The organism is Streptomyces sp. NPDC004629 (genome assembly GCF_042873595.1).
Taxonomy (GTDB): domain Bacteria; phylum Actinomycetota; class Actinomycetes; order Streptomycetales; family Streptomycetaceae; genus Streptomyces.
Genome location: NZ_JBIALO010000015.1, coordinates 57672 through 114123 on the forward strand (window position 1 = coordinate 57672; position 56452 = coordinate 114123).

General features: G+C 71.9%; 50 protein-coding genes, 2 pseudogenes and 1 riboswitch (2 of these 53 only partly in view). Of the genes and pseudogenes, 17 read left to right on the plus strand and 35 right to left on the minus strand.

The annotated features are described in order from the left end of the window. Nucleotides 1-299 carry the 5' portion of an APC family permease gene (locus tag ACFYTE_RS23340; protein ID WP_388713559.1) on the minus strand. Its footprint begins 1750 nt before the window's first position, so the window shows 299 of its 2049 coding nt (coding positions 1-299); it begins with the start codon at nucleotides 297-299; the stop codon falls past the left edge of the window. Nucleotides 300-687: 388 nt separating this feature from the next. On the opposite strand from ACFYTE_RS23340, the gene ACFYTE_RS23345 reads away from it, so the two are divergent. Both ACFYTE_RS23345 and ACFYTE_RS23350 read left to right on the plus strand, forming a co-directional pair. Then, on the plus strand, nucleotides 688-1359 hold the full coding sequence (locus ACFYTE_RS23345) for a potassium channel family protein (RefSeq protein WP_388713562.1): 672 nt from the start codon (nucleotides 688-690) through the stop codon (nucleotides 1357-1359). Next, nucleotides 1359-2030 carry a potassium channel family protein gene (locus tag ACFYTE_RS23350; RefSeq protein ID WP_388713565.1) on the plus strand — a complete coding sequence of 224 codons (672 nt, stop codon included), beginning with the start codon at nucleotides 1359-1361 and terminating at the stop codon, nucleotides 2028-2030. Before ACFYTE_RS23345 ends, ACFYTE_RS23350 begins: the two co-directional genes overlap by 1 nt. A 1162-nt stretch (nucleotides 2031-3192) precedes the next feature. Here the strand turns inward: ACFYTE_RS23350 and ACFYTE_RS23355 are convergent. The 9 genes and pseudogenes from ACFYTE_RS23355 to ACFYTE_RS23395 form a co-directional block, all read right to left on the minus strand. Then, nucleotides 3193-3957, minus strand: coding sequence for a DUF3159 domain-containing protein (locus tag ACFYTE_RS23355; protein ID WP_388713568.1), 765 nt, complete (start codon nucleotides 3955-3957; stop codon nucleotides 3193-3195). A 3-nt stretch (nucleotides 3958-3960) separates the two neighbouring features. Next, nucleotides 3961-4359, minus strand: coding sequence for an OB-fold nucleic acid binding domain-containing protein (locus ACFYTE_RS23360; protein WP_388713571.1), 399 nt, complete (start codon nucleotides 4357-4359; stop codon nucleotides 3961-3963). 190 nt (nucleotides 4360-4549) lie between these two features. Next, nucleotides 4550-5236 (minus strand): response regulator, encoded by a 687-nt coding sequence (locus ACFYTE_RS23365; protein WP_388713574.1) that lies wholly within the window; start codon nucleotides 5234-5236, stop codon nucleotides 4550-4552. Continuing rightward, nucleotides 5233-7788, minus strand: a complete 2556-nt coding sequence (locus tag ACFYTE_RS23370) for an ATP-binding protein (protein ID WP_388713577.1) — start codon at nucleotides 7786-7788, stop codon at nucleotides 5233-5235. Before ACFYTE_RS23370 ends, ACFYTE_RS23365 begins: the two co-directional genes overlap by 4 nt. Nucleotides 7789-8326: 538 nt before the next feature. Continuing rightward, nucleotides 8327-9022, minus strand: coding sequence for an ABC transporter ATP-binding protein (locus tag ACFYTE_RS23375; RefSeq protein ID WP_388713580.1), 696 nt, complete (start codon nucleotides 9020-9022; stop codon nucleotides 8327-8329). Between the two features lie 242 nt (nucleotides 9023-9264). After that, nucleotides 9265-10029, minus strand: a complete 765-nt coding sequence (locus ACFYTE_RS23380) for a DUF3710 domain-containing protein (RefSeq protein ID WP_351737086.1) — start codon at nucleotides 10027-10029, stop codon at nucleotides 9265-9267. A 1-nt stretch (nucleotide 10030) separates the two neighbouring features. Beyond that, entirely contained in the window at nucleotides 10031-10567 is a 537-nt protein-coding gene (dut, locus tag ACFYTE_RS23385; RefSeq protein ID WP_388713583.1) for a dUTP diphosphatase, read from the minus strand. A gap of 56 nt (nucleotides 10568-10623) precedes the next feature. Then, a complete protein-coding gene (locus ACFYTE_RS23390) occupies nucleotides 10624-11208 on the minus strand; it encodes a PaaI family thioesterase (protein WP_388713585.1) in 585 nt (194 codons plus the stop codon). A 14-nt stretch (nucleotides 11209-11222) separates the two neighbouring features. After that, nucleotides 11223-11477, minus strand: a pseudogene (locus ACFYTE_RS23395) (AraC family transcriptional regulator); the annotation flags it as partial. On the opposite strand from ACFYTE_RS23395, the gene ACFYTE_RS23400 reads away from it, so the two are divergent. Then, nucleotides 11470-11937 carry a DUF3093 domain-containing protein gene (locus tag ACFYTE_RS23400; RefSeq protein ID WP_388713588.1) on the plus strand — a complete coding sequence of 156 codons (468 nt, stop codon included), beginning with the start codon at nucleotides 11470-11472 and terminating at the stop codon, nucleotides 11935-11937. The pseudogene ACFYTE_RS23395 and the gene ACFYTE_RS23400 overlap by 8 nt on opposite strands. Before the next feature lie 37 nt (nucleotides 11938-11974). Here ACFYTE_RS23400 and ACFYTE_RS23405 read toward each other — a convergent pair whose 3' ends face one another. The 4 genes from ACFYTE_RS23405 to ACFYTE_RS23420 form a co-directional block, all read right to left on the minus strand. Beyond that, nucleotides 11975-12934: a hypothetical protein gene (locus ACFYTE_RS23405; protein ID WP_388713591.1), complete on the minus strand. Its 960-nt coding sequence runs from the start codon at nucleotides 12932-12934 to the stop codon at nucleotides 11975-11977. 13 nt (nucleotides 12935-12947) lie between these two features. Then, a complete protein-coding gene (locus ACFYTE_RS23410; RefSeq protein ID WP_351348258.1) occupies nucleotides 12948-13244 on the minus strand; it encodes a DUF4193 domain-containing protein in 297 nt (98 codons plus the stop codon). Nucleotides 13245-13715: 471 nt separating this feature from the next. Continuing rightward, on the minus strand, nucleotides 13716-14963 hold the full coding sequence (locus tag ACFYTE_RS23415) for a sensor histidine kinase (RefSeq protein WP_388713595.1): 1248 nt from the start codon (nucleotides 14961-14963) through the stop codon (nucleotides 13716-13718). A gap of 6 nt (nucleotides 14964-14969) precedes the next feature. After that, nucleotides 14970-15623 carry a response regulator transcription factor gene (locus ACFYTE_RS23420; RefSeq protein WP_007387794.1) on the minus strand — a complete coding sequence of 218 codons (654 nt, stop codon included), beginning with the start codon at nucleotides 15621-15623 and terminating at the stop codon, nucleotides 14970-14972. Between the two features lie 414 nt (nucleotides 15624-16037). On the opposite strand from ACFYTE_RS23420, the gene ACFYTE_RS23425 reads away from it, so the two are divergent. After that, nucleotides 16038-16211, plus strand: coding sequence for a hypothetical protein (locus ACFYTE_RS23425; protein ID WP_351737074.1), 174 nt, complete (start codon nucleotides 16038-16040; stop codon nucleotides 16209-16211). 75 nt (nucleotides 16212-16286) lie between these two features. Here the strand turns inward: ACFYTE_RS23425 and ACFYTE_RS23430 are convergent, their stop codons facing one another. After that, on the minus strand, nucleotides 16287-17078 hold the full coding sequence (locus ACFYTE_RS23430) for an inositol monophosphatase family protein (RefSeq protein ID WP_388713890.1): 792 nt from the start codon (nucleotides 17076-17078) through the stop codon (nucleotides 16287-16289). A gap of 95 nt (nucleotides 17079-17173) precedes the next feature. Further along, a complete protein-coding gene (locus ACFYTE_RS23435; protein WP_388713599.1) occupies nucleotides 17174-18301 on the minus strand; it encodes a ferrochelatase in 1128 nt (375 codons plus the stop codon). Between the two features lie 207 nt (nucleotides 18302-18508). On the opposite strand from ACFYTE_RS23435, the gene ACFYTE_RS23440 reads away from it, so the two are divergent. Beyond that, entirely contained in the window at nucleotides 18509-19747 is a 1239-nt protein-coding gene (locus ACFYTE_RS23440) for an MFS transporter (protein ID WP_388713602.1), read from the plus strand. Next, a complete protein-coding gene (locus ACFYTE_RS23445; protein WP_388713605.1) occupies nucleotides 19707-21026 on the plus strand; it encodes a D-arabinono-1,4-lactone oxidase in 1320 nt (439 codons plus the stop codon). Before ACFYTE_RS23440 ends, ACFYTE_RS23445 begins: the two co-directional genes overlap by 41 nt. Here ACFYTE_RS23445 and ACFYTE_RS23450 read toward each other — a convergent pair. Continuing rightward, nucleotides 20950-21756, minus strand: coding sequence for a hypothetical protein (locus ACFYTE_RS23450; protein ID WP_388713608.1), 807 nt, complete (start codon nucleotides 21754-21756; stop codon nucleotides 20950-20952). The two genes, ACFYTE_RS23445 and ACFYTE_RS23450, sit on opposite strands and share 77 nt — an antisense overlap. 472 nt (nucleotides 21757-22228) lie before the next feature. On the opposite strand from ACFYTE_RS23450, the gene sepH reads away from it, so the two are divergent. Then, nucleotides 22229-23260, plus strand: coding sequence for a septation protein SepH (sepH, locus tag ACFYTE_RS23455; protein ID WP_388713611.1), 1032 nt, complete (start codon nucleotides 22229-22231; stop codon nucleotides 23258-23260). Nucleotides 23261-23337: 77 nt separating this feature from the next. Here sepH and ACFYTE_RS23460 read toward each other — a convergent pair whose 3' ends face one another. After that, a complete protein-coding gene (locus ACFYTE_RS23460; RefSeq protein WP_388713614.1) occupies nucleotides 23338-24189 on the minus strand; it encodes a sulfurtransferase in 852 nt (283 codons plus the stop codon). A 319-nt stretch (nucleotides 24190-24508) separates the two neighbouring features. Between ACFYTE_RS23460 and ACFYTE_RS23465 the strand changes: the two genes are divergently transcribed. Continuing rightward, a complete protein-coding gene (locus ACFYTE_RS23465) occupies nucleotides 24509-25309 on the plus strand; it encodes a VOC family protein (protein ID WP_388713617.1) in 801 nt (266 codons plus the stop codon). 539 nt (nucleotides 25310-25848) lie between these two features. Here the strand turns inward: ACFYTE_RS23465 and ACFYTE_RS23470 are convergent. From ACFYTE_RS23470 to ACFYTE_RS23485, 4 genes are all read right to left on the minus strand, one after another. After that, nucleotides 25849-26496, minus strand: a complete 648-nt coding sequence (locus ACFYTE_RS23470) for a thymidine kinase (RefSeq protein WP_388713620.1) — start codon at nucleotides 26494-26496, stop codon at nucleotides 25849-25851. A 99-nt stretch (nucleotides 26497-26595) separates the two neighbouring features. Next, nucleotides 26596-27795, minus strand: coding sequence for an alkaline phosphatase family protein (locus ACFYTE_RS23475; RefSeq protein ID WP_388713623.1), 1200 nt, complete (start codon nucleotides 27793-27795; stop codon nucleotides 26596-26598). Then, nucleotides 27795-28391: a DUF5998 family protein gene (locus ACFYTE_RS23480; protein ID WP_388713626.1), complete on the minus strand. Its 597-nt coding sequence runs from the start codon at nucleotides 28389-28391 to the stop codon at nucleotides 27795-27797. The genes ACFYTE_RS23475 and ACFYTE_RS23480 overlap by 1 nt, the downstream gene beginning before the upstream one ends. 385 nt (nucleotides 28392-28776) lie before the next feature. Beyond that, nucleotides 28777-31659, minus strand: coding sequence for a GNAT family N-acetyltransferase (locus ACFYTE_RS23485; protein WP_388713629.1), 2883 nt, complete (start codon nucleotides 31657-31659; stop codon nucleotides 28777-28779). Nucleotides 31660-31835: 176 nt separating this feature from the next. Here ACFYTE_RS23485 and ACFYTE_RS23490 point away from each other — a divergent pair, with 176 nt between their 5' ends. Next, nucleotides 31836-32117, plus strand: a complete 282-nt coding sequence (locus tag ACFYTE_RS23490; RefSeq protein ID WP_351737050.1) for an HPr family phosphocarrier protein — start codon at nucleotides 31836-31838, stop codon at nucleotides 32115-32117. Between the two features lie 181 nt (nucleotides 32118-32298). On the opposite strand, the pseudogene ACFYTE_RS23495 reads toward ACFYTE_RS23490, so the two are convergent. The 4 genes and pseudogenes from ACFYTE_RS23495 to ACFYTE_RS23510 form a co-directional block, all read right to left on the minus strand. Beyond that, nucleotides 32299-32993, minus strand: a pseudogene (locus ACFYTE_RS23495) (GntR family transcriptional regulator). 188 nt (nucleotides 32994-33181) lie between these two features. Then, nucleotides 33182-33937, minus strand: a complete 756-nt coding sequence (locus ACFYTE_RS23500) for a M23 family metallopeptidase (protein WP_388713632.1) — start codon at nucleotides 33935-33937, stop codon at nucleotides 33182-33184. A 12-nt stretch (nucleotides 33938-33949) separates the two neighbouring features. Beyond that, nucleotides 33950-34108, minus strand: a riboswitch (cyclic di-AMP (ydaO/yuaA leader). Between the two features lie 215 nt (nucleotides 34109-34323). Further along, nucleotides 34324-35712, minus strand: coding sequence for a M16 family metallopeptidase (locus ACFYTE_RS23505; protein ID WP_388713635.1), 1389 nt, complete (start codon nucleotides 35710-35712; stop codon nucleotides 34324-34326). After that, nucleotides 35709-37142 (minus strand): M16 family metallopeptidase, encoded by a 1434-nt coding sequence (locus tag ACFYTE_RS23510; protein ID WP_388713637.1) that lies wholly within the window; start codon nucleotides 37140-37142, stop codon nucleotides 35709-35711. Before ACFYTE_RS23510 ends, ACFYTE_RS23505 begins: the two co-directional genes overlap by 4 nt. Nucleotides 37143-37460: 318 nt before the next feature. Here ACFYTE_RS23510 and ACFYTE_RS23515 point away from each other — a divergent pair, with 318 nt between their 5' ends. Beyond that, nucleotides 37461-39920, plus strand: coding sequence for a DNA topoisomerase (ATP-hydrolyzing) subunit A (locus ACFYTE_RS23515; protein WP_388713640.1), 2460 nt, complete (start codon nucleotides 37461-37463; stop codon nucleotides 39918-39920). A gap of 456 nt (nucleotides 39921-40376) precedes the next feature. Here the strand turns inward: ACFYTE_RS23515 and ACFYTE_RS23520 are convergent, their stop codons facing one another. Next, a complete protein-coding gene (locus tag ACFYTE_RS23520) occupies nucleotides 40377-41507 on the minus strand; it encodes a CobW family GTP-binding protein (RefSeq protein WP_388713643.1) in 1131 nt (376 codons plus the stop codon). Nucleotides 41508-41828: 321 nt separating this feature from the next. Between ACFYTE_RS23520 and ACFYTE_RS23525 the strand changes: the two genes are divergently transcribed. Together ACFYTE_RS23525 and ACFYTE_RS23530 are read left to right on the plus strand one after the other, a co-directional pair. Then, the gene (locus ACFYTE_RS23525) at nucleotides 41829-42413 is read left to right on the plus strand and encodes a DUF6082 family protein (RefSeq protein WP_388713646.1); all 585 of its coding nucleotides are present in this window, start codon (nucleotides 41829-41831) and stop codon (nucleotides 42411-42413) included. Between the two features lie 376 nt (nucleotides 42414-42789). Then, nucleotides 42790-43026, plus strand: a complete 237-nt coding sequence (locus tag ACFYTE_RS23530; protein WP_388713649.1) for a hypothetical protein — start codon at nucleotides 42790-42792, stop codon at nucleotides 43024-43026. A 120-nt stretch (nucleotides 43027-43146) separates the two neighbouring features. Here ACFYTE_RS23530 and ACFYTE_RS23535 read toward each other — a convergent pair whose 3' ends face one another. Further along, nucleotides 43147-44313: a citrate synthase/methylcitrate synthase gene (locus ACFYTE_RS23535; RefSeq protein WP_388713652.1), complete on the minus strand. Its 1167-nt coding sequence runs from the start codon at nucleotides 44311-44313 to the stop codon at nucleotides 43147-43149. 110 nt (nucleotides 44314-44423) lie between these two features. On the opposite strand from ACFYTE_RS23535, the gene ACFYTE_RS23540 reads away from it, so the two are divergent. The 4 genes from ACFYTE_RS23540 (at nucleotide 44424) to ACFYTE_RS23555 (ending at nucleotide 49243) form a co-directional block, all read left to right on the plus strand. Further along, nucleotides 44424-45677 carry a citrate/2-methylcitrate synthase gene (locus ACFYTE_RS23540; RefSeq protein ID WP_388713655.1) on the plus strand — a complete coding sequence of 418 codons (1254 nt, stop codon included), beginning with the start codon at nucleotides 44424-44426 and terminating at the stop codon, nucleotides 45675-45677. Between the two features lie 64 nt (nucleotides 45678-45741). Further along, nucleotides 45742-46683 carry a sucrase ferredoxin gene (locus ACFYTE_RS23545; protein ID WP_388713658.1) on the plus strand — a complete coding sequence of 314 codons (942 nt, stop codon included), beginning with the start codon at nucleotides 45742-45744 and terminating at the stop codon, nucleotides 46681-46683. A 176-nt stretch (nucleotides 46684-46859) separates the two neighbouring features. After that, nucleotides 46860-48566: an ATP-binding protein gene (locus tag ACFYTE_RS23550; protein WP_388713661.1), complete on the plus strand. Its 1707-nt coding sequence runs from the start codon at nucleotides 46860-46862 to the stop codon at nucleotides 48564-48566. After that, nucleotides 48563-49243 (plus strand): response regulator, encoded by a 681-nt coding sequence (locus ACFYTE_RS23555; protein ID WP_388713665.1) that lies wholly within the window; start codon nucleotides 48563-48565, stop codon nucleotides 49241-49243. Before ACFYTE_RS23550 ends, ACFYTE_RS23555 begins: the two co-directional genes overlap by 4 nt. Before the next feature lie 18 nt (nucleotides 49244-49261). On the opposite strand, the gene ACFYTE_RS23560 is transcribed toward ACFYTE_RS23555, so the two are convergent. From ACFYTE_RS23560 to ACFYTE_RS23570, 3 genes are read right to left on the minus strand one after another with little or no spacing between them, the layout of a single operon-like run. Further along, nucleotides 49262-50329, minus strand: a complete 1068-nt coding sequence (locus ACFYTE_RS23560) for an ABC transporter substrate-binding protein (RefSeq protein WP_388713668.1) — start codon at nucleotides 50327-50329, stop codon at nucleotides 49262-49264. Nucleotides 50330-50389: 60 nt separating this feature from the next. Further along, nucleotides 50390-51253 (minus strand): ABC transporter permease, encoded by an 864-nt coding sequence (locus ACFYTE_RS23565; RefSeq protein ID WP_388713671.1) that lies wholly within the window; start codon nucleotides 51251-51253, stop codon nucleotides 50390-50392. After that, nucleotides 51243-52058, minus strand: coding sequence for an ABC transporter ATP-binding protein (locus ACFYTE_RS23570; protein ID WP_388713674.1), 816 nt, complete (start codon nucleotides 52056-52058; stop codon nucleotides 51243-51245). Before ACFYTE_RS23570 ends, ACFYTE_RS23565 begins: the two co-directional genes overlap by 11 nt. 161 nt (nucleotides 52059-52219) lie before the next feature. On the opposite strand from ACFYTE_RS23570, the gene ACFYTE_RS23575 reads away from it, so the two are divergent. Beyond that, nucleotides 52220-52912 carry a response regulator gene (locus tag ACFYTE_RS23575; RefSeq protein ID WP_388713677.1) on the plus strand — a complete coding sequence of 231 codons (693 nt, stop codon included), beginning with the start codon at nucleotides 52220-52222 and terminating at the stop codon, nucleotides 52910-52912. 57 nt (nucleotides 52913-52969) lie between these two features. Here ACFYTE_RS23575 and ACFYTE_RS23580 read toward each other — a convergent pair whose 3' ends face one another. The 4 genes from ACFYTE_RS23580 to ACFYTE_RS23595 form a co-directional block, all read right to left on the minus strand. Next, on the minus strand, nucleotides 52970-54562 hold the full coding sequence (locus tag ACFYTE_RS23580) for a cation acetate symporter (protein WP_388713680.1): 1593 nt from the start codon (nucleotides 54560-54562) through the stop codon (nucleotides 52970-52972). Continuing rightward, nucleotides 54559-55107, minus strand: coding sequence for a DUF485 domain-containing protein (locus ACFYTE_RS23585; protein ID WP_388713682.1), 549 nt, complete (start codon nucleotides 55105-55107; stop codon nucleotides 54559-54561). Before ACFYTE_RS23585 ends, ACFYTE_RS23580 begins: the two co-directional genes overlap by 4 nt. 69 nt (nucleotides 55108-55176) lie before the next feature. Further along, nucleotides 55177-55857 carry a response regulator gene (locus ACFYTE_RS23590; protein ID WP_388713685.1) on the minus strand — a complete coding sequence of 227 codons (681 nt, stop codon included), beginning with the start codon at nucleotides 55855-55857 and terminating at the stop codon, nucleotides 55177-55179. After that, nucleotides 55854-56452: the 3' portion of a sensor histidine kinase gene (locus ACFYTE_RS23595; protein ID WP_388713688.1), read on the minus strand. It continues 553 nt past the right edge of the window; only the last 599 of its 1152 coding nucleotides appear in the window; its start codon lies off the right edge, out of view — the gene reads right to left on this strand; the stop codon is at nucleotides 55854-55856. Before ACFYTE_RS23595 ends, ACFYTE_RS23590 begins: the two co-directional genes overlap by 4 nt.

Below are 56452 nucleotides of genomic sequence, written 5' to 3' on the forward strand. Positions count from 1 at the left end.
ACCTCGTAGTCGCCGCCGCCGCTCGGGTAGGCGTGCACGTTCTGCCGGTAGGAGGCGACCACCGTGAACATCAGCACGACGACCGCGAGCGCGATCCAGGGGCTGAAGTGGTAGGCCGACACGCCCGCGATGGACAGGACCAGCAGGACCTCCCCCGGCGCGTAGGCGACAGAGGACAGCGGGTCGGAGGCGAAGACGGGCAGCGCGACCCGCTTCGGCAGGAGCGTTTCACCCAGCCGGTCGCTGCGCAGCGCGCGCCCGATCAGGATCCGTTTGGGCACGTCGGTCAGTTTGGACACGACAGAGGATCGTAAGGGTTCGAACTGGCAGCCGCCCACCTGCCGTCCCGGATCTGCCTCACGAGTGAACTCCGGGGCGGAGGGAACTTCGGATTCCGTGGGCGGCGCGTTCCCCGTGTCTGGATGGCAAACCCGCCTGTCGCCGCACCTCGGAGGTTCCATGGCCGCGACCGCACAGCTGATCGGCGCCGCCGCCTCGCTCGTCGGCCTCGGATTCCTGACGCTGCTGAGCGTGCGCAGCATCACGCGCCGCTGACCACGAGCGGGCCTGCACGGGGGTGCCCACCCCGTACGGCGCGTGTGTAGCTTGAGCGTCGGTCTGAGACCCTGAGGGGGCCGACCCCGACGGGGCCGAGCAGTGACTTTTCTGGACATCGGAAGGACGGTCGTGCACATCGTCATCATGGGCTGCGGCAGAGTGGGCTCCGCCCTCGCCCAGACCCTGGAGCAGCAGGGGCACACGGTCGCGGTGATCGACCAGGACCCCACGGCCTTCCGCCGGCTGGGCCCTGGATTCGGCGGCCGCCGGGTCACCGGGGTCGGCTTCGACCAGGACACCCTCCGCGAGGCCGGCATCGAGGACGCCGGCGCCTTCGCCGCCGTGTCCAGCGGCGACAACTCGAACATCATCTCGGCGCGGGTGGCCCGTGAGATGTTCGGCGTGGAGAACGTCGCGGCCCGTATCTACGATCCCCGCCGCGCCGAGGTCTATCAGCGCCTGGGCATTCCCACCGTGGCCACGGTCCGCTGGACGGCCGACCAGATGCTGCGCCGGCTGCTGCCCTCGGGCGCCGAACCGCTGTGGCGCGACCCCACCGGTGGCGTCCAACTCGCCGAGGTGCACACCTCCCCGGCCTGGGTCGGGCACAAGGTCAGCAGGCTCCAGGACGAGACGGGGGTCCGTGTGGCGTTCCTGACCCGTCTCGGCGAGGCGATCCTGCCCACCTCGCAGACGGTGTTGCAGGAGGGCGACCTGGTGCACGTGATGATGCGGACGGACGACGTCGACAAGGTCGAGGCGGCGTTCGCCGAGGGCCCTGAAGAGGAGGGCGGTCACTGATGAGGGTCGCCATTGCCGGTGCCGGCGCGGTCGGCCGCTCGATCGCGGGCGAGCTGCTGGAGAACGGCCACGAGGTTCTGCTGATCGACAAGGCGCCGACCGCGATCTCGGTCGAGCGGGTACCGCAGGCGGAGTGGCTGCTGGCCGACGCCTGCGAGATCACGTCCCTGGACGAGGCCGCGTTGCAGCGCTGCAACGTGGTGATCGCCGCGACGGGCGACGACAAGGTCAACCTGGTCGTGTCCCTGCTGGCGAAGACGGAGTACGGCGTGCCGCGCGTCGTGGCCCGGGTGAACAACCCGAAGAACGAGTGGCTGTTCAACGAGGCCTGGGGCGTCGACGTCGCCGTGTCCACCCCGCGTCTGATGTCCGCGCTGGTCGAGGAGGCGGTGAGCGTCGGCGACCTGGTGCGGCTGCTGCGCTTCAGCCACGGCGACGCGAACCTGGTCGAGCTGACCCTGCCGGAGGAGTCGGCCCTGGCCGGCACCCAGGTCGGGGACGTGGAGTGGCCCGAGGACACCTCCCTGGTCACCATCATCCGCGGTAACCGTGTGCTGGCCCCCTCCAAGGAGGACTCCCTGGAGCCGGGAGACGAGCTGCTGTTCGTGGCCGCCCAGGCCCGAGAGGAGCAACTGGAGGACCTGCTGTCGGTACGCCGCGAGGACGACTGAGCCCGGCCGCACCCGACCGAGTACGCCGCAGGGGGCACCCGGAGACCCCGAGCGCCCCCCTGCGGCCACACCGCCTTCGACTGCACCCGTACCGCATCGCGGACTTTGACCGCACCCTCGCGGCGCCGAGGACTTCGACCACAGCCCCGCCGTGTCAGACACGTCGGGCACTTGCTCGCTGCATCCGGCACTTCGGGCACTCCCTCGCCCCACCGAAGGCCACGGCCACCCCCACCGCATCCGGCACTTCGACTGCCCTCCGCCGCATCGCGCACCTCGGCCACACCGTCCCCCGCCGCATCGGCACTTCGGGCACGACCTCCGCCGCATCGCACACTTCGGCCGCACGCCGCCGCGTCAGGGACTTCAACCGCGCCCCCGCCACATAGCAGACCTCGGCCACGCCCTACCCCCGACGAGGACATCGGCCACACACCGCCGCATCCGGCACTTCAACTGCACCCCCGCCGCATCAAGCGCTCGGCCGCACCGCACCCCCAGCCGCGTCGGCGGCTTCCGCCGCACCCCCCGCCCCGTCGAGGACATCGGCCACACCCTCACCGCGTTCAGGGACTTCAGCCGGACCCCCACCGCAGCGCAGACCTCTGCCACGCCCTACCCCCGTCGAGGACATCGGCCACACACCGCCGCATCCGGCACTTCAACTGCACCCCCGCCGCATCAAGCGCTCGGCCGCACCGCACCCCCAGCCGCGTCGGCGGCTTCCGCCGCACCCCCCGCCCCGTCGAGGGCCTCGGCCACAGCGCGCCGCGTCATGGACTACAACCGCACCCTCGCCGCATCACGCACCTGGGCCACAGCTTGCCCCGTCGAGGACTCCGGCCACACCCCGTGGCATCCGGCACTTCAACTGCACCCCCGCCGCATCAAGCGCTCGGCCGCACCGCACCCCCAGCGGCGTCGGCGGCTTCCGCCGCACCCCCCGCCCCGTCGAGGACATCGGCCACACCCTCACCGCGTTCAGGGACTTCAGCCGGACCCCCACCGCAGCGCAGACCTCTGCCACGCCCTACCCCCGTCGAGGACTCCGGCCATACCCCCCTGGCATCCGGCACCCCCGCCGCATCAAGCGCCTCGGCCGTACCGCGCCCCCGCCGCGTCAGGGCCTTCGGCTGCCCCTAGCCGCGTCCGGGGGCTTCCGCTATGCCTCGCGGCGGTGTCGGCCCGCGGGTGACTCCTCGCCGCGCTCCGCGGCCGCCCCGGCCTTGCGCTGCTCCTCGGCCCGCTCCTCGGCCTCCATCTCCGCGAACACGTCGATCGGCGCGGGCGCCTTCGCGAGGAAGACCCAGGTGAGCCAGACGGCGAGCAGGAACGGCGGGATCTTCAAGGTCACCAGGACCCAGCCGAGCTGGGTGGTGTCCGCCCACCAGTACAGCGGGAAGAGGATCATGCACTTGCCGAACAGGATCAGCCCCCAGGCCCAACTGGCCTTGGCGTACGCCTTCTTGCGGCCGGGGTTGCGGGTACGCCAGGACAGGTTCTCCTTGAAGACCGGGCCGAGGATCAGTCCCATGAGGGGCACGCCGGCGATCGTCGTGACGATGTACGCCAGGGACAGGCCCAGGGTGTAGAGCATGCCGGGGAGGTAGAAGTCCTTGGCGTTGCCCGTGAACATCGCGAACACGACGCCGAAGGCCACACCGAAGACGCCGCTGAAGGCGTGCTTGACGGTGTCCTTCTTGGCCAGCCGCACCACCAGCAGGACCAGCGACACGGCCAGCGCGGCGATCGCCGACCAGTGCAGATCCTTGTTGATCGTGTAGATCGTGACGAAGAGGAGTCCGGGCAGGACCGTCTCGACCATGCCCCTGACACCGCCGAACGCCTCGAAGAGCGCGGCCTCGGTCACCGCCCGGGCGTCGTCATGCTGAGTGGTGTCTTCGGTCGGCTTGTCGAGTGACGTCACCGGCTACTCCCGTCCGAGGGGTCTCAGTTCGTACTTCGGGTTGAACAGCACCCGGCGGCCCCGGCTCATCGAGATCCGGCCCGATGCGATCAGTTTGCGCCCCGGTTCTATGCCCACGATGGAACGCCTGCCCAGCCACACCACGTCCAACGCGGCGGAACCGTCGAACAGCTCGGCCTCCAGGGCCGGGACTCCGGCGCGTGGGCGCAGCGTTACCGTGCGCAAGGTACCAGTTACCGTGACGATCTGCCGGTCCTGGCAGTCACCGATCCGTATACAGCCGGCCGTGTCGGTGTCCTCCCGCAGCTCCTCGGACTCCAGGTCCTCCTGGGACGAGGAGAGCCGGCCGAGCATGCGCCGGAACCGGCCCACCGGCTTCTCGGAACGCGGAACAGCACTCATATCAGAAGCGTACCGGGGCCCACCGACGGCGACGTACCGGTGGGCAGATCCCCGCCCGTCCGCTGGGGTTCGGCCACGCCCCGAAGGGGCGCGGGGCCGTAGCGACATGCGGCTCCGCCGCGCGGGCGCGACCAGCCATGACGCAGCCGCGGACGAACGACGGCACACCACAGCGCACCCAGCGGAGCGTTCAGCGTTCGAACCGGTAGCCCATCCCCGGTTCGGTGATGAAGTGCTTCGGGTGCGAGGGGTCCGTCTCCAGCTTCCTGCGCAGCTGCGCCATGTACACGCGCAGGTAGTTGGTCTCCGTCCCGTACGAGGGTCCCCACACCTCCTGAAGCAGCTGCTTCTGGCTGACCAGCCGCCCGGTGTTGCGGACCAGCACCTCCAGCAGATGCCACTCCGTGGGGGTCAGCCGTACGTCCCTGCCGCCCCGGTTGACCTTCTTGGCGGCCAGGTCGACGGTGAACCCCTCGGTCTCCACCGTCGTCACGTCGTCCTCACCGGGACCGACGGGCTCGGCCCGGCGCACCGCGGCCCGCAGCCGGGCCAGCAGCTCGTCCATGCCGAACGGCTTGGTCACGTAGTCGTCGGCGCCCGCGTCCAGCGCCTCGACCTTCTCGTCCGAGGAGTGCCGGGCCGACAGGACCAGGATCGGCACCCGGGTCCAGCCGCGCAGGCCCCTGATCACCTCGACGCCGTCCATGTCGGGCAGGCCCAGGTCGAGGACCACCACGTCCGGGTGGCGGGAGGCGGCGAGTTCGAGGGCGGTCCTGCCGTCGGGGGCCGCGTCGACCTCGTACTTGCGCGCCCTGAGGTTGATCACGAGGGCGCGCACGATCTGCGGCTCGTCGTCGATCACGAGCACCCGGGTCATGAGGCCTTCCTTTCCGGTTCTGCTGCGCCCTCTCCGGTGCGAAGGGGCTCGGGACGCGATCCTGCCGCCCGCAGGCTGAGGACCATGGTGAGGCCGCCCCCGGGCGTGTCCTCGGCGTTCAGCGTGCCGCCCATCGCCTCGGCGAAGCCGCGCGCGACCGCGAGGCCGAGCCCCACCCCGGCACCGCGCGGCGCGTCGCCGTAACGCTGGAACGGCTCGAATATCCGGTCCTTCGCCTCGTCGGGTATGCCCGGCCCGCGGTCCACGACCCGCACCTCCACCCGGTCGGCGATGGCACTGGCGGAGACCATGACACGCCGGTCGGGCGGACTGTACTTGACGGCGTTCTCCACCAGGTTGGCCATCGCCCGTTCGAGGAGCCCGGGATCGACGGCGACCATCGGCAGGGTCTCGCGGATGTCCAGATCCACGCTGTCCTCGGGGACGCCGACCAGCGCCCACGGGACCACCTCGTCGAGGTCGACCTCGCGGACGATCGCGACGACCGTGCCGGTCTGCAGCCGGGACATGTCGAGCAGGTTGCCGACCAGGTGGTCGAGGCGGTCGGCGCCCTCCTCGATGCCTTCGAGCAGCTCCGCCCGGTCCTGTTCGGACCAGTCGACGTCGTCGGACCTGAGCGAGGTGACCGCGGCCTTGATCCCGGCCAGCGGAGTGCGCAGGTCGTGGCTGACCGCGGCCAGCAGCGCGGTGCGGATCCGGTTGCCCTCGGCCAGGGTGCGGGCCCGGTCGGCCTCTTCCTGGAGGCGCCGGCGGTCCAGCACCACGGCGGCCTGCGCGGCGAACGCGGCCAGCACCCGGCGGTCCTCGGCGGGCAGCACGCGGCCGGTCAGCGCGAGCGCCATGTGGTCGCCGACCGGCACGTCGACGTCGGCGTCCTCGGGCCGCTCCAGCGGCGGGCCGAATCCGGCGCGGCCCGCGCAGGTCCAGGGCTCGACGTCGCCCGCCCGCTCCAGCAGGGCGGCGGACTCCATGCCGAACGTCTCCCGGACCCGCTCCAGCAGTTCCTCCAGGCCGGTCTCGCCCCGCAGCACATTGCCGGCGAGGAACGACAGGATCTCCGACTCGGCGCGCAGCCGGGCCGCCTGGTGGGTGCGCCGGGCCGCCAGGTCCACCACCGAGGCCACCGACACCGCGACCCCGACGAAGATCGCGATGGCGACGATGTTGTGGGGGTCGGCGATGGTCAGCCGGTGCAGCGGGGGCGTGTAGAAGTAGTTCAGCAGCAGCGACCCGAAGGCCGCGGAGGCCAGGGCGGGCAGCAGCCCGCCGAGCAGGGCCGCCGCCACCGTCAGCGCCAGGAACAGCAGCATGTCGTTGGCGAGTCCGAGGTCCACGGCGTTCAGGCACAGCGCCATGGCGACCGGACCGAGCAGCCCGACCACCCAGCCGGAGACGATCCGGGTCCGGCCGAGCCGGGCGCCCCGGGCGACGGGCAGCCCGCGGCCCTTGGCGATCTCCTCGTGGGTGACGATGTGCACGTCGAGGTCGGGGCCCGACTCGCGGGCGACGGTGGCGCCGACGCCGGGCCCGAAGACGTACTGCCAGCTCTTGCGGCGCGAGGAGCCGAGGACGATCTGGGTGGCGTTGACGCCGCGCGCGAAGTCCAGCAGCGCGGCGGGTATGTCGTCGCCGACGACGTGGTGAAAGGTGCCGCCCAGGTCCTCGACGAGGGTGCGCTGGACGGCCAGTTCCTTCGGCGAGGCCGCGGACAGGCCGTCGCTGCGGGCTATGTAGACGGCCAGCACCTCGCCGCCTGCGCCCTTCTCCGCGAGCCGCGCCGCCCGGCGGATCAGGGTGCGTCCCTCGGGGCCGCCGGTCAGGCCCACGACGATCCGCTCGCGCGAGCCCCATATCGCGGAGACCCGGTGCTCGCTGCGGTACTGCTTCAGATACTCGTCCACCCGGTCGGCCACCCACAGCAGCGCCAGCTCCCGCAGGGCGGTCAGGTTCCCGGGCCGGAAGTAGTTGGACAGGGCCGCGTCCACCTTGTCGGACTGGTAGATGTTGCCGTGCGCCATGCGCCGGCGGAGCGCCTGTGGCGACATGTCGACCAGCTCGATCTGGTCGGCGCGGCGCACCACCTCGTCCGGTACGGTCTCCTGCTGCCGTACGCCGGTGATCGACTCGACCACGTCGCCCAGTGACTCCAGGTGCTGGATGTTGACCGTGGAGACCACGTCGATGCCGGCCGCCAGCATCTCCTCCACGTCCTGCCAGCGCTTGGTGTTGCGCGAGCCCGGGATGTTGGTGTGGGCCAGCTCGTCCACCAGGGCGACCTGGGGGCTACGGGCCAGGACCGCGTCCACGTCCATCTCGGTGAAACGCCCGCCCCGGTAGTCCAGCTCCCGGCGCGGCACCTGCTCCAGGCCGTGCAGCATCACCTCGGTGCGCGGCCGGTCGTGGTGCTCCACGAAGGCCACGACGCAGTCGGTGCCCCGCTCCACACGCCGGTGAGCCTCGGACAGCATCGCGTAGGTCTTGCCCACGCCCGGTGCCGCGCCGAGGTAGATCCGGAGCTTTCCACGTGCCATGGCCCTATTGTCTTCCCGTCACTGCCGCCTACGCAGCGTCGACCCTACGGCCCGCAATCGCGACGAAAGGGACGGGCGGTCGGGGCACAGGCAACTTTGACGCAACCCTGATGAGCCGATCCACCTCGATCCCCCCAGGTCAGCCCAGCCCGAACCAAGTCGCCCCCGCAGGGCCGACCACCGCCGCCAGCCGGACCGGAACGACCGTCACCGACTGTGCCCGGAGCGCCCCTGCCCCTCACCGACTCCCGAGCCACATCAGCCACCGCCCGTCGCCGACCACCAAACCGGGCCGGACCTGCCGTCACCGGATGCCAGGCCGCGCCGACCACCGCCCGCTGCCGGGTACCGAGGCGGCCGTCGCCCGTTGCCCCGCCACGTCAGCCACCGCCCGTCGCAGACTCCCGAGCCAGGCCGACCGCCGCCGGCTGCCGAGCTGGGGCGGCCCTTGCCGGTTGCCAAGCCGAGCTGCCCGCTGCCCGCTGCCAAGCCGACCACCGCCCCTCGCCGGGGCGGGGCGGCGGGCTGTCCCGGGGTGTCAGTGTTCGGTGATCTTGCCGTCGTTCAGCTCCAGCACGCGGTCGGCCAGGTCCAGCAGGGTGGTGTCGTGCGTGGCGACCAGTGCGGTGACCCGCTCGCTGTGGACGACGGCTCGCAGCAGCTCCATCACGGCGTGACCGGTCTCGGCGTCCAACTGCCCGGTGGGCTCGTCGGCGATGAGAAGCGCGGGGCGGTTGGCGAGGGCGCGAGCGATGGCGACGCGCTGCTGCTGGCCGCCGGACAGCTCGCCGGGGCGCTGGGCGGCGTGGTCGGCGAGACCCACCAGGGAGAGCAGCAGCTCGACGCGTTCCTCGCGCTCGCGCGGATCGGCCCGGCGCAGCCGCATCGGCACGCCGACGTTCTCCGCCGCGGAGAGGATCGGGACGAGCCCGAAGGACTGGAAGACAAAGCCGATCCGGTCGCGCCGCAGTTCCAGCAGGCCGTTCTCGTCGAGTGCGGCGAGATCCCGGCCGTCCACGGTGATCCTGCCCCGGTCGGGCGCGTCGAGCCCGCCGACGACGTTCAGCAGGGTGGTCTTGCCGGATCCGGAGCGCCCTTTGAGGGCGACCAGTTCGCCGCGCGGGATCTCGAAGGAGACCCCGCGCAGCGCGTGCACGGCGGCGGCTCCCTGCCCGTACGACCGGTGCACGTCCTCGACACGCACCATCGTCTCGGTGACCACCTGAACGTTCATCCCACTCCCCCCTAGGACCGGGCGCCAGTATGGCTGGCCGACACCCGGCCGTCCAAGGGGTGCCGCAAAAAGGGGCCGCACCCCCGGCAGGGGTACGGCCCTGGTCGCGTTCGCCGCTCAGCAGGCCCGACGAAGTCCGTTGCGGTTCGACAGCGCCATGAAGAGGCGCGGGGAACGGCGCGACCGGCCACGACGGCGCCGCAGCCGACCGACGGCACATCGCGGCACGACCAGCGGAGCGCTCAGCGGACCTCGGTGATCTCCGGTCCGCGCTGCAGTTGGCCCATGCCGCCGGAGAAGCGCGAGGACTCCTCCTGCTGAACGCCCTCCGGGACCATCTGGGCGTCGTTCGGCAGCTTCAGGACGATCGGGTCGCGGGGCGCCATCGGCCCCTCGCCGCGGACCACGACCGTGTCCCGGAAGATCTGCTCAAGCAGCCCGGCGGCCTGCGGCTGCACCGCGCCCTGGCCCGAGATCACGCCGCGCAGGAACCAGCGCGGGCCGTCCACACCGATGAACCGCACGACCTGGAAGCCGCCGGTGCCGTCCGGCAGTTGCACCGGCACCTGGGCGCGCAGTTCCCAGCCCAGGGGGCCCTCGACCTCGTCGACGATGCCACCCTGCTGGGTGATGCCGGTCGCGATCTCCTCGCGGACCTCGCCCCAGATGCCCTCGCGCTTGGGCGCGGCGAAGGCCTGCAACTGGACCGCGCTGTCCCGCAGCACGACGGTCGCCGCGACGATCGCGTCGCCCGCGACCTCGACCCGCAGCTCCATGCCGTCCACGCCCGGCACGAACAGACCGCCGAGATCCACCCGGCCCTCGGCCGGGTCACGCACCTCGGAGGCGTCCCACGGCCCTTCGGGGCGGGGCTCCGGTTCGAGCCGCAGCCGCTCGGGCTCGCCTGCTTCATCCTCGTCCGCCTCGGTGTCGACGCTGTCGACGACCTGCTCGGCCTCGCCGGCCGCGTCCTCGGCGGCACCCTTCTTCTTGCGACGTCCGAACACGTCACTGTCCTTCCCGGTCGGATACGACCGAAGCGTATCGATTCCCACCCGCCTGGCCGCCCTCGGCGACCTGACCGCTTGTGCCGCTCTCGCCGCCCACCGCGGCATGGCCCCCGGTGGACCCGAAGCCCCCCTCGGCCCGCGCCGAGCCGGGAAGCTCCGCGACCTCCTGGAAGCGGACCCTCTCGACCTGCTGGACGACCAGTTGGGCAATCCGGTCGAAGCGCTCGAACCGCACGGACTCGCGCGGGTCGAGATTCACCACGATCACCTTGATCTCCCCACGGTACCCGGCATCAACCGTCCCCGGGGCATTCACGAGGGCGACACCGCAGCGGGCGGCAAGACCGGATCGAGGGTGCACGAACGCCGCGTACCCGTCCGGGAGGGCGATCGACACTCCCGTGGGCAGCACGATCCGCTCGCCCGGCTTCAGTTCGCACCTCTGCGTCGTCCGCAGATCGGCCCCGGCGTCACCGGGAAGCGCGTACGCCGGAAGCGGTACGTCGGGGTCGACGCGCCGGATCAGCACGTCCACGGGGGCACGCGGCCCCGGGGGGACGGAGCCCGCCGGGGGCCCGGGGTGCGGGGCGCTCACGGGTTCACCTCGAAGGCGCGGGCGCGCCGGACCTGGTCCGGGTCGCTCAGGGCGGCCTGGATCTCCTCCTCGCGGCCGTTGTCGACGAAGTGGTCGACCTTGACCTCGATGAACAGGGCGTCGGCGCGGACGGCCACGGGGCCGTCGGGGCCTGCGATGCGTCCGACCACACTGGAGTAGATCTTCCGCCCGGCGACCGCGGTGACCTCGGCGGCCAGGTGCAGCGTCGTGCCGACCGGCACCGGCCGCACGAAGTCGGTCTCCAGTCGGCCCGTCACCGCGATCGTCCGCAACAGCCAGTTCAGCGAGCCCAGCGTCTCGTCCAGGGCGGTGGCCAGCACACCCCCGTGCGCGAGGCCGGGGGAGCCCTGGTGGGCGGGCTGCACGGTGAACTCTGCGGTCAGGGTGACGCCCTCGCCCGCCCGCGCCTCCAGGCGCAGCCCGTGCGGCTGCTCGTGACCACAGCCAAAACACTGTTCGTAATGCGAACCGAGCAATTCGCCGGGTGCGGGCGCGTCGGGATGCCGCACCGGCGTCACGGCATCGGCAGGGGGCTGAAGAGCCGCGGAACTACCAGTCACAGCCGCAGACCTTACCCGCCCGTCCACCCCGCCACCCGCCCCGCGTCCGGCCGCAGCAGGGTGTCGGCGGCCGGCGCGTTGCCCTCGTCGGCGGCGCGCAGCACCTGGTGGACCAGGCCGACCGCGTACGGGTCGTCGAGGACGGGGCTGACGAAGCCGGGGGTGCCCCGGATCCCGGTGGTCTCGGCGGCTGTCGCGGCCATCACGTCGGCCGGGTGCCCTGGTTCGGGGTGTGGGTGCAGGGCGTGCCAAGCTGGGGGCATGGAGGACTCCGGCACCCCGTACGACGAACGCCTCACCGCTCCCCGGTCGTGGTGGCTGATCAGCTTTCTGGTCGGCGTCTCGCTGGCCCTGATCCTGCTCCCCTTCGGCACGCTGCCGATGCTGGGCGGGCTGGCCGGCGGCACGGCCGCCGCCGCGGTCGTGGCCAGCGCCTACGGCTCGCTCCGGATCCGCCTCGTGGGCGACCAGCTGATCGCGGGCGAGGCGAAGATCCCGGTCACGGCGCTCGGCACGGCGGAGATCCTGGATCCGGAGGAGGCCCGCGCCTGGCGCACCTACAAGGCCGACACCCGCGCCTTCCTCCTGCTGCGCGCCTACATCCCGCAGGCGCTCCGCGTCGAGGTCACCGATCCGGCCGACCCCACCCCGTACCTCTACCTGTCGACCCGCACTCCGGAGCAGTTGGCGGCGGCGATCGAGGCGGCCCGCAGCCGCGCGACGGCCTGATCGTCCCGGGCGCCCGAAAGGACGGAGGGGCGCTGCGTCAGCGCCCCGGTCCGCCGGCGATGTCCCCCGGTGTCAGCGGTTCGGCGGGAGGTTCCAGCGGGGGCAGTTCGGGCAGTTCGTCCCAGGGAACCTGGATCTTGCGCAGATCGGCGCGGATCCGCGCGGCCAGCTTCTTGGTGTCCCGCCGGTTCATGACCGCCCCGACGGCGGCTCCGACCATGAACGGCATCAGGTTCGGCAGGTCCCGCACCATCCGCTTCATGATCTGCTGGCGCAGTTCGCGCTTCAGGGGGCCCCCGAGGGCCGTGTTGATCGTCGACGGCTTCATCACGTCGATCCCGCGCTCCCCCGACCAGGAGGACAGATACGCGGTGCTGCGGGCCATCAGGCCGCCCGGCGGCCGCAGGCCGTAGACCTCGTGCAGTTCGGCGATCAGTTTCAGCTCGATCGCCGCGACTCCGGTGATCTCCGCGGCCAGTTCGGTCGGCATCGCGGGCGGCACCGGGAGCATCGCCGCCGCACCGACCCCGGCCCCGATGGTCGAGGTTCCATGGGCCGCGCCCGCCACGAGCTTGTCCGCGATCTGCTCGGGCCCGAGGCCCGGGAACTGCCGGCGCAGCGTCGCGAGGTCCCGCACGGGGATCCGCGGGGCCATGTCGATGATCCGGTCGGCGAGGTACGCCAGGCCCGCCCTGGCACGGCTGCCACCGATGCGGGCGCCGTCCCGGGCCAGGTCCCGGGCCCTGCCACGGACGACCACGGTCCTTTCCCATGCTGTGCGCCGCGTTCGACCGGGGGCCGCCTCCGTCGGTGCGACGGTCGCCGGCTGGTCCGTCGGCGCCGGGCGGTCACCCCGGTCGGCCGCCGGTTCGAGCGAGGCTCCCGCACCGGATGAGCCCCGCTCGACGTCACGCGCGCCGTGCGAGCCGTCCCGCGGCCCATGGTCCGCTCCCCGCAGGGGGAAGCGGCGCTTCCGAGGAGGGGTCGAGCCAGTCACGGCCGACCCACTCTCAGTCGCAGTCGCGGCAGATCGGCTGACCGTTCTTCTCGCGGGCCAGCTGGCTGCGGTGGTGCACCAGGAAGCAGCTCATGCATGTGAACTCGTCCTGCTGCTTGGGCAGCACCCGGACCGCCAGTTCCTCGTTCGAGAGGTCGGCGCCGGGCAGCTCCAGGCCTTCCGCGGCCTCGAACTCGTCGACGTCAACGGCGGCGGTGGACTTGTCGTTCCGCCGGGCCTTCAGTTCTTCAAGGCTGTCCGAGTCGACGTCGTCGTCGGTCTTGCGTGGAGTGTCGTAATCGGTTGCCATGTCGCTCTCCCCCTCTGGGTGTCTGCGGTGTCTCCAGCGCACGTAACGCGTGAGAGGCCGGACTTGTGCCCGACCCGAGGCGGAGATTTTGCCTCACATCAAGGTCTGTTACTCAATCGACACCCAACCGGACTCCTCAAGAGTGATCGGCTTGGATGGCGATGGGGACCGTACACGGTCCGGATGCCGCACCTCAAAGGCGTCTCACCGAGTACTTCCCGTGATCAAGACCCTTGAAAACCAGGACTTTTCCGGCTTTCCACCTCGGTTTGTGATCACGGAGCGTAGATGGCTGGAAATCCGCCCATGTGATCGATCACACAGGCGAAGCCCCGTCGACCCACCTGAAAATTCCGCGCAAAGCGAACATCCCCCGCGTGTGTCGGCCACTCGATCAAGATCGACCGCTCTGCGGCCGGGTTCCACGTCGAGATCCACACGATCCACGCCGAGATCCCCATCGAGATCGCATCACATCGGCAGAGTGACCCGCATCACGAGCCCGCCCCCCTCACGCGGTTGTGCCGAGATGTGACCGCCGTGCGCGCGCGTCACGGACCGGACGATGGACAGGCCGAGGCCGACCCCCTTGTCACTGCCCGTGCGCTCCGTACGGAGCCTCCTGAACGGCTCGAAGAGGTTGTCGATCTCGTACGCCGGCACCACCGGGCCGGTGTTGGAGACGGACAGCACCGCCTGGCCGTGCTGGACGTCGGTGGTGACCTCGACCCAGCCGCCCTCGGGAACGTTGTACCGCACGGCATTCTGCACCAGGTTCAGGGCGATCCGCTCCAGCAGGACGCCGTTGCCCTGGACCACCGCGGGCCCGCACTCGCCCGTGATCCGCACGCCCTTGGCCTCCGCCTCCGCATGCACCTGGTCGATGGCCTGGGAGGCGACCTCGGCGAGGTCCACGGGCTTGCGCTCGACGATCTGGTTGTCGCTGCGGGCGAGCAGCAGCAACCCCTCAACGAGCTGCTCGCTGCGCTCGTTGGTGGCCAGCAGCGTCTTGCCCAGCTGTTGCAGCTCCACCGGCGCGTTCGGGTCGGACAACTGCACTTCCAGGAGCGTGCGGTTGATCGCCAGCGGGGTGCGCAGCTCGTGCGAGGCGTTCCCGACGAAGCGCTGCTGGGCCGTGAACGCCCGCTGCAATCGCTCCAGCATGTCGTCGAAGGTGTCGGCCAGCTCCTTCAGCTCGTCGTCCGGGCCGTCCAGCTCGATCCGCCGGGACAGGTCCGAGCCCGCCACCGCGCGCGCGGTGCGGGTGATCCGGCCGAGCGGCGACAGCACGCGGCCGGCCATCGCGTAACCGAACGCGAAGGCGATCACGGCGAGGCCCAGCAGGGCCAGCAGCGAGCGGCTGAGCAGATTGTCCAGGGCGACCTGGCGCTGGTGATCGACGCACTGGCTGATCGCCTCGTTGAAGTCGGACAGCGGCAGGCTGGCGGTGTTGATCGCCGGGCAGTCCTCGCTGGAGACCTTCAGCCCCGAGAAGCTGACGATCTTGAACAGCGGCTGGTTGCCCGTGTTGATCGCCTGCGCGGCCAGCAGGTAGATGATCGACAGCAGCAGGATGCCGGCGATCAGGAACATGCCGCCGTACAGCAGCGTCAGACGTATCCGGATGGTCGGGCGCAGCCAGGGGTACGACGGCTGGGGTCTGCGCGGATCCCAGGTGGGCTTCGGGGGCGCCTGCGGGGGCGCGGGTGTCGTGGCCACGATGCATCAGATCCGATAGCCGGAGCCGGGGACGGTCACGATGACGGGCGGCTCGCCCAGCTTGCGGCGCAGAGTCATGACCGTCACCCGCACCACGTTGGTGAACGGGTCCGTGTTCTCGTCCCAGGCCTTCTCCAGGAGCTGCTCGGCGGAGACCACGGCACCCTCGCTGCGCATCAGCACCTCCAGCACGGCGAACTCCTTCGGCGCGAGCTGGACCTCCTTGCCGTCCCGGAAGACCTCGCGGCGGTTCGGATCGAGCTTGATCCCGGCCCGCTCCAGGACGGGCGGCAGGGGCACGCTGGTGCGCCGGCCGAGGGCACGCACGCGTGCGATCAACTCGCTGAACGCGAAGGGCTTGGGCAGATAGTCGTCGGCGCCGATCTCCAGGCCCTCGACACGGTCGCTGACATCGCCGGACGCGGTGAGCATCAGCACGCGCGTGGGCATGCCCAGCTCGACGATCCTGCGGCAGACGTCGTCGCCGTGCACGAGCGGGAGGTCGCGGTCGAGGACGACCACGTCGTAGTCGTTGACGCCGATGCGCTCCAGGGCCGCCGCACCGTCGTACACGACGTCGACGGCCATGGCCTCCCGGCGCAGCCCGGTGGCCACCGCATCCGCGAGCAGTTGCTCGTCCTCGACGACGAGTACGCGCACGTCGTATGTCCTTCCTGTGTCCACCCGCGTAGCGCAACCGTGGGCGCACGGGTGGGGATCCTCGTGGGGTGTGACTCCATCCTGCCCTTTTCGGCCATAAGTCGGCTGTAAGACGGGTGCCCGGACCGGACGGAACGGGGCGCTGGAGCGGGAATGCCAGATTTTCTCCCGCGGTTGAGGTTTCCGTGGAAGGGAGTGGGGGGAGGACGGCTTTACACCCCGCGATCACGCTCTGCATGTGCCGTACCACCATGTGGTACGTCGCGGTCCGCTTCCCGCAGAGCGGGCGTGGGTGTCCGGCACCGTCGCCGCCCAGCACGGGCAGCGCTGGGCACCTGCAGGAGACGTGATCGCCCCTTCCGAACGGCACACCCCCGTGCCACCGACCCACGACCCAGGACGAGGGGGCGCAGCATGGACGCATTCACCGCAGGACTTCTGCAGCGCATAAAGGCGACCGAGTCCGACCTGTCCCGGGCTCGCGACGAGGGCGACGACTTCCTCGTAGAGGTGGAGCAGGCCGAGCTCGACGACCTGCGCCGCCTCGCCGCCGAACACGGTGTGGAGGTCGGCGCGACCAGCGTCTGACAGCCCATGGCGCAGCGACAGAACCCCGGCGAATCCAGCGCCGGGGTTCTGTCGTGTCCGAGGGTGCCGTGGTGTTCAGTCGTGCCAGGCTCCGAAGTCTTCCAGGAGGCGCTGGAGGGGCTCGAAGACGCCGGGGGTGGCCGCGACCGCCAGATCGCGGGAGGGACGCTCTCCGGGGCGTCCGCCGGTCAGGGCGCCCGCTTCCCGGGCGATCAGGTCGCCCGCGGCCACGTCCCACGCGTTCAGCCCGCGCTCGTAGTAGCCGTCCAGGCGGCCCGCGGCCAGGTCGCACAGGTCGACCGCGGCCGAGCCCCCACGCCGGATGTCGCGCAGCAGCGGGATCAGCCGGGCGGCCACCTCGGCCTGGTGGGTGCGGACCTCCGTCACGTAGTTGAAGCCGGTCGACACCAGGGCCTGCTCCAGGGGCGGCGACGGGCGGCAGGACAGCGCGCGCTCGCCCTCCCAGGCACCGGTCGCCCAGGCACCGCCGCCGCGCACCGCGTGGTATGTCTCACCGCGCATCGGGGCGGCCACCACGCCGACGACGGTCTCGCCGTCCTGTTCGGCCGCGATGGACACGGCCCAGGTCGGCAGCCCGTACAGGTAGTTCACCGTGCCGTCGAGCGGGTCGATCACCCAGCGGATGCCGCTGGTGCCCTCGCTGGAGGCGCCCTCCTCGCCGAGGAAACCGTCGTCCGGGCGGTGGTCGGCGATCAGGTCGGTGATCAGCTTCTCGGCCGCTATGTCCATCTCGGTGACGACGTCGATCGGGCTGGACTTGGTCCGCGCCACCGCGAGGTCGGCCGGGCGGCCGTCCCGCAGCAGCTCGCCGGCGCGGCGGGCGGCCTCCCGGGCGAGTGCGAGCAGGTCCGGGTACGCCGGGTGCTCCGGGTGCTCCGGGTGCTCCGGGTGCTCCGGGTGCTCCGGGTGCTCCGGAAACAGGGTCTCGGTCACGGGGCTCCTCATGCGTAGGGGCTGTCGGCGCCCGCGGCGGCCGGCTTGGGGGCGCGGGCCGGGCAGCAGCCGACCGGGCAGACGTCATGGCTCGCGCCGAGCGCGCCGAGGGCACAGCGCGTGCCGCCCCGCCCGCTCTCCGCGGCGGCGCGCTCCAGGACCAGATCGCGGATCGCGGCGGCGAACCGCGGGTCGGCGCCGACCGTGGCCGACCGGCGCACCGGCAGGCCCAGTTCCTCCGCCTTGGCCTTCGCCTCCGTGTCGAGGTCGTAGCGGACCTCCATGTGGTCGGAGACGAAGCCGATGGGGGCCATGACGACGGCGGGCACCCCGGCGGCGTGCCGCTCCTCCAGGTGATCGCAGATGTCGGGCTCCAGCCACGGGATGTGCGGGGCGCCGGAGCGGGACTGGTAGACCAGCCGCCACGGGTGGTCCACGCCGGTGCGTTCACGGACGGCGTCGGCGATCAGCTGGGCCACGTCCAGGTGCTGCTCGACGTAGGCGCCGCCCTCGCCGTGGGCCTCCTCGGGGCCCGAGGTGTCGGCGGCGGAGGCCGGGATGGAGTGGGTGGTGAAGGCGATGTGGGCGCCGTCGCGGACGTCCTCGGGGAGGTCGGCGAGGGCGTCCAGCACGCCGTCGATCATGGGCTCGACGAAGCCGGGGTGGTTGAAGTAGTGCCGCAGCTTGTCGATCCTCGGCAGGTCGAGGCCGTCCGCCTGGAGGGCGGCCAGCGCGTCGGCCAGGTTCTCGCGGTACTGCCTGCAACCCGAGTAGGAGGCGTAGGCGCTGGTGGCGAGGACCAGGACGCGGCGGTGGCCGTCGGCGACCAGTCCGCGCAGGGTGTCCGTCAGATACGGCGCCCAGTTGCGGTTGCCCCAGTAGACCGGCAGGTCGAGGCCGTGCTCGGCGAAGTCCTTGCGCAGGGCGGCGAGCAGGGCGCGGTTCTGGTCGTTGATGGGGCTGACCCCGCCGAACAGGAAGTAGTGCCGGCCGACTTCCTTGAGGCGTTCCTTGGGGATGCCCCGGCCCCGTGTCACGTTCTCCAGGAACGGGACCACGTCGTCCGGGCCTTCGGGGCCGCCGAAGGAGAGCAGGAGCAGGGCGTCGTAGGGGCTGGCATCGAGCGCGTCTGGCATGTCTCGATCCTGCCACCCGGCACTGACGGCCGGGAAACAGCGGGGTGACGAGTGCGGTTCGGGGCGGATTTCCCGCGCATTCCCAGGTGCATTAGGGTGACCTAACTCGTAAGCTGTATCAGTTGTCTTCACGCCTTACCGAGCCGACGCGTGTCCCGTACCCGCCGTCGGCCGGGCCGCCCGCCGCACCGTACTCCGGAGACCCCTGTGCCCAGCCCCTACCGCGCCCTGTTCGCCGCGCCCGGCACCAAGGCGTTCTCCGCCGCGGGCCTCCTCGGCCGGATGCCGCTGTCGATGATGGGCATCGGCGTGGTCACGATGGTCTCCCAGCTGACCGGGCGGTACGGGCTCGCGGGCGCGCTGTCGGCCACCATCGCGCTGTCGGCCGCGGCGATCGGTCCGCAGATCTCCCGGCTGGTCGACCAGTACGGGCAGCGCCGGGTGCTGCGCCCCGCGACCCTGGTCGCGCTCGTCGCGTCCGCCGGGCTGCTGTGTGCCGCGTACTTCTCGTGGCCGGAGTGGGTGTTGTTCGTGTGCGCCGCCGGGATCGGCTCGGTGCCCAGCCTGGGCGCGATGATCCGGGCCCGGTGGGCGGCCCTGTACCGGGGCACCCCGCAGTTGCACACCGCCTACTCGTTCGAGTCGGTGATCGACGAGGTCTGCTTCATCTTCGGGCCGATCATCTCCATCGGCCTGTCCACCGCCTGGTTCCCGGAGGCGGGGCCGCTGCTGGCCGCCTGCTTCCTGGCCGCGGGCGTCTTCTGGCTGACCGCCCAGCGCGCCACCGAGCCCGAGCCGCACCCGCGCGGGCACCATGGCGGCGGCAGCGCCCTGCGCGCGCCCGGCCTCCAGGTGCTGGTGGCCACGTTCGTCGCCACGGGAGCGATCTTCGGGGCGGTCGACGTGGTCACGGTCGCCTTCGCCGACGAGCGCGGCCACAAGGGCGCCGCGAGCGTGGTCCTTGCGGTGTACGCGGCGGGCTCCTGCGTGGCCGGGGTGGTGTTCGGCCTGCTGCGCTTCTCCGGGGCGGCGGAACGCCGGTGGCTGCTGGGCGTATGCACGATGGCCGTGAGTATGATCCCCCTCCTACTGGTCGGAAACCTGCCGCTTCTGGCCGTGGCGCTGTTCGTTGCGGGCCTGTCCATCGCGCCGACGATGATCACGACGATGTCCCTCATCGAAGAGCACGTACCTCGCGCGAAGCTCACCGAGGGCATGACCTGGGTGAGCACCGGCCTCGCGGTCGGGGTCGCGCTCGGCTCCTCCGTGGCCGGCTGGGTGATCGACACGGCCGGTGCGCGCGCCGGGTACGGGGTTCCGGCCGTGTCCGGGGCCGTCGCGGTCGTGGTCGGTTTCCTCGGGTACCGCCGGCTCTGCAGGCCGGCCACGGGTCGGGGAGGCGTCGTTGAGCAGCACAGCGAGCGGAAAGAACGGCACGTGGCGTAACTGGGGAGGCAATGTCGTCGCCCGCCCCACGCGTGAGGTGACGCCGGCCTCGGTGGAGGAGCTGGCGTCGGCCGTGCGGCAGGCCGCCGAGGACGGCCTGCGGGTCAAGGCGGTCGGTACCGGGCACTCCTTCACCGCCGTCGCCGCCACCGACGGTGTGTTGATCCGCCCTCAACTGTTGACCGGCATCCGCGGGATCGACCGGGACGCCATGACCGTCACCGTTGAGGCGGGCACCCCCCTCAAGAGGCTCAACATGGCTCTCGCGCGCGAGGGGCTGTCGCTCACCAACATGGGCGACATCATGGAGCAGACCGTCTCCGGGGCCACCGGCACCGGCACCCACGGCACCGGCCGGGACTCCGCCTCCATAGCCGCCCAGATCAAGGGACTTGAACTGGTCACGGCGGACGGATCGGTGCTCTCCTGCTCCGAGAAGGAGAACCCGGAGGTCTTCGCGGCCGCCCGGATCGGTCTGGGCGCCCTCGGCGTCGTCACCGCGATCACCTTCGCCGTGGAGCCGGTCTTCCTGCTGACGGCCCGCGAGGAGCCGATGCCGCTCGACCGGGTGCTCGCCGAATTCGATCAACTCTGGGCGGAGAACGAGCACTTCGAGTTCTACTGGTTTCCGCACACCGGCAACACCAACACCAAGCGCAACAACCGCAGTGCGGGCCCGGAGCGGCCGGTGGGGCAGGTGGCGGGCTGGTTCGAGGACGAGTTCCTCTCCAACGGGGTGTTCCAGGTGGCCCAGTGGGTCGGCCGGGCGGCGCCCGCGACCGTCCCCGCCATCGCCCGGATCTCCAGCAGGGCGCTGTCCGCGCGCGTCTACACGGACATTCCCTACAGGGTCTTCACATCCCCGCGCCGGGTGCGGTTCGTGGAGATGGAGTACGCCGTTCCGCGGGCGGCCCTGGTGGACACGCTGCGCGAACTGAAGTCGATGGTCGACCGCTCCGGCCTCAGGATCAGCTTCCCGGTCGAGGTGCGCACGGCCCCGGCCGACGACATCACCCTGTCCACCGCCTCGGGCCGGGACAGCGCGTACATCGCCGTCCACATGTTCCGGGGCACGCCGTACCAGGCGTACTTCACCGCCGCCGAGCGGATCTTCACCGCGCATGAGGGCCGTCCGCACTGGGGCAAGGTGCACACCCGGGACGCCGCCTACTTCGCCGGGGCCTATCCGCGCTTCGGTGAGTTCACGGCGTTGCGGGACCGGCTGGATCCGGAACGGCGGTTCCAGAACGACCACTTGCGGAGGGTGCTGGGTCCGTAGCGGAGCCGCTGGGCGTGGGGGTGGCCGCAGGTGCCGGGTCCGTCCGGCCGTCCTGCTGCCGCTGCGGGGAGCCGCTCGGTGCGGGCGTCGGGCCGCCGGCCGTGGCTCCGTCGCTCCCCGGCGAACCGCCGGTGCCCGCCGGGTGGGTGGCCGAGGGTGACGAGTACGACGAGGGCGAGGCGGGCGCGTCGGGCGAGGCGGGCGTCGCCGGGGACGAGGGTGGGAAGTCGCCACGGGACTTCGATGACGTCGAGCCGCGGACCGCGTCGCTGACCGTCGTTCCCGTACCGCCGCCGAAGCTGTGGCCGGAGACCAGTTCGTACGTCGTGATGCCGGCCAGGGCGAGTCCGAACACGAGGGCGGCGGCGAGCACCGGGCGCCGCCGGCCGCGGATCCGCGCGCGGTAGACCGTGCCCTCGGTGAACTGGCCGGGCGCCGGCGGGGCTTGCTCCTCGGGCTTGGCGGCGACCGCCGCGCCGCGGATCTGTTCGCCGGTCCGCGAGAAGAAGTGCTGGAAGAGGCTGCCTCCGCAGGTGGCCACGACGCTGACGACGCCGGCCCCGAGGATGGTGCCGTAGACGCCGAAGTAGGAGGCGAGTTTGGCGGCCACGACGGCGGCCACGGCGCTGCCCGCGACCTGGGGGACGCTCAGGTCGATGTGCCTGCGCCGCGGTTCTCCGCCCTCGTCCCGGCCGCTCGACTCACCACCGGTATCGGGCCTTTCGTGCATCACCGGACCCTTCCTGCCTTTCGCGTACGTGATCGACCGACTGCACGAGAAGGTGACGTACGGGCGAAACCGATAGTTCCGTTTCTGTGGATTGCGTGAAGTTCGCCACGGTCAGGCCCGTGAAATCCAGGTTGGGGACGACCGGCTCCCTCTACTTGGCAGAAGTTGGACGGCGCGCCAATCCACGCACGTGGTCCAAATGGAGTACTGTTGCGAGCCCTGGGTCCGGCCTCCCGCCAGGGTGTCCGGGGCCTTGTTGGACCGCCGGGAGGGGGGCTAGTTGCACAGGGTGACGGAGTTGGTCACTTAGCGTTGCGAATAGGTAACCGTGCCATAACGGCGATCCAGGGCCTGTGCCCGACACGCCGGGCAACTCGGCAAGGTTGTGGCAGGCTGCACCCGGGCAGGCCACACTCGACTAGCGGAAGCAGCGACGCAGGTGACGTCGGCAGGCACCACCCGGGAGGTTCCCATGCCCGAACTGCGTGTCGTGGCCGTCTCCAATGACGGCACACGGCTGGTGCTCAAGGCTGCCGACTCCACGGAGTACACGCTTCCGATCGACGAACGGCTGCGCGCCGCCGTGCGCGGCGACCGTCCGCGCCTCGGCCAGATCGAGATCGAGGTGGAGAGCCACCTCCGCCCCCGCGACATCCAGGCGCGGATACGGGCAGGCGCGACGGCGGAAGAGGTCGCGCAACTCGCCGGCATCCCCGTCGACCGCGTACGCCGGTTCGAGGGCCCCGTACTCGCGGAGCGCGCCTTCATGGCGGAGCGGGCCCGCAAGACCCCGGTCCGCCGCCCCGGCGAAAACTCCGGCCCGCTGCTCGGCGAGGCCGTCCAGGAGCGGCTGCTGCTGCGCGGTGCCGAGAAGGACACCGTGCAGTGGGACTCGTGGCGCCGCGACGACGGCACCTGGGAGGTGCTGCTGGTCTACCGGGTGGCGAGCGAGCCGCACTCGGCGAGCTGGACGTACGACCCGCCGCGGCGGCTCGTCCAGGCCGTCGACGACGAGGCGCGCTCGCTGATCGGCGAGTCCGACGATCTCGCCGTTCCGGAGCCGAGTTTTCCGTTCGTGCCGCGCATCGCCCGCCTGCCGCGGGACCGCCCGCTGGACCGTTCCCTCGACCGGGAGCGGCCGAGCCTGCCGGCCCATGCGTCCGAGCCCGCCGAGGAGAGCACGGGCGAGCGCGACTCGCTGACCAGCCTGCTGGAGGCGGTGCCGAGCTTCCGGGGCGACATGGTGGTGCCGGAACGCCCCGCGGAGCCCGCGGAGGAGCCCGTCGCCGAACCCGCCGCGGAGGAGCCTCCCGCCCCGGCGGCCTCGGCCGGTTCCGCCTACGCGGACGTCCTCATGCCGCGCTCGGTCGGCAGCCACCGCGACCGTCTCGTCGGGGCCACCGACCGCCAGGCCGAGGCCGACGGCGTCCGCCCGGGCCGCCGGGCGGCGGTCCCCAGCTGGGACGAGATCGTCTTCGGCACGCGCCGCAAGAAGCAGGAGTAACAGGTCGTACGACCCATGAGGAGGGGGGCCCGGACTTCCGGGCCCCCCTCCTTGGGCTGTCGGGCTTCTTCAGGCCGTCACTGAGGGTCGGGTCCCACGGCGACCGGCCGGGACGGATCCGCGGACCACTCGGACCACGAACCCACGTACAGCGCCGCCGGGATGCCCGCGACCGCGAGGGCCAGCACCTGGTGGGCCGCCGAGACACCGGAGCCGCAGTACACGCCGACCTGCGTCCCGTCCAGGGCGCCGAGGGAGGCGAACCGGGCCTTCAGCTCGTCCGCGGACAGGAACCGCCCGTCCGGGCCCACGTTCTCGTTCGTCGGCGCCGACAGGGCACCCGGGATGTGCCCGCCGACGGGGTCGATCGGCTCCACGTCACCCCGGTACCGCTCCCCCGCGCGGGCGTCGAGCAGCACCCCGGAGCGGGCCAGCGCGGCGGCCCCGGCCGCGTCGAGCAGTCCCGTCTCCCGCGGCACCGGCCGGAAGTCGCCCTCGGCCGGCTCGGGCGTCTCGGTCGACAGCGGGCCCTCCCAGGCGGCGAGCCCACCGTCCAGGACTCTTACGTCCGGGTGACCCGTCCAGTGCAGCAGCCACCAGGTGCGGGCCGCCGCCCAGCCCTGGCCGCCGTCGTACACGACGACCGGCCGGTCCGCCGACACGCCTGCCCGGCGCATCGCGGCGCCGAACTCGGCCAGGTCGGGCAGCGGATGCCGGCCGCGCTTCCCGGGGGCCGAGGCCAGTTCCCGGTCGAGGTCGACGAAGGCCGCGCCCGGGATGTGCCCGGCCGCGTACTCGGCCCGGCCGTCGAAGGCCGGTGCGCCGCTCGCCGCGGCCATGCTCAACTGCCAGCGGATGTCGAGCAGCACGGGCGGGGCGTCCGCGGTCAGGTCGTGCGCGAGTCGGGATGCGGTGATGATGGCTTCCATGGCCCCATCCATACGCCAGGGGTGGCCGCATCGTCCAGGTCCGACTACTCTGCTCCGCCGGACGGGCTCGGTCACCTCGCGTACGGGACCGGGCACATGCTGTGCGGCGGTGGGACGCCCGGCGATCGTCGGGAAACGGGTGGGGTATACGGCGGACCCGGCAAGCTCGCGGCGCTGTGCCGCCGGACGCCTGCGTGGCCGCGTGCGTGCCGCCACGCAGGTGCGAGCGGCGGCACGGGGCGTGCACGCCGCCGCGGCGCACCGGTTCCGCGGAGCGGAAGCGACACGGCCACCGCGAGGGGCCGGGGAGAGGGTGACGATGACCGAGTCACGGGGATCGGCCGGTCCCAACGGCGGCATGCGCCGGCGCACGCCCGGCACGCCGTGCTGGGTGAGTCTCATGGTGCGCGCGCTGCCGGCGACGGAGGAGTTCTACGGGGCGCTGTTCGGCTGGGAGTTCCGGCCCGGACCGCAGCAGCTCGGTCCCTATGTGCGGGCCCTGCTCGACGGGCGGGAGGTGGCCGGGATCGGCCAGCTGCCGCCGGACCGGCCGCTGCCCGTCGCCTGGACCCCCTACCTCGCCTCGGACGACGCGGACCGCACTGCCGAAACGGTACGGCTGTGCGGCGGCACGGTGGGGGTGGGCCCGCTGGACGCGGCCGACGCCGGGCGGATGGCGATCGCCTCCGACCCGTCGGGGGCCGTGTTCGGGATCTGGCAGGGCGGCGCCCACCTCGGTGCGGCCGTCACCGGGGTGCCCGGCACCCCGGCCTGGAACGAACTCGTCACCTTCGAGACCGCGAGCGTCGTCAAGTTCTACACGACGGTGTTCGGTTACGGACAGGAGCCGGTCGTCGCCGCCGACTTCGACTACATCACCCTGGACATCGACGGCCGCCCGGTGGCCGGTGTGCACGGCATGGGGCACGGGCTGCCGCGGGACCGCGGCCCGCACTGGCGTACGTACTTCGAAGTGGCCGACACGGACGCGACGCTGCACCGGATCGTCGAACTCGGCGGCCAGGTGCGCAAGCCCGCCCACGACAGCGACCACGGGCGGGTGGCCGCCGTGGCGGACCCCGAGGGGGCCAGGTTCTGGGTGATCCAGAGCCCGCACTGACCTCCCGAAGCCGGTGCGCCGCCAGCGGTGCGGGCGCGGTGCGTGGCCCACGCGCCCCACGCCGTCGCGCTCGTCGTACTCGCGGTACGCGGTCGCCCAGGTGCGCGGCCGGGCGTGATACGCCGTGAGGTCTCCTCGGGCAGGTGCTCGCGCACCCAGGCCCACTGTTCGTGCGGCATGCCGAGGCCGTTGAAGGACAGCACACCGCCCCCGGCGTCCGGCGGATGCCGGTGGTCGGCCTCGACCACGCCGCCGTCGGCGCGAGGCATCGTGGAGAACGCCGCCCGCCGGCGACGACCGAGAAACCGCGCCCGCGCACCGATCGCCCAGCCGCCGGCACCGAGCCCCGCCACGCCGATGGCGAACTCCCGGCGGGTCGGCGCCTGGCCGGAAGCCAGGGACCGAATCGCCGCGGATGCCACCGCCGTCCGGCTCCCCCGCGCCCGAGCCACGGTGCCGCGCACCTACCTCGACCCGGCCGGCGAGGGCCTACCGCATTCAGTGGCATCACCCCGAGGAGGGGAAAGGATGCCCGACGATCACGAGGTCACGGGCAGGACATCGGGAGACAGCGCACCGGCTCGGGTGGTCGCCGCGGTCATGCGGCGGAGGTGATGGCGGCGGCACAGGACCTCGTACCCGGTCTCCGCCTCGGGACGGTTCACATCGCCGATGACCACCTGTGCGCCCTCGACCACCATCTCGCCGCCCACCGTGCGCGCGTTGTGCGTCGCCCTGGCTCCGCACCAGCACAGCGCCTCGACCTGGAGCGTCTCGATCCGGTCGGCCAGTTCGATCAGCCGCTGCGAACCCGGGAACAGCTTGGTACGGAAGTCCGTGGTGATACCGAAGGCGAAGACATCGAGCCCGAGATCGTCCACGACCCGCGCCAGTTGATCGATCTGTTCCGGTGCGAGGAACTGCGCCTCGTCCACGATCACGTAATCGGCCTTGCCGCCCCGGGACAACTGGTCGACGAGGTAGGCGTACATGTCCATGCCCTCGGCCGCCTCGACAGCCTCCGTCACCAGACCCAGCCGCGAGGACAGCTTCCCCTCACCGGCCCGGTCGTCGCGGGTGAAGATGACACCCTTGAGCCCCCGAGCCGAACGATTATGTCCGATTTGGAGCGCCAAAGTACTTTTGCCGCAATCCATAGTCCCGGAGAAGAACACCAGCTCGGGCATGGGGAGTCGAGGACCTTTCGACGAGGGCGGCACAGGGCGGTGCTGAACGGTGCTGGAGGGTGCGGTGGACGACGGCGTGTGGGCCCAAGGGGCGGGGCGTCAGGAGCGTACTTCGAGCAGCGGGACCAGCTGCTCGGCAGGGGTCATCGAACCGTGGTTGCCGACCATCGCCGACTCCTTCGGCTCCCGCTCGGAGGCGATGATCAGCACGTCGTCGTGCGCCGCCGCCAGCACGTCGCCCAGGCGCGCGTACACCCGGTCGTCGCACGCGCCGGGCGGCCCGAACCAGCCCGCGGCGATCGCCTCGTCCCGCGAGGCCACCCAGAACCGCTCCCCGAGCACCTCGCGCCAGCACGTCAGGACGTCGTCCTCGGCACCCGGCAGCGCGTAGACGTGCCGCGCGCGCCCCTCGCCGCCCAGCAGGGCGACGCCGGCCCGCAGCTCCCAGTCCTCGTCGAAGTCGATGCGGTGCTCTTCGTCGAAGGGCACGTCGATCATGCCGTGGTCGGCGGTGACGTAGAGCGCGCTGCGCGGCGGCAGTTGCTCGGCGAGGCGCTGGACGAGCCGGTCGACGTACATGAGCTGGCCGCGCCAGGTGTCGGAGGCGACGCCGTAGCGGTGCCCCGCACCGTCCAGTTCGGCGTAGTACGTGTACACCAGGGCCCGGTCGGCGGCGGCCAGTTGCTCGGCCGCGAGGTCCATGCGGTCCTCGCCGCTGAGCCGCCCGTGGAACGTGCCGCCGCTGAGCGCGACCTTGGTGAGCGGGGTGCTCTCGAAGGCCGGGGAGGAGACCTGGGCGGCGTGCACGCCCGCGTCGTGGGCGAGCTGGAAGACGGTGGGGTACGGCTGCCAGTCGGCCGGCGGCGTCCACGGCTGCCAGCGCAGCTGGTTCATCAGCTCGCCGGTGGCCGGGTTGCGCACGGTGTAGCCGGGCAGGCCGTGCGCGCCCGGCGGCAGGCCGGTGCCGACGGAGGCGAGGGAGGTCGCGGTGGTCGCCGGGTAGCCGCTGGTGATCGGGCGGCCGGTGCCGCCGCGTGAGCTGCCGAGCAGCGAGGTCAGGAAGGGCGCCTCGGCGGGATGGGCGGCCAGTTGCTCCCAGCCGAGCCCGTCGATCAGGAAGACACAGTTGCGGTCGGCGGCGGTCAGCTCCGGGATCGCCGCGGTCATGCCCGGTACGGCCATCCCGGCGGCCAGGGTGGGCAGCAGGTCGGCGAGCGAGCCGCTGCCGTAGCGGGGCAGCGGCGCGGTGTCGAGGGCGAGCGGTTCCGGGTGCGCGTCCCAGGCTGCGGTCTGCACCATCAGCGCGCGATGTCCGCGGTCGCCTCGGAGATGGCCTGGGCGAAGGCGAGCGCCTGGCGCACCGTCTCCGGGCCGTCCCCGGCCTCGCTGACGCGCAGGCTGAGGTCGTCCGCCGTCGAACTGCCCGTATAGCCGTGGTCGGCCTCGCAGTTCGGGTCGCCGCAGGCGGCGGGCTCCAGGTCGATGCGGGACACGGCGCCCCAGCCGATGGTCAGCACGACCTCGCGGGGCGGCGTGCCCGGCGTGTACTGCTCCGGGTTGGCGACCACGCGGCTGACCACCACGGACGAGATCCGGCCGAGCTTCACGGACTCCGTGGAGGTGGTGGCGTACGGCGTCGGGGAGGTGCTGTCGGCGGCCTGCTCGTCGGTGTGGCTGACGATGAAGCGGGTGCCGGTGAGGACCAGCACGGTCACATGCCGGCGGACCTCGTTCTGGTCGAACGTCGTCTCCTGGTGGACCAGGTACGACCGCATGGGCTCGCCGCCCACAGCGGCCTCCACCGCCTCGGCCACGAGGGCCGGGTAGTAGCCGCTGCGCTCGATCGCCGCACGCAGCCCCTGGGTCGTCGTACTGGTCTTGGCCATGGCGTCCATCCTAGTCCGTGGGCTCACCGGCTCCGCCCCGGTCGGCAGCACCGTCCGGGCGGTCGGCTCAGGGCACCGAAGGACCGGTCCGGCAGGACGGCCCCGAACACGGGAAAGCCGCCCCACCGGGACGGCTCCGAGCACGAGGGCCGAACCGGCGGGGCAGCCGGGCGCCGGTGTCGGTGGGGCGGTCGTCGCGCTCCATCGTCCGACCCCGGGCGCGAGGGCCGAACCGGCGCGGCGGCCCCGAACACCGGAAAGCCGGTCGGCCAGGGCGGCTCCGGGCGGGCGCGAGGGCCGAACCGCCAGGGCGGCTCCGGGCGGGCGAGGGCCGGACCGGGGGGCCGGGCGTGCCAGGGCCGGGGCGTGGAGTCGGCGCGCGGGCGGGTTCGCATCAGTATGCGGGGAGTGTCCGGGGACCGAGGTCGTCGCGAGCCGGCGGGGGCGCGAGCCCCACCGTGGCGTCGAGGACGCTCAGCCCGTGCGGGGCGACGACCACCGGCTCCAGGGTGACCGCCACCACCTCGGGGTGGTCGTCGACCAGCCGGGAGACACGCAGCAGCAACTCCTCCAGCGCGGGCGTGTCGACCGGCGCGGAGCCGCGCCAGCCGAACAGCAGCGGTGCGGTCCGGATGGCGCGCACGAGTGAGGTCGCGTCCCGGTCGGTCACCGGGATCAGCCGGTGCGCCGTGTCGCCGAGCAGTTGCGAGGCGGCCCCGGCCAGTCCGAAGGAGAGCGCGGCCCCGGCCGCCGGGTCGATCACGGCCCGTACGACGGTGTCGACACCCCGGGGTGCCATCGCCTGTACCACCGGGCGGAGTTCGGCGGGCTTCCCGAACAGCTCGGTCAACTCGGTGTAGGCGCGGCGCAGTTGCTCCTCGTCGGCCAGGTCGAGGCGTACGCCGCCCAGGTCGGCGCGGTGCCGCAGGTGCGGCGCGGTCGCCTTGAGGGCGACCGGGTAGCCGAGGGAGCGGGCGGCCTCGGCGGCGGCGTCGGGGGTGGGGGCGGAGAGCGCGCGGCGCACGTGAATGCCGTACCGTCCGAGCAGTTCGCGGGTCTGCTCCTTGTCGAGCGTGAGGCCCTGTCCGCGCGTGAGCAGGCCGTCGATCAGCTCGGCGGCCCCCTTCTCGTCGATGTCCTCGTACTCGGGCACTTTCCCGGGCTCGGCCGCCTCGCGCCGCCACTGCGCGTACTTGACGGCTTCCGCCAGCGCCCGCACGGCCCGTTCGGCCGCCGGGTAGGCGGGAATCAGGCGGGAGCGCTCGCGCGGCGCTTCGGGTGCGGTGCTCTCCCGGTCCCGCGGCGCGGCGGGCGGCTCCTGGGCCGGGGCCGGCGGGGTGGTCCGTACCTCGTCCGCGGGGGTGGTCCGTACCTCGTCCGCGGGGGTGTGCGGCCCGGCCTGCGGTGCCGTGCCGGCCGCCGCCGACAACGCCTCGGCGAGCCCGCCGAGTTCGACGTGCACGACGAGCACGGGCTTCGCGGGCGCCGCCGCGGCTGCGGACCGCAGGGCCTCGGCCAGCTCGGCGTCCCCGGGCGGGCCCTCCCTGATCGCCGGGAGGGCTGTGACGACGACCGCGTCACAGGTGTCGTCCGCGAGCGCCCGGGACAGCGCCCGGTGGAAGTCCTGCGCCGTGGCCCCGGTCGTCAGGTCCAGCGGCCGCTCCGGGCGCAGTCCCTCGGCCAGGCACCGGTCGTAGGTGAGCAGCCCCAGCGACTCGGAGTTCCCGAGGATCGCCACCCGGGGTCCGGCGGGCAGCGGCTGGCGCGCGAGGAGGAGTCCCGTGTCGACCAGTTCGGTGATCGTGTCGACCCGGACGACTCCCGCCTGCCGCAGCAGCGCGGACACGGTCGCGCGCGGCAGCCGGGTGGCCCGGACCGCGTGGCCCTGGGGCGCGGTTCCGGCGCCCTGCACCACGACCAGCGGCTTGGCCACGGCCGTCCGGCGCGCCAGCCGGGTGAACTTGCGCGGGTTGCCGATGGTCTCCAGGTACATGAGGACGACATCGGTGTCGGGGTCGTCGTACCAGTACTGGATGAGGTCGTTGCCGGAGACGTCCGCGCGGTTGCCCGACGACACGAAGGTGGACACGCCCGTGACGCCGGTGACGCCTCCGCCGCGCCGGTGCAGCCGGGACAGCAGGGCGATGCCGATCGCCCCGGACTGGGCGAACAGGCCGATCCGTCCGGGGCGCGGCAGCTCGGGCGCGAGCGAGGCGTTGAGCCGCACCTCGGGAGAGGTGTTGATGACTCCGAAGGCGTTCGGCCCGACGAGCCGCATGCCGTACGTGCGCGCGTGCCGGACGAGGGCGCGCTGCCGCTCGCGCCCCTCGGGCCCGCTCTCCGCGTATCCGGCGGAGAGCACCACGAGGCCCTGCACGCCGTGTTCGCCGCAGTCGGTGACCGCCTCGGTGACCTGTTCGGCCGGGACGGCGACGACCGCGAGGTCCACGGGGTCCGCGATGTCCCGGACCGATCGGTACGCGGGTACGCCGTCGACCTGCTGCAGCTCCTCGGGGAAGGCCGTGTTGACGGCGTACAGGCTTCCGGTGAATCCGGCGTCCCGGATGTTGCCGAGGACGCCGCGGCCGACGCCGCCGGGCGTGCGGCCCACGCCGAGGACCGCGACGGAGCGGGGTGCGAGCAGCCGGCGCACCGACCGCGCCTCGGCGCGCTGCTCCCGCGCGCGCTGCACGGCGAGCGAGCGGTCGGTGGGTTCCAGATCCAACTCCAGGCGTACGACGCCGTCCTCGAAGCTGCGCTTCTGCGTGTAGCCGGCGTCCGTGAACACCTTGATCATCTTGGTGTTGGCCGGCAGCACCTCGGCGGCGAAGCGACGGATGCCGCGTTCGCGGGCGACGGCGGCGATGTGCTCCAGCAGGGCGGAGGCGACGCCGCGTCCCTGGTGCGCGTCCTGCACCAGGAAGGCGACCTCGGCCTCGTCCGCGGGGCCGGCGGCGGGCGCGCCGTCGGCGCCGATGCGGTCGTAGCGTACGGTGGCGATGAACTCGCCGCCGATGGTGGCCGCGAGCCCCACCCGGTCCACGAAGTCGTGGTGCGTGAAGCGGTGGACGTCCTTGGCGGACAGGCGGGGGTACGGCGCGAAGAAGCGGTAGTACTTCGACTCGTTGGAGACCTGCTCGTAGAAGCTGACCAGGCGGTCGGCGTCATCAACGGTGATGGGCCGGATGCGCGCGGTGCCGCCGTCGCGCAGTACCACGTCCGCCTCCCAGTGGGCGGGGTACTCGTGCCGGTCCTGCCGGTCCGCCGGGTTCTGCATGGGCCCCAGAGTACGGCTCGCCAATGACAACGTCGCAAGGCAGTCTGTGGGGGATGGAGTCGGACCGAGGCCGCGGTCCGACGACACGCCGGAGCGGGCGACAGGCCCGCTCCGGGCTCGCTTCACCGTATGGAAAACTGGTCTAGACAACCCTGAACACCGAAGGGCAGCAACACATGGCTGAGCGCCGCGTCAACGTCGGCTGGGCCGAGGGCCTCCACGCCCGTCCCGCCTCCATCTTCGTCCGAGCCGCCACGGCCGCAGGCGTCCCGGTGACGATCGCCAAGGCCGGGGGCACCCCGGTCAACGCGGCCTCCATGCTGGCCGTTCTCGGCCTGGGCGCCCAGGGGGGCGAGGAGATCGTCCTCACCTCCGACGCCGAGGGCGCGGACGCCGCCCTGGACCGGCTGGCGAAGCTGGTCGCCGAGGGGCTGGAAGAGCTGCCCGAGACCGTCTGAGCCGGTTTTTGAAGCCGCGTCGCCCTGAAAAGGTGACGCGGCTTCCGTGTTTTCACGACCGGTCGCATGAATTCACCGCCGGCCCGCACCCGACAGTCGGCCATAAATCCGGGGCACGACATAAAGGGACAGCGGCAGGACCCGCCCTCCTTAATTCCCCTCTTTGTATACGGCGCCCGTGTTAATTTCGCAGACTCGGCATGTTTACAGCGTGTTGCGAATCCCTCACGCGCTCGGCGCGGTCACCGCCCGGGGAGACCGCAGCCGGTGCGCGGCCGTCGCACGCTCGGTGTGCAGGGCCATGACCGCCCGCGCACGCTCCGCATCGCCGCGCGCCACCGCGTCCACGACGGCGCCGTGCTCCGCCCAGGACTCGACGGGGCCGGCGGGCGACTCCACCGCGTACATCCAGGCGATCTTGTGCCGGAGTTGGGTGAGCGTCGAGGTCAGGGCCTGGCTGCCGGTGGCCTGGGCGAGCGTCACGTGGAACCAGCCGCCGAGGGAGCGCAGATCCTCGCTGTTGCCCCTCCTGGCCCGCTCCTGCCCCAGCCTGACCAGGCCGCGCAGCACCTTGAGGTGGGCCTCGGTGCGCCGCTGGGCGGCCCGGGAGGCGCCCAGCGGCTCCAGGAGCAGGCGCATCTCCAGCAGGTCGGCGGCGTCCTGCTCGGTGGGTTCGGCCACGCACGCGCCCGCGTGCCGCCGCGTCACCACGAACCCCTCCGCCTCCAGGGTGCGCAGGGCCTCACGGACGGGGACGCGCGAGACGCCGTAGCGGCGCGCGAGCACTTCCTCGGTGAGCCGGCTGCCGCGCTCGTAGACACCGGCGACGATGTCGTCCCGGATCGCCGTGCACACCGAGTGCGCCGGAATACGCATGACCGACCTCCGCCTTAATCCCCGTGAAACGCCGACGATTGACGTGTGTTCCGTGACTCTATGACAATGAGCCGGAATTTCCGATGGCGGGCCGGATTCCATGGATATTTTTTGGACATCGGGGCGTCCGAAACGACGAAAACCCCGGCTCGCGAGCCGGGGCCGCGGCACCCACGCGCCGCCGGTCGTCAGACGTTCACGCCGTGCTTGCGGAGATAGGCGACGGGGTCGACGTCGGAGCCGTACTCCGCGGTCGTCCGCGCCTCGAAATGCAGGTGCGGGCCGGTCGTGTTGCCCGTCGAGCCGGAGAGCCCGAGCTGCCGCCCCGGAGTGACCCGCTCGCCCACCGAGACACCGACGGACGACAGATGGCCGTACTGGGTGTACATGCCGTCGGCCATCCGGATCACCACCTCGTAGCCGTACGCGCCGCCCCAGCCGGCCGACACGACGGTGCCGGAGCCCACCGCGTGGACGGCGGTACCGGCGGCGGCGTGGAAGTCGATGCCGGTGTGGGTGCCGGAGGACCACAGGGAGCCGCCGGTGCGGTAGCCGGTGGAGACATAGGAGTGCGCGATCGGCACGACGTAGGCGTTCAGTCGCCTGCGCTCGGCCTCGCGGGCCGCCCGGACCTCGGCCGCGCGTTCCGTCGCCGCCCGCCGCGCCGCCGCCTTGCGCGCGGCCTCCTCGGCCGCCTTCTCCTCGGCGGCCTGCCGCTGCGCGGCCGCCTGGGCGCCTATCTGCTCGGCGACCGAGTCGCCGATGCCGACGACGGGGATGAGGCCTGTCTGCTCCGCGGTGGTCCCGGCGGCGTGCGCCGGGCCGGCCGCGAAGGTGCCCATGACGCCGGTGGCGGCGAGGGTCGCGACGCCCGCGGCGCGGGCGGAGGTGCGGTGCATCCGGCCGGAACGACGATGCTTCCCGGTGGCGCGGGTGAACGCCATGAAGTGGCTGGTCCTTTCCTTCCTTCTCGCCTACCGGGTTAGCTGACAGGTTCGGAGCAGGAAGGTCTCCTACGGGAGGCCGCACACCGCGCGGACGCCCGATTCACCTCAGGGACTTGGGTCCCCGGCTCCCCTGGCTCGCGCCGTACGGGGACTCGGCGATGGCTGTCCGGTGCCGCGGGCGCGGCGCACTGCCTGACGAACAGCCCGGACGACGCTAAGGGGGGCCACTTTCCCTCCCCAAACCGAACAGGGTGTTTGTAGCGCATCCCACAGCGCAGACAGGCACCCTCCGCCACAATTCGGGCACCCCGGGGGAACGGAAGGGCCCTGACGACCGGTCGTCAGGGCCCCACGCGCGTGTGCCGGACCTCGAACTGCTCCGCCTACTCCGCGGACACCACGTGTACCTCGCCGATACCGAGCGCCTCGGCCGGCTCCTTGATCTGCGCGGCGTCGCCGACCAGGACCGTCACCAGCCGGTCCACCGGGAACGCGTTCACCACCGCGGCGGTGGCCTCCACGGTGCCCGTGGCGGCCAGCTGCCGGTACAGGTTCGCCTGGTAGTCGTCCGGCAGGTGCTGCTCCACCTGGTCGGCGAGCGTGCTCGCCACGGCCGCCGCCGTCTCGTACTTCAGCGGCGCCACCCCGACGAGGTTCTGCACGGCGACGTCGCGCTCGGCATCGGTGAGCCCCTCCTCGGCCAGCGTGCGCAGCACCGTCCACAGGTCGGCCAGCGCGGGACCGGTGTTCGGGGTGTCCACGGAGCCGCTGATGGCGAGCAGCGAGGCGCCCGTGCCGTCGGAGGCGGACCTGAGGACCTGGCCGAAGGCGCGCACGCCGTAGGTGTAGCCCTTCTCCTCCCGCAGAACGCGGTCGAGCCGGGAGGTGAGGGTGCCGCCGAGGCAGTACGTGCCGAGCACCTGGGCGGGCCAGACCCGGTCATGCCGGTCGGCGCCGACGCGGCCGATGAGCAGCTGCGTCTGGACGGCACCGGGACGGTCCACGATGACGACCCGGCCGCGGTCGTCGGCGCTCACCGACGGCACCGGACGCGGCTGGGACGCGGCGCCGGTCCACGCCCCCAGGGACTCGCCGAGCAGCGCGTCCAGATCGATGCCGGTCAGGTCGCCGACGACCACGGCGGTGGCCGTCGCGGGCCGCACGTGCCGCTCGTAGAAGGCGCGCACCGCCGCCGCGTCGATCTTGGCGACGGTCTCCTCGGTGCCCTGGCGCGGACGCGACATGCGCGAGGCCGCCGGGAACAGCTCCTTGGAAAGCTCCTTGGCGGCGCGGCGGGACGGGTTGGCCAGCTCGTGCGGGATCTCGTCGAGGCGGTTGCGGACCAGCCGCTCCACCTCGCTGTCGGCGAACGCGGGCGCGCGCAGCGCGTCGGACAGCAGCCCGAGACCCTTGGCCACGCGGGAGGCCGGGACCTCCAGGCTCAGCCGGACGCCCGGATGGTCGGCGTGCGAGTCCAGCGTGGCGCCCGCCCGCTCCAGTTCGGCGGCGAACTCCTCGGCGGAGTGCCGGTCGGTGCCCTCGGAGAAGGCCCGCGCCATGATCGTGGCGACGCCGTCGAGACCGGACGGCTCGGCGTCCAGCGGCGCGGACAGCAGCACCTCGACGGCGACGACCTGCTGGCCGGGCCGGTGGCAGCGCAGCACGGTCAGACCGTTGTCCAGCGTGCCGCGCTCGGGGGCCGGGAACGCCCACGGCTTCGCCTCGCCCGCGCGGGGCTGCGGGTGGAACTCCATCGCGGCGAGCTCGGTCACTTGGCCGCCTCCTCGTTGTTGTCGCCGTTGCCGCCGTTGCCGCCGTTGCCGCCGTTGTCGCCGGCTTCGACGGTGGCTTCGGACTCGGGGTCCTCGGGGACGTCCACGTCCTCGGTCTGCTCCGCGGACTCGGCAGAGAGCGGCTCGTAGACGAGCACCGCGCGGTTGTCCGGACGCAACCGGGCCTGGGCGACCGCCTGGACCTCCTCGGCGGTCACCTCCAGGACCCGCTGCACGGCGGTGAGGGCGAGCTGCGGGTCACCGAACAGGACGGCGTACCGGCACAGTTCGTCGGCGCGGCCCGCGACCGTGCCGAGCCGGTCCAGCCACTCGCGCTCCAACTGCGCCTGGGCGCGCTCCATCTCCTCGGACGTGGGGCCCTGCTCGGCGAACCGGGCCAGCTCCTCGTCGATGGCGGCCTCGATGACCGGCACCTCGACGTCACCGGAGGTCTTCACGTCCAGCCAGCCCAGGGACGGCGCGCCGGCCAGCCGCAGCAGGCCGAACCCGGCCGCCACCGCCGTACGGTCCCGCCGCACCAGCCGGTTGTACAGGCGGGAGGACTCGCCGCCGCCGAGGACCGTGAGCGCCAGGTCTGCCGCGTCGCACGCGCGCGTGCCGTCCTGCGGCAGCCGGTAGGCGGCCATCAGGGCGCGGGCCGGGACCTCCTCCACGACGACCTCGCGCAGCTGCTCCCCGATGGTCAGGGGCAGCGAGCCGTCACGGGGCTCGGGCTTGCCGTCGTGGGACGGGATCGAACCGAAGTACTTCTCGATCCAGGCGAGCGTCTGCCGCGGGTCGATGTCGCCGACCACGGAGAGTACGGCGTTGTTCGGCGCATAGTAGGTGCGGAAGAACGTGCGCGCGTCCTCCAGGGTGGCCGCGTCCAGGTCCGCCATCGAGCCGATCGGCGTGTGGTGGTACGGGTGGCCCTCGGGGTAGGCGAGGGCGGTCAGCCGCTCGAAGGCGGTGCCGTAGGGCACGTTGTCGTAGCGCTGGCGGCGCTCGTTCTTGACGACGTCCCGCTGGTTCTCCATGGACTCGTCGTCCAGCGCGGCCAGCAGCGAGCCCATGCGGTCGGCCTCCAGCCACAGGGCCAGCTCCAGCTGGTGGGCGGGCATGGTCTCGAAGTAGTTGGTCCGCTCGAAGCTGGTGGTGCCGTTCAGCGACCCTCCGGCGCCCTGCACCAGCTCGAAGTGCCCGTTGCCCTGCACCTGCGCCGAGCCCTGGAACATCAGGTGCTCGAAGAGGTGAGCCAGACCGGTGCGTCCCTTGACTTCGTGACGGGAGCCGACGTCGTACCAGAGGCAGACCGCCGCGACCGGGGTCAGATGGTCCTCGGAGAGCACCACGCGCAGCCCGTTGGCCAGGCGGTGCTCGGTCGCTGTCAGGCCCCCGGAGCCTGCCTCGGCTGTGGCCGTGTGACCCATGGGCATGTACGTCCCTTCGATCGCGGATGCGGTCGCGAAACCGCGGTTTTCCTGCCAGTCCTGCCACTGTATGCAAGCGTGCGCACCCTGGGCGAAGTTCCCGCGGGACGTACGCCCACAGCGGATCGCGTAGCCTGCGGGGGTCGTGCCACGGGGCGGCCCCCCGCGGCACCCGCGGCGCCGGGTCGGGCCGCCGACACCGGGGCCTTGCCCGGGTTGTCAGTGTCGCGGTCCACAATGGTCCGCATCAGATCACGTTCACGCTTCCGCACGAACGCCCCATAGGCGAGCGACCGAACACAGGAGGAGCCGGCAGCGATGGCCCGCCGCAGCACGAAGACCCCGCCGCCCGACGAACCGTTCGAGGAGAGAATCCTCGACATCGACGTCGTGGACGAGATGCAGGGCTCCTACCTTGAGTACGCGTACTCGGTCATCTACTCCCGTGCCCTGCCCGACGCCCGTGACGGCCTCAAGCCGGTGCACCGCCGCATCGTGTACCAGATGAACGAGATGGGCCTGCGCCCCGACCGCGGCTATGTGAAGTGCGCGCGCGTCGTCGGCGACGTCATGGGCAAGCTCCACCCGCACGGAGACGCGTCCATCTACGACGCCCTGGTGCGCATGGCGCAGCCCTTCTCGATGCGCGTGCCGCTGGTCGACGGCCACGGCAACTTCGGGTCGCTGGGCAACGACGACCCGCCTGCCGCCATGCGGTACACGGAATGCCGCATGGCCGAGGCAGCCGGCCTGATGACCGACTCGATCGACGAGGACACGGTCGACTTCGCCCCGAACTACGACGGGCAGGAGCAGGAGCCGGCGGCGCTGCCCGCCGCGTTCCCGAACCTGCTGGTGAACGGCGCGTCGGGGATCGCCGTCGGCATGGCCACGAACATGCCGCCGCACAACCTCGGCGAGGTGATCGCGGCAGCCCGGCACCTCGTCCGGCACCCGAACGCCGACCTGGACGCCCTGATCAGGCACGTGCCGGGCCCCGACCTGCCCACCGGCGGCCGGATCGTCGGCCTCTCCGGGATCCGCGACGCGTACGAGACCGGCCGGGGCACGTTCAAGATGCGCGCCACGGTGACCGTGGAGACGGTGACCGCACGCCGCAAGGGCCTCGTCGTCACGGAACTGCCCTTCGCCGTCGGACCGGAGAAGGTGATCTCCAAGATCAAGGACATGGTCGGCTCGAAGAAGCTGCAGGGCATCGCCGACGTCAAGGACCTCACGGACCGCGAGCACGGCCTGCGCCTGGTCATCGAGATCAAGAACGGCTTCGTGCCCGAGGCGGTCCTGGAGCAGCTCTACAAGCTGACGCCGATGGAGGAGTCCTTCGGCATCAACAACGTGGCGCTGGTCGACGGCCAGCCCCTCACGCTGGGCCTGAAGGAACTCCTTGAGGTCTACCTCGACCACCGCTTCGACGTGGTGCGCCGCCGCTCGGAGTTCCGCCGCGGCAAGCGACGCGACCGGCTGCACCTCGTGGAGGGCCTGCTCACCGCGCTGGTCGACATCGACGAGGTCATCCGCCTCATCCGCTCCAGCGAGAACAGCGCGCAGGCGAAGGAGCGGCTGATGCGGCGCTTCTCGCTGTCGGAGATCCAGACGCAGTACATCCTGGACACGCCCCTGCGCCGACTGACCAAGTACGACCGGATCGAACTGGAGGCGGAGAAGGAGCGGCTCAACGCGGAGATCGCGGAGCTGACCCGGATCCTGGAGTCGGACGCCGAACTGCGCAAGCTGGTCTCGGCGGAACTCGCCGCGGTCTCCAAGAAGTTCGCCACCCCGCGCCGCACGCTGCTGCTGGAGACGGGCGCGGCCCCGGTCGCGTCGGTGCCGCTGCAGGTGGCCGACGACCCGTGCCGGGTGCTGCTGTCCGCGACCGGGCTGCTGGCCCGCACGGCGAACGGCGAGCCCTTCCCGGCGGACACCGGCGCCAAGCGCGTCAAGCACGACGTGATCGTCTCGGCGGTTCCGGCGACGGCGCGCGGCGAGGTGGGCGTGGTGACGTCCGCCGGGCGCCTGCTGCGGGTCAACGTGGTCGACCTGCCGCAGCTGCCGGAGACGACGGCGCCGCCGAACCTCGCCGGAGGGGCGCCCGTCGCGGAGTTCGTCACCCTGGAGGACGAGGAGACGGTGGTCTGCCTGACCACGCTCGACGAGTCGTCCCCGGGCCTGGCGCTCGGCACCGAGCAGGGCGTGGTCAAGCGGGTCGTGCCCGACTACCCGTCCAACAAGGACGAGTTGGAGGTCATCGGGCTCAAGGAGGGCGACCGGATCGTCGGCGCGGTGGAGCTGCGCACCGGCGAGGAGGACCTGGTGTTCATCACGGACGACGCGCAGCTGCTGCGCTACCAGGCGTCCCAGGTCCGCCCGCAGGGCCGCCCGGCGGGCGGCATGGCGGGCGTCAAGCTGGCCGAGGGCGCCAAGGTGATCTCCTTCACCGCCGTCGACCCGGCCGTGGAGGCGGTGGTGTTCACGGTGGCGGGCTCGCGCGGCACGCTGGACGACTCGGTGCAGACGACCGCCAAGCTGACCCCGTTCGACCAGTACCCGCGCAAGGGGCGGGCCACCGGCGGCGTGCGCTGCCAGCGGTTCCTGAAGGGCGAGGACTGTCTGTCCCTGGCCTGGGCCGGTCCCGTCCCGGCGCGGGCGGCGCAGAAGAACGGGACGCCGGTGGACCTGCCGGAGCTGGACCCGCGTCGCGACGGCTCGGGCGTGTCCCTGCCGAAGACGGTGTCGGTGGTGGCGGGCCCGGCCTACTAGCCGATCCCCTCACGCGCCGCCCCGGCCGGAACGGACGGCGGAGGGCGAACGCCCCGGTTGGCGGGGCGGACGCCCCCGCCCCCCGGCCCGGCTGAATGGGCTGCTCAACCGGCTGAGCGGACAGCTCGTACGGCTGGGCCGACACGCCGGACGCCTGAGGCACGCCTTATGGCTGGGCGCGCGCCCCAGATGGTAGGGCGGACCCCCGGGCCGGCTGAACGGGCTGCTCGACCGGCTGGCCGACACCCCGGACAGCTCGGCGGATACGCCGGACAGCTGAGCGGGGACGTCTGACGCCTGGGGCCACGCCGTACGGCTGGGCGCGCGCCCCAGATGGCAGGGCGGACCCCCGGGCCGGCTGAACGGGCTGCTCGACCGGCTGGCCGACACCCCGGACAGCTCGGCGGATACGCCGGACAGCTGAGCGGGGATGCCTGACGGCTGGGCTGGCACGTCTTATGGCCGGGCGGGTGTCCCGGAGGGTTCGGTGGGCTCCAGGAACGGCGGGTCCTCGGGGTCCGGCTCCCCGGTAGCCCGCGGTACGGCGTCCTGCTCGTCCGGGTCCGCCACATAGCGCAGGACGCCCCACATGCCGTGCTCGTCGGTGTGTGGGGCGCCGCTCTCGCAGGCCCTCAGTTCCCTGTGCAGGGCGCCGGTGTCGATGCCGGAGCCGATGAGGACGAGCTGGGTCAGCCGCTCCCCCGTCCCCGTCCACGGCTCGGGGTAGAAGCGCAGGAACCGCCCGACGGCGTGCACGGCGTACCGGTTGACGGTGTCGTACGCCCCGAAGTCCACGTACCCCTTGATCCGGTACAGCCCCTCGGTCCTGCCGTCGAGGAACCGCATCAACCGGCGCGGGTCGAGGGGGACTTCGGAGACGTAGGACAGGCTGTCGTAGCCGGTGTGCAGATGGCCCGCGTGCTCATCCTCGCCGTGCTGGTGCAGGTCGTCGAAGGACAGCTGCCCGATGCGCTCCTCGGCCGGCCTGAGGTCGAAGAGGAACTCGGGGTCGATGCGGCCGTAGGCGGCGGGCACGACGGCGGCGCGGTCGGTGAGCGAGCCGACGAGGCCGAGCACCCGTGCGCCGTCCTCGGCCCGGTCGAGCTTGTTGACCACGACCAGGTCGGCGAGGGCGAGGTGCCGGTCGATCTCCGGGTGCCGGGCCCGGGTGGCGTCGAACTCGGCGGCGTCGACCACCTCGACCAGCCCGCCGTAGACGATCCCCGGATGCTCGCTGGCGAGCACCATCCGGACGAGTTCCTGGGGTTCGGCGAGCCCGCTGGCCTCGATGACGATGACGTCGATGCCCGTGGCCGGTGCGGCGAGCCGGGCCAGGTACTCGTCGAGTTCGCTCGCGTCGACGGCGCAGCACAGGCAGCCGTTGCCCAGCGACACCGTGGAGTCGCCGAGCGCGCCCGCCACGGCCATCGCGTCGATCTCGACAGCACCGAAGTCGTTGACGATCGCCCCGATGCGGCTCCCGCCGCTGTGGTGCAGGAGGTGGTTGAGGAGCGTGGTCTTCCCGGAGCCCAGGAATCCGGCGATGACGACGACCGGGATCTGCTGCGGACTACGGCGGTGCCCCACGGTGCGACCTCTCTCACGCGAACGCGTGCACCGGGCTCACGGCCCGGCGCACGGACGGGGATGGCATGCTGACCCAGGATACGAGCAGGGAGAACACCGCGAAGTGAACGATTGTTAGCAGTCACGGCGGGGCAGACGATGTGCAGGCGCCGGAGTGTGCGACCCTCGCTTCCCTCTGTGCGCCGCCTCTCCGCCTCCCCGCCGATCAGAGCCGCTCGGCACACTCTGGGAGACGGCTAGCGCCGCCCACCGCTCGCCGGTCCCCTCCAGTCGACCCACACCCCGACGACCGGCGGACGGCCGCCTGATTCGGGGGTTGACATGGCCACACAGAAGACGGGGAACTGGGGGCCGGGCTCAGTCGCCGCGGTCCTCGCGCTTTCGATCACCGGCACCGCGGCGTCCCTCTTGGCGTACCGCCGCGCCCTGGAGGCGGTCGTCCGCACGAACGCCGAGATCCTGCGGCGGCTGGACGCCCTGGACGACCAGCGCCGCCAGGCGTCCCGGCGCACGGACCGCATCGAGTACCAGCGCGATCACCGGCAGCTCCTGCTCGCGGCGATGAAGGACCAGGACCTGCTTCCCGTGCTCGACGCCTATGAGGGCGACGTGCCGCCCCGCGTGCAGAAGCAGTACCTCTTCGCCAACGCCCTGTACGTGCACGCCCTGCACGGCTATCGGATCGGCCTGCTCACCCGGGCCGAACTGCGCGGCTACGTCCGTGTGCTGTTCCAGAGCCCCACGGCCCGCGCCTACTGGGAGGCCACGCGCCACCACCGGGCGAGCCTGCGGGACGGCTCGGAGGAGGCCGAGATCGGCAAGATGACCGACGAGTTGCTGGCGGAACTGGACGAGGCCGACACGGACGAGTGGTGGGTGGTGGGCGACCACCCCGCCGAGGAATGAGGCCGGCACGAAGGGGCGGGCTCCGCAGAGACGAGCCGGCTCCACGGAGATGAGCGGCCGCCGCAGAGACGAGCGGCCTCCACAGAGACGGGTGACCGCCGCGGGGACGAGTGGCCCTCCGTGGAAACGGGTGTTCTTCGCGGAGACGGATGGCTGCCCTGGAGACGAGTGGGGGCCGCAAAGACGAATCACTCGCTCAGACACACAAGTCCCGGCCCCAAGCGCGATCTCCGCAGGCTAGGTTGTCCCCGCCTGCCACGTGCACACCCGCCGTCACAGCAGGCCCAGACATCGTTGCCGCCCCGGACACACCCATGCCCCGGCGGGCGGCACGAGGAAAAACCATGACCGTTTTCAAGCAAGGACCGGGATCGACTTGAAGATCGTGCGCCGCATTGGTGCGTCACCTCGCGAAAGAGGGAGCGTTAACGGGCAGACCTGCCCGGACATCTTTGAACTGCAGGACGGGAACTTCGCGGTGATCGGTACGGACCGTACCGACGCACTCGACTCCGAGCTGCCGTCGGACGCCGCACGCGCCGACTACGAGCGGATCGTGGTGATCAGCCGCGAGACGCTGGTGCGCGCGAAGGCCGATATTCCGGACGCCTAGGCGCGGCCGTCCGGTCACGGTGGACGCGCCGCCGAGTCGGGCGCACCGTGATCCGCGGATGAACCGCGCCCCGCGCGGGCCCAGCTCGATGCCGCTGTTCGGCAGCGGGCTGGGCTTTCCTCAGCCCATCGCCGGGACCGCCGCGGGCGGGGGCGGTCCGACATACCGGGCCACCGGCCGGATGATCTTCGAGTCGGCGGCCTGTTCCAGAACGTTGGCGCTCCAGCCGACCACACGCGCCGCCGCGAACGTGGGCGTGAACATCTCGCGCGGCAGTCCGCACAGTTCCATCACCACGCCCGCGTAGAACTCGACGTTCGTGTGCAGTTCGCGGCCGGGCTTCAGCTCGGCGAGGATCGCCTCGACCCGGCGCTCCACCTCGACGGCGAAGGACACGCGCGGGCCGCCGAAGCCCTCGGCGATCTCACGGAGCATCCGTGAACGGGGGTCCTCCGTACGGTAGATCGCGTGGCCGAAGCCCATGATGCGGTCACCCGCCAGGACGCGTTCGCGGATCCAGCCGTCGATCCGGTCGGGGGTGCCGATCGCGTCCAGGGTGTCCAGGGCACGGCTGGGCGCACCTCCGTGCAGCGGACCGGACAGCGCCCCCAGGGCGCCTACGAGGCATGCCGCCACGTCGGCGCCAGTGGACGCGATGACCCGCGCGGTGAAGGTTGACGCATTGAATCCATGGTCAATGGTTGAGATCAGATATTGCTCGACGGCGCGGGCCCGCCGCTCGTCCGGTTCCTCTCCGGTCACCATGTACAGGTAGTTGGCCGCGTACGAGAGGTCGTCGCGCGGCTCCACCGGCTCCTGCCCCCGCCCGAGCCGGTACAGCGCGGTGAGCAGGGTCGGTACGGCCGCGCAGGCGGCGACGGCATCCGCGCGGCGCCGGCCCGCGTCGATGTCGTACACGGGCCGGAAGCCCTGGGCCGCGCCGAGCAGCGACAGCGCGGTGCGCGCCCCAGCCAGCGGACCCGAGGCGCGGCTCGCGGCGGCGACGGCGGGCAGGGCGGCGCGGACCTCGGCGGGCAGCCGGCGTGCCGCGGCGGTCTCGGCGAGGAAGGCGGCGCGGCGCTCCGCGTCCGGGAGCTCGCCGTACGCGAGGAGGTGCCAGACGTCCTCGAAGCCGCGGGTCCGCGCGAGGTCGACGGCCGAGTACTGGCGGTAGTGGTAGAACCCCTCGGTCCCCCGGACGTCGCCGATCTCGGTGTCGGTGACGACGACGCCCGCGAGCCCGCGCGGCACATCGACAAGAGTGGATGCGGACCTATTGATGGACATGTTTTCCTCCCTGGACTTGATCCGACTATCCATGCTTGACAAATTCCCTGTCAATATTGATTGAATCAATACCCAGTCCATACGCCACCAAGGCGACTACGGTGACCCCCATGCGCGATCAAGAACCCGCTCCCCGCGGCCCCGAGCGGAGGCTGAGCACCAAGGAGACCGCCGAACTGCTCGGCGTGAAGCCGGAGACCGTGTACGCGTACGTGAGCCGCGGTCAGCTCCACAGCCGGCGCGAGCCCGGCGGCCGGGGCAGTACCTTCGACGCCGCGGAGGTGACCGCCCTCGCCCGACGCCACAGGCGGGAGAGCCAGGCCGCCCAGGCCGTCGGCGCGGAGATGTCCGTCCGCACCCGCGTCACGCTGATCGACGGGGACCGGTACTACTTCCGCGGTGTCGACGCCGCGGAACTCGCCGCGCGCCACTCCTACGAGGAGGTCGCCGAGTGGCTGTGGACCGGGCGGCTGAACCCGGGCGTCACGTTCACCGCCCCCGAGGCCACGGCTGCCGTAGCCCGTCGGGCGGTGACCGCCCTGCCCGAGCACGCCGAGCCCACCGACCGGCTGCGGGTCGCGGCGGTCGCCGCCGCCACCGAGGACCCGCTGCGCTTCGACCTGTCCGAGGACGCCGTGCTCGCGACGGCGCGGATCCTCATCCCGACGCTCGTCGCCGCCCTGCCGCCCCGCCCGCACGCCCGGGACGAGGGCCCGCTCGCCCTGCGCCTGTGGGGCCGGCTGAGCGGCCGGGAGCCCGACGAGGCGTCACTGCGCACCCTGGATACGGCACTTGCCCTGCTGGTCGACCACGACCTGGCCGCCTCGACGCTCGCGGTGCGGGTCGCCGCATCGGCCCGTGCCCATGTGTACGCGGCCGTCTCGGCCGGACTGGGCGTGATCGAGGGCCCGTTGCACGGCGCCGCCAGCCGACTGGCCCACCGGCTGCTGCTCGACGTGCTGGACGAGGGCAGCGCCGTTCCGGTGATCGCGGCCGAACTCCGCGCCGGCCGCAGCATTCCCGGACTCGGCCACCGGCTCTACCCGGGCGAGGACCCACGCGCGCGTGCCCTGTTCGCCCTCCTGGAGCACGTCCCGCGCGCGGAACCCGCCCTCCTCGCGGCCCGCGACATCGTCGCCACCACGGCCCGGCACACCCCGCTGCACGCCAACGTCGACCTGGCCCTCGCGGTGCTCACCGTCGCCTGCGGCATGCCCGCGACCGCGGGCGAGACGGTCTTCGCCGTCGCCCGCACGGCGGGCTGGATCGCGCACGCCCTGGAGGAGTACGGCGAGCGCCCGCTGCGAATGCGCCCCAGCGGCCACTACGTGGGCCCGCGACCGCCACAGCCCCCGCCGCAGTAGACCACGGGCAGGAAACGACCGGGCCGGAAGTCACCCCGTGCAAAGTCAGGTTAGGCTCACCTCTGTGAGTAGGTGCGCGACCGTCTCCCGGAACCTCGACGAGCCCATCTCCGGTACGGCGGCCACAGCGACGACATGGCTGCTGCTGGAGCAGCCCGGCCCTTGGGGCGTCAAGGCGCTCACGTCGAGCCATCTGGACCGCGCGCTCGGCCGCGCCCTGGAACTGGCCGCCGACGGCACCGGTGTACGGATCGCGCTCATCCGGCGCCCCGGACGCCACGCCGACCCCGGGACCCCCGCCGAGCGCCAGGTGTACGCCGCCCACACCGTTCCGGGAAAGGTGTGGCTGCGCGCCGCCACCACGCGCGACCCGAGCACGCTCCTCGACCTCGACTACGCCGCCCTCGGCGCGGGCGACCACCGCACGTTCGACACGGTGCTCGGCGCTCGCGCTTACGAGGCGGGTCCGCTCGCGCTCGTCTGCACCAACGGCAAGCGCGACCGCTGCTGCGCGCTGCTCGGCCGGCCCCTCGCGGCCGAACTCACCGCCTCCGGCGTACCGGGGGTGTGGGAGGTCACCCATTTGGGTGGACATCGCTTCTCGCCGACGGTGCTCGTCCTGCCGTACGGCTACGCGTACGGCAGGGCCGAGGCGCACACCGTCAAGGAGGTCCTGCAGGGCGTCCGGGAGGGGCGGGTGGTCGTGCAGGGGTGCCGCGGGAACTCGGCATGGGACAAACCCGGGCAGGCGGCCGAACTGGCCGTGCGCGCGGCGGCGGGCGAGTACGCGGCGGGCGCGCTGAGCGTCGTGCGCACCGACGGTGCGGCGCCCCGCTGGGAGGTGACCGTGGCCCATGCCGACGGCCGCCGCTGGCGCGTCGTCGTGGCCCGGGGCGCCTCGCTCCCGCCGCGCCCGGAGAGTTGCGGCGCCTCGGTGCTGGGCACGCCGGCGCGGATGGACGTGGTGTCCGTGCGCGAACTGACGGCCGCGGCCCTGGCGGGCTGACCCCGTCACCCGCCGAGAGCCGGCCCGTCGGCCCGCGAGCCGCCCGCCCCGATCCGCCGAGAACCGGTCGACACCGTTCTGCCGAGAACCGGCCGCCCCGTTCGCCGAGAATCGGTCAAGAGATCCGCGCCACACCCCCTACGGCTCGCTCCGCCCGCCCACGTACCGTCATGGGCATGAGCCCCACTCCCTCCGCACGCCGTCTGCGTCTCGGTCTGCCGCGGCGGGTGTTCTCGCAGGTTCTCCTGATGCAGGTGGCGATCGCCGCCGGCGTCGCGGTGCTCGCCACCGGGCTGTTCCTGGCCCCGTTGAGCAAGCAGCTCGACGAGGAGGCGATGCGCCGCGCCCTGGCCATCGCGGAGACAACGGCGCAGGATCCGCAGATCGCCGAGGGCGTCCAGCACACGCAGCCGTCCATCGACGGCCCGGTGCAGGTGGAGGCCGAGCGGATCCGGCACGCCACGAACGCCGAGTACATCGTGGTGATGGACCTGCGCGGCGTGCGCTGGTCGCACACCACGCGCTCGGAGATCGGCGGCCTCGTCTCCACCGACCCGAGCGCGGCCCTGGCCGGACGGCAGGTCATGGAGATCGACAACGGCACCCTGGGCCGCTCCGCGCGCGGCAAGGTACCGCTGTACGACGCCGACCACCGGATCATCGGGGCCGTCTCGGTGGGCATCGCCTACGACAGCGTGCGGGCCCGGCTGCTCAGCGTGATCCCCGGGCTGTTCGCCTACGCCGGCGGCGCCCTAGCGGTCGGCGCCCTGGCCGCCTGGCTGATCTCCCGCCGGGTGCAGCGGCAGACCCGGGACCTGGCCTTCTCCGACATCTCGGCCCTGCTCGCGGAGCGTGAGGCGATGCTGCACGGCATCCGGGAGGGTGTCGTCGCCCTCGACCGCACCGGCCGTATACGTCTGCTCAACGACGAGGCGCGGCGCCTGCTCGGCATCGGCGACGAGTCCGTCGGACAGACCCCGGACGAGGCGCTGGGCGGCGGACGCACCACCGATGTCCTGGCCGGCCGGGTGACCGGCACCGATCTGCTCACCGTCCGCGGCCAGCGGGTCCTGGTCGCCAACCGGATGCCCACCGGCGACGGCGGCGCGGTGGCCACCCTGCGCGACCGCACCGAGCTGGAGCAGCTGGGCCGGGAACTCGACTCCACGCGGGGCCTGATCGACGCCCTGCGCGCCCAGGACCACGAGCACGCCAACCGCATGCACACCCTGCTCGGTCTGCTCGAACTGGAGATGTACGACGACGCGGTGGAGTTCGTCGGAGAGGTCGTCGGCGACCACCGGGTCACCGCGGAGCAGGTCACCGAGAAGGTCCAGGACCCGCTGCTCGCCGCTCTGCTGGTCGGCAAGGCGACGGTCGCGGCCGAGCGCGGGGTCGCCCTGTGGGTCTCGGACCGCACCCGGCTCCCGGACCGGCTGATCGAGCCGAGGGGCCTGGTCACGGTCGTGGGCAACCTGGTCGACAACGCCCTCGACGCCGTTGCCGGAACCCCGCACGCGCGCGTGGAGGTCGAATTGCGCGCCGAGGGGAGCACGGCCGTGCTCAGGGTGCGCGACACGGGACCTGGTGTCCCGGTGGAGCAGCGCGAGCTGGTCTTCACCGCGGGGTGGTCGACCAAGGAGCCGCCCGCGCACGGCAAACGCGGTCTCGGGCTGTCCCTGGTGCGCAGGTTCGCCGAGCGGCAGGGCGGGAGCGCGACGGTGGGCGAAGCGGGCGGCGGGGGCGCGGAGTTCACGGTCGTACTGCCCGAGTCCCTGGCCGAGCCGGACCCGGCTCCGGAGCCGGAGCTGGAACCGGCTCCGGAGCCCGCACCGGCGCTGACGGCGCCCGCGCAGACCGCCACCGAGGAGGATGCCCGATGATCGAGGTCCTGGTCGTGGACGACGACACCCGGGTCGCCCGGGTCAACGCCGCCTACGTGGAGAAGGTGCCCGGCTTCCGCGTGGCCGGCGAGGCGCACAACGCGGCCGAGGCGCTGCGCCAGGTGGAGGCGCTGCCGCGGCTCGACCTGGTCCTCCTGGACCACTATCTGCCCGACGAGACCGGCCTCGCGGTCGTCCGGGAGATGCGCAGGCGCGGCCACCAGACCGACGTCATCATGGTGACGGCGGCCCGGGACGTGTCGACGGTGCAGGCGGCGATGCGCCACGGCGCCCTGCAGTACCTGGTGAAACCGTTCGCCTTCGCCGGGCTGCGCACCAAGCTGGAGGCGTACGCGGGGCTGCGCCGCACGCTGGACGGCGGCGGGGAGGCGGAACAGACAGAGGTGGACCGGATCTTCGGGGCGCTGTCCGCGCCGTCGGAGCCGGAGCTGCCCAAGGGGCACTCCCCCACCACGGCCGAACTGGTGCGCCAGTGCCTGATGAACGCCCAGGGCCCGCTGTCCGCCCAGGAGATCGCCGAGCGGACCGGAGTGAGCCGGCAGACCGCCCAGCGCTATCTGAAGCTCCTGGAGCGCACGGGGCGGGCCCGGCTGACCCTCAAGTACGGCGAAGCGGGCCGCCCCGAACACCGTTACGTGTGGGCGACCCGCGCCTGACGGCTCCCGGTCCGGGCGTCAGCCGGCCGACTGCGCGGCCTTCTCGACGAACTCCGTCGTGTAGGTCCTGCTCAGGTCGACCTTGGCGTTCTTGATGTTGGGGTTGAACGACTTGAGGACCTTCTCGACGGTCTCCGGGCCGTTCTGGGGCATCACGCCGTCGTCCGTGAACATCGGCAGCGTGCTCTTGATCGCCTCCGCGTAGAGGGCCTTGTTGCCCTGGGAGTAGTCGGCGGGCATCTTGGCGGCGATCTCGTCCGCGCTGTGCGTGGACATCCACTTGAGCGTCTTGACGAATGCATTGACCAGCTTCTGGACGGTGTCCTTGTGGCTGTTCACCCAGTCCGTCTGCATGTACAGACTTGACGACGGGTACGGGCCGCCGAGCGCCTCCTGCGAGCCCTCGGGGGTACGCATGTCGAGGAGGATCGTGCCGGCCTTCTTGTCCAGGATCGTCGCCACGGTCGGATCGGTCGTCATACCGCCGTCGATGGAGCCCTGTTCCAGTGCGGAGATGAACGTCGGGCCGGCGCCCACCGCGACGGGCGTGAACTCATGGACGTTCACGCCGTTCTTGACGGCGAGGTACTTGGTGAGGAAGTCGGTGGAGGAACCGAGACCGGTCACGCCGAGCTTCTTGCCCTTGAAGTCCTTGGGCGAGGTGATGTCGCCGGCCGCCTTGTCGGAGACCACCTCCACCTCGCCGGGCGCGTGCGAGAACTGCACGACGGACTCGACGGACTTGCCCTTCACCTGGAGGTCGAGCGTGTGGTCGTAGAAGCCGACCGTCCCCTGGACCTGGCCGGCGACCAGCGCGGTCTCGGCCTGGACTCCGGCGGGCTCGCTCAGGAGCTGGACGTTCAGTCCCTCGGCGTCGAAGTAACCGAGCCGCTGGGTGAGCATCGCGGGCAAGTAGATGACCTTGTCCAGGCCACCGACCATGATCTTGACTTTCTCCCCCTTGCCGCCGCCTCCGCTGCCGCTGTCGGCGGTCGTGCTGGCCGCTTCGTTGGCACAGGCGGTGAGCGAGGAGAGGGCGAGCAGGCCGGCGGCGGAGAGCGCCGCGAGTCTGACGGTCTTGCGCATGGCGGTTCACGTCCTTGTGAGAATGCGGTGCGGGGAACGGGGGTTGCTCTGGGGGGGGTGTCAGTGCTCGGAGTCGGCCGGCTTCCAGCGGAAGATGCGCCGTTCCGCGAAGGTCAGCAGCCCCTCGGCGACGAGGGCGACGACGGCGAGGATGACCATCGCGGCGTACACACCGGCCGAGTTGAAGGTGCCCTGCGACTGGGCGACGAGCAGGCCGATGCCCTTGGTGGCACCGATGTACTCGCCGACGATGGCGCCGATCAGGGCGAAGCCGAAGCTGACGTGGAGGCTGGTGAAGATCCACGAGGTGGCCGACGGAATCACGACCTGAAGGGTCACCCTCCGGTCGCCGGCGCCCAGGATGCGGGCGTTGGCGACCAGGTTGCGGTCGACCTCACGAGCGCCCTGGAAGGCGTTGAAGAAGACCGGGAAGAACACGAGCACCACGGCGGACGCGACCTTGGAGGCGGGGCCGAGGCCGAACCAGATCACGAAGATCGGGGCGAGGACGATCCTGGGTATGGAGTTGAGCACCTTGATGTATGGACCAAGGACATCGGCGAGGAAGGCGATCCGCCCGAGCGCGATACCGAGGACGACACCGGCGACGACACCGATGACCCAGCCCAGCAGCGCCTCGTACAGCGTGTACCAGATCTGCTCGCCCAGTGACCCGAGCGCCGTGCCGTGGGTGACCCAGGTGTGGATCTGGTCCCAGATCTTCGACGGCATCGAGAAGTTGAACGGATCGATGACCTTCGCCCGCGACAGCCACTCCCACAGGCCGAGCACGACGACCAGGAGCAGCGCCCGGCCGCCCATGACGACGGTCCTGCGTCTGCGGGCGGCTCTGGCCCGGCTTCGTGTGCGGTCCGTGGTCCTGCCCGTGTCGGCGACGGGGGCGCTGAGGACGTCATGCGACATGAGCGGCACCCCTCTCGCGGGTGATACGGACCTCTTCGCCGAGGGACTCCCAGATCTCGCGGTAGATCTCGATGAACCGCGGCTCCAGGCGCACCGACTCGACCTTGCGCGGCCGGGGCAGGTCGATGTCGAAGACCTGCTTCACGGTCGCGGGCCCCGCGGTCATCACGACGACCTTGTCGGCCAGCGCGATGGACTCCTCCAGGTCGTGGGTGACGAAGACGACCGAGGCGCCCGTGCCCTCCCACAGCTCCAGGAGTTCGTCCGACATCAGCGCCCGGGTCTGCACGTCGAGCGCCGAGAACGGCTCGTCCATGAGCAGGATCTCGGGGTCGTTGACGAAGGTCGCGGCGAGCGCGACGCGCTTGCGCTGGCCGCCGGAGAGCTGGTGCGGGTAGCGGTCCTCGAAGGCGGCGAGACCGACCCGGGCCAGCCACTCGCGGGCCTTCTGCCTGGCCTCGGCCTTCGGTACGCCGCGAAAGCGCGGGCCTGCCATGACGTTGGACAGGACCGTCCGCCAGGGGAAGGTCGCGTCCTGCTGGAAGACGAAGCCGACCTTGTCGCCGACGCCCAAGACCGGTTCCCCGGCCACCAGCACATCGCCCTCGGTGGGCTCCTCCAGGCCGCTGACCAGGGTCAGCGTGGTGGACTTGCCGCAGCCGGTCGGTCCGACGACGGCGACGAACTCACCGCGTCCGATGGTGAGGTCGAGACCCCGGACAGCCGTGTGCAGACCCCCTGACGGGGTCCTGAAGACCTTGCTCGCGCCCCGCAACTCGATGGCGGGGCTGGTGTCTGCGCTCATGGCCCGGGACCGTAGGTGTGGCCCGTGCCACAGCAGCAGTCTTCTGAGCGCAAGCCGTTCTTTTGCTCGCAGGAGCCTTTTGTGCTCGTTTTGCTCGCGCTACAACTGCGGAGCCGAAACACGGGCTTAACGCCCGCCTGGCCTTGAGGAAATGAGGCCCCATGATTGACGTCCTGGTGGTGGACGACGACTTCCGTGTCGCCGAGATCAACGCCAAGTACGTGGGAAAGGTTCCCGGCTTCCGGGTGGCCGCCCGCGCACACAGTGCCACCCAGGCCCTGGCCGCCGTGGAACGCGGAGCCATCGATCTGGTGTTGCTCGACCACTACCTGCCCGACCAGACGGGGCTGGAACTGGTCCACCGGATGCGCGAAGAGGGCCACGGCAGCGACGTCATCATGATCACCGCGGCCGGCGACGTCACGACCGTGCAGAAGGCGATGCGCCTGGGCGCACTGCACTATCTGGTCAAGCCGTTCACCTTCACCGCGCTGCGCTCCCGCCTGGACTCGTACGCGGCCCTGCGCCGCACCGTCGACCGGGTCGGCGGGCGGGGCCTGACGGGCCAGGAGCAGGTCGACCGGATCTTCGGCGCGCTGCGCACCGCCCCCGCGCCGAGTTCACCCGGCCTGCCGAGCGGCCACTCGGAGCCCACCACCGACCTCATCTGCGGTGTGCTGCACCGCGCCGACCATCCGCTGTCCGCGCACGAGGTGGCGGCCGAGACGGGCCTGAGCCGCTCCACCGCGCAGCGCTATCTGCGCCATCTGGAACAGGCGGGCCGGTTGCGCCTGTCCCTGAAGTACGGCGACACGGGACGGCCCGAGCACCGGTATGCCTGGGTGGCACCCTGACGGCCCCCGCCTGCGCACCGCAACGGCTCCCCGTACCCGGAGACAGACCGCCCCCTCCTACACGGCTCCCGCCCCGGTCAGCGACCGCACCTCGGTCTCCGCGTACGTGGCCTCGTCCGGGGCCTCGTCCGAGGTGACGGTGCCGAGCCAGCCCGCGACGAAGCCCAGCGGGATGGAGACGATGCCGGGGTTCTCCAGCGGAAAGTACTGGAAGTCGACGGCCGGGAACAGCGACCCGGGACTGCCCGACACCACCGGGGACAGCACGACCAGCCCCAACGCCGGAACCAGCCCGCCGTATACGGCCCACACCGCGCCGCGCGTCGTGAAGCCGCGCCAGAACAGCGAGTACAGCAGCACCGGCAGGTTCGCGGAGGCGGCCACCGCGAAGGCTAGGCCCACCAGGAAGGCCACGTTGAGATCGCGGGCCAGCAGGCCGAGCGCGATGGCGATCACGCCGATGCCGACCGCCGCGACCCGCGCCACGGTCACTTCACTGCGCGCCGGGCCGCGCCCCCGCCGCAGCGAGGCATACAGGTCGTGGGCCACGGACGCCGAGGAGGCCAGCGTGATCCCGGCGACCACCGCGAGGATCGTGGCGAAGGCGACGGCCGCCACGATCGCGAACAGCACCGCCCCACCGGTGGAGTCCGCCCCGCCGCCCAGGTCGAGGGCGAGCAGCGGAACCGCCGTGTTCCCCGCCGCGTTCGAGTCGCGCACGGCCTCCGGTCCGACGATGGCGGCCGCCCCGAACCCGAGGACGAACGTCATCAGATAGAAGCCGCCGATCAGCCCGATCGACCACACCACCGAGCGGCGGGCCGCCCGCGCGGTCGGCACCGTGTAGAAGCGGGACAGGATGTGCGGCAGCCCGGCCGTGCCCAGGACCAGTGCGAGCCCCAGGCTGATGAAGTCGAACCGGGCGGTCCAGTCCCCGCCGTACTTCAGCCCGGGCGCCAGAAACGCGTCCCCGTGCCCGCTGCGCTCCGCGGCCGTGACCAGCAGCCGGTCGAGATCGCCGTGGAAGCGCAGCAGCACCAGCACGGTCAGCGCGATGGTCCCGCCGAGCAGCAGGACCGCCTTCACGATCTGGATCCAGGTCGTGGCCCGCATCCCTCCCAGCGACACATAGATCACCATGAGCGCGCCGACGCCGATCACTGTCCACGCCTGCGCCGCGGCACCCGTCCGCCCGAGCAGAAGCGCCACCAGGCTGCCCGCCCCCACCATCTGCGCCACCAGATACAGAACGGAGACGGTGACCGAGGAGGTTCCCGCGGCGATCCGCACCGGGCGCTCGCTCATCCGCGCGGCCACGACGTCGGCCAGCGTGAACCGCCCGCAGTTGCGGACCAGTTCGGCCACCAGGAACAACACCACCAGCCATGCGACGAGGAAGCCCACCGCATACAGGAGCCCGTCATAGCCGAACAGCGCGATGAGCCCCGTGACACCCAGGAACGATGCGGCCGACATATAGTCCCCCGCGATGGCAAAACCATTCTCCATCGGGGAGAAGAGCCGCCCGCCGGCGTAGAACTCCTCCGCGGAACCATGCCGCCTGCGACTCACCCACGTCGTGATCCCCAGCGTGACGACCACGAAGGCGCTGAACAGCACGAACGCCAGAGTCTGATGCTGCCCCGTCACGATGCACCCCCCTGCGCGCCCCGCGCCAACTCCTGTGTGTCCCATCGCAGTTCCAGCGCGGCCCGGTCCCTGCGCAACCGCGCGTGCCGGGCATAGGCCCAGGTGAGCAGGAAGGTGGTCAGAAACTGTCCCAGTCCGGCGAGCATGGCCACGTTCAGCGCTCCGGCCACGGGCCTGGCCATGAGACCGGGCGCGGTCGTCGCGGCGATCACATAACCCACGTACCAGGCGAAGAAGACCGCGACTCCTGGCACCACGAACCTGCGGTACCTGCTGCGCACTTCCTGGAAAGCCGCACTGCGCTGCACCTCCAGGTAGATGTCGCGAGTGCGAACGGCAGCCGTTTCCTTCGTCTCCCGCGCCGCCGGCACGGAGGGCGCGGGCGCACCCATGGCGTCCAACTCGCCCCAGCCGGAGGCGAGCGCGTCGTACCAGGGATCGTCGTACCTCACCTCACGAGACGTCATGTGTGCCGCTTCGTGGTGCTCGGCCGAACTCTCTGGACCGCCCCTGTCCCCGTCGGGACGACCGTCACTTGACTGCATGCCCAAGGATGGACAGAACGGGAAGATCCCCGACTCTTCTTCCCTCCGCTCTTCACCCCATCAGGTGACTCAGTCCGCCGATGGTCGCACCAGCCCCTTCCCATACGCGTAACGCACCGCCTGGGCACGGTCCTTGACCCCGGCCTTGGCGAAGAGGTTGTTGATGTGGGTCTTCACCGTGGCGGTGGAGACATGCAGTCTGCGGGCGATCTCCTGGTTGCTGAGCCCCTCCGCGATCAGGACCAGCACCTCGGTCTCCCGCGCGGTCAGCCCGTCGGGCGGCTCGACGCGCACCGGCTGCGGTTCCGGCTGCGACAGCCGCTCCAGCAACCGCCGTTGGACACTCGGCGACAGACCCGCGTCCCCCGACAGCACGCTCTCCACCGCGCGTACGATCTCGTCGCCGCCCGCGTCCTTGGTGAGATAGCCCCGTGCTCCCGCGCGCAGCGCGGGGAACAGCGACTCGTCGTCCGCGAAGGTGGTGAGCACCACGACCTGGGTGCCCGGGTGCTCCGCGCGGATACGGCGGGTGGCCTCGACCCCGTCGCAGCGCGGCATCCGCAGATCCATCAGCACTACGTCCGGCGCGAGTTCGGCGACCAGCTTGACCGCCTCCTCCCCGTCGCCCGCCGCGCCGACGACCTCGATGCCGGGCAGGAGTCCGAGCAGCATCACAATGCCTTCGCGGACGACGGTCTGGTCGTCGACCACGACCACCCGCGCGGGCTTCCTCCCTGCCTCCTGCGTCATACCGGCACCTTCAACGTCACCGCGAACCCCTCCTTGTCCGGCCCGGCCTCCAGCGAACCACCCAGCAGTTCGGCGCGCTCCCGCATACCCAGCAGACCGTACCCGCCGCCGGCCTCGGTGAGTTCGCCCGGCGTACCACCCGAGTCCCTGACGTCCAGCCTGACCTCGTGCTCGCCGTACTCCAGCAGCACACGGATCGTGGCACCGTGCGCGTGCTTGCGGACGTTCGTCAGCGCCTCCTGCGCGACCCGGCGCACGGCCTGTGCCGCTTCGACGGGCAGCGGCCTGCGATCGCCCGTGACGGTGACCTCGGCCCCGTCGCTCACTTTGACCAGATCGCTCAGGAAGTCCTCCAGCGGGGTCATCTCGCCACGCAGCGCGGACAGCGCCTGCCGGGTCTCCGCGAGCCCCTCCCGGGCCATGCCGCGCGCCGCCACCACCCGTTCGAGTATCTGTTCCCGGTCCGCGTCCCGTTCGATCAGCAGCCGGGCCGCCTCCAGGTGCACCAGTTGGGCCGAGAGACTGTGTGCGAGGACGTCGTGGATCTCCCGGGCGATCCTGGCCCGCTCCGCGAGCGCCGCCGACTCCGCCTCGG

Coding starts and splice junctions, on each gene's coding strand:
- ACFYTE_RS23555 (WP_388713665.1), top strand. CDS start 48,563: ATGATCGAGGTCCTGGTCGTGGACGACGACACCCGGGTCGCCCGGGTC.
- ACFYTE_RS23570 (WP_388713674.1), bottom strand. CDS start 52,058: ATGAGCGCAGACACCAGCCCCGCCATCGAGTTGCGGGGCGCGAGCAAG.
- ACFYTE_RS23535 (WP_388713652.1), bottom strand. CDS start 44,313: ATGTCCATCAATAGGTCCGCATCCACTCTTGTCGATGTGCCGCGCGGG.
- ACFYTE_RS23410 (WP_351348258.1), bottom strand. CDS start 13,244: ATGGCAACCGATTACGACACTCCACGCAAGACCGACGACGACGTCGAC.
- ACFYTE_RS23500 (WP_388713632.1), bottom strand. CDS start 33,937: ATGGCGTTCACCCGCGCCACCGGGAAGCATCGTCGTTCCGGCCGGATG.
- sepH (WP_388713611.1), top strand. CDS start 22,229: ATGCCCGAACTGCGTGTCGTGGCCGTCTCCAATGACGGCACACGGCTG.
- ACFYTE_RS23365 (WP_388713574.1), bottom strand. CDS start 5,236: ATGACCCGGGTGCTCGTGATCGACGACGAGCCGCAGATCGTGCGCGCC.
- ACFYTE_RS23465 (WP_388713617.1), top strand. CDS start 24,509: ATGACCGAGTCACGGGGATCGGCCGGTCCCAACGGCGGCATGCGCCGG.
- ACFYTE_RS23510 (WP_388713637.1), bottom strand. CDS start 37,142: ATGGGTCACACGGCCACAGCCGAGGCAGGCTCCGGGGGCCTGACAGCG.
- ACFYTE_RS23375 (WP_388713580.1), bottom strand. CDS start 9,022: ATGAACGTTCAGGTGGTCACCGAGACGATGGTGCGTGTCGAGGACGTG.
- ACFYTE_RS23515 (WP_388713640.1), top strand. CDS start 37,461: ATGGCCCGCCGCAGCACGAAGACCCCGCCGCCCGACGAACCGTTCGAG.
- ACFYTE_RS23460 (WP_388713614.1), bottom strand. CDS start 24,189: ATGGAAGCCATCATCACCGCATCCCGACTCGCGCACGACCTGACCGCG.
- ACFYTE_RS23360 (WP_388713571.1), bottom strand. CDS start 4,359: ATGAGTGCTGTTCCGCGTTCCGAGAAGCCGGTGGGCCGGTTCCGGCGC.
- ACFYTE_RS23490 (WP_351737050.1), top strand. CDS start 31,836: ATGGCTGAGCGCCGCGTCAACGTCGGCTGGGCCGAGGGCCTCCACGCC.
- ACFYTE_RS23540 (WP_388713655.1), top strand. CDS start 44,424: ATGCGCGATCAAGAACCCGCTCCCCGCGGCCCCGAGCGGAGGCTGAGC.
- ACFYTE_RS23565 (WP_388713671.1), bottom strand. CDS start 51,253: ATGTCGCATGACGTCCTCAGCGCCCCCGTCGCCGACACGGGCAGGACC.
- ACFYTE_RS23370 (WP_388713577.1), bottom strand. CDS start 7,788: ATGGCACGTGGAAAGCTCCGGATCTACCTCGGCGCGGCACCGGGCGTG.
- ACFYTE_RS23450 (WP_388713608.1), bottom strand. CDS start 21,756: ATGCACGAAAGGCCCGATACCGGTGGTGAGTCGAGCGGCCGGGACGAG.
- ACFYTE_RS23425 (WP_351737074.1), top strand. CDS start 16,038: ATGGACGCATTCACCGCAGGACTTCTGCAGCGCATAAAGGCGACCGAG.
- ACFYTE_RS23470 (WP_388713620.1), bottom strand. CDS start 26,496: ATGCCCGAGCTGGTGTTCTTCTCCGGGACTATGGATTGCGGCAAAAGT.
- ACFYTE_RS23480 (WP_388713626.1), bottom strand. CDS start 28,391: ATGGACGCCATGGCCAAGACCAGTACGACGACCCAGGGGCTGCGTGCG.
- ACFYTE_RS23400 (WP_388713588.1), top strand. CDS start 11,470: ATGGAGGACTCCGGCACCCCGTACGACGAACGCCTCACCGCTCCCCGG.
- ACFYTE_RS23560 (WP_388713668.1), bottom strand. CDS start 50,329: ATGCGCAAGACCGTCAGACTCGCGGCGCTCTCCGCCGCCGGCCTGCTC.
- ACFYTE_RS23485 (WP_388713629.1), bottom strand. CDS start 31,659: ATGCAGAACCCGGCGGACCGGCAGGACCGGCACGAGTACCCCGCCCAC.
- ACFYTE_RS23435 (WP_388713599.1), bottom strand. CDS start 18,301: ATGCCAGACGCGCTCGATGCCAGCCCCTACGACGCCCTGCTCCTGCTC.
- ACFYTE_RS23585 (WP_388713682.1), bottom strand. CDS start 55,107: ATGCAGTCAAGTGACGGTCGTCCCGACGGGGACAGGGGCGGTCCAGAG.
- ACFYTE_RS23475 (WP_388713623.1), bottom strand. CDS start 27,795: ATGGTGCAGACCGCAGCCTGGGACGCGCACCCGGAACCGCTCGCCCTC.
- ACFYTE_RS23525 (WP_388713646.1), top strand. CDS start 41,829: ATGGCCACACAGAAGACGGGGAACTGGGGGCCGGGCTCAGTCGCCGCG.
- ACFYTE_RS23575 (WP_388713677.1), top strand. CDS start 52,220: ATGATTGACGTCCTGGTGGTGGACGACGACTTCCGTGTCGCCGAGATC.
- ACFYTE_RS23590 (WP_388713685.1), bottom strand. CDS start 55,857: ATGACGCAGGAGGCAGGGAGGAAGCCCGCGCGGGTGGTCGTGGTCGAC.
- ACFYTE_RS23350 (WP_388713565.1), top strand. CDS start 1,359: ATGAGGGTCGCCATTGCCGGTGCCGGCGCGGTCGGCCGCTCGATCGCG.
- ACFYTE_RS23550 (WP_388713661.1), top strand. CDS start 46,860: ATGAGCCCCACTCCCTCCGCACGCCGTCTGCGTCTCGGTCTGCCGCGG.